This is a genomic window from Erwinia sp. PsM31 (assembly GCF_030433775.1).
In the GTDB taxonomy this organism is placed as follows: domain Bacteria; phylum Pseudomonadota; class Gammaproteobacteria; order Enterobacterales; family Enterobacteriaceae; genus Erwinia; species Erwinia aeris.
In genome coordinates this window covers 57672-115342 of record NZ_JARUWZ010000006.1, presented here as the reverse complement: position 1 = coordinate 115342, position 57671 = coordinate 57672, and the positions used below count along the sequence as shown (strand labels likewise).

At 56.8% G+C, this 57671-nt stretch carries 47 protein-coding genes and 1 pseudogene (2 of these 48 cut by a window edge); 18 read left to right on the top strand and 30 right to left on the bottom strand.

What is annotated here, in order from left to right; translation table 11 throughout:
• The 4 genes from QCD69_RS07315 to QCD69_RS07300 all read left to right on the top strand — a co-directional run.
• Positions 1-734 carry the end of a sugar ABC transporter ATP-binding protein gene (locus QCD69_RS07315; protein ID WP_301251547.1) on the top strand. The gene continues 772 nt to the left of window position 1, outside the view, so only the last 734 of its 1506 coding nucleotides appear in the window; the start codon falls outside the window, past its left edge; its stop codon occupies positions 732-734.
• Complete coding sequence (locus QCD69_RS07310; protein ID WP_253456679.1) at positions 731-1735, top strand: ABC transporter permease; 1005 nt, start codon at positions 731-733, stop codon at positions 1733-1735. Before QCD69_RS07315 ends, QCD69_RS07310 begins: the two co-directional genes overlap by 4 nt.
• 8 nt (positions 1736-1743) lie before the next feature.
• Entirely contained in the window at positions 1744-2805 is a 1062-nt protein-coding gene (locus QCD69_RS07305) for a sugar ABC transporter substrate-binding protein (protein ID WP_301251546.1), read from the top strand.
• 438 nt (positions 2806-3243) lie between these two features.
• Entirely contained in the window at positions 3244-5628 is a 2385-nt protein-coding gene (locus QCD69_RS07300; RefSeq protein ID WP_301251544.1) for an autotransporter outer membrane beta-barrel domain-containing protein, read from the top strand.
• A 32-nt stretch (positions 5629-5660) separates the two neighbouring features.
• Here QCD69_RS07300 and QCD69_RS07295 read toward each other — a convergent pair whose 3' ends face one another.
• The 5 genes from QCD69_RS07295 to QCD69_RS07275 all read right to left on the bottom strand — a co-directional run bounded on the left by QCD69_RS07295 (position 5661) and on the right by QCD69_RS07275 (position 11050).
• Complete coding sequence (locus QCD69_RS07295) at positions 5661-6023, bottom strand: YibL family ribosome-associated protein (RefSeq protein ID WP_253456670.1); 363 nt, start codon at positions 6021-6023, stop codon at positions 5661-5663.
• Positions 6024-6093: 70 nt separating this feature from the next.
• A complete protein-coding gene (locus tag QCD69_RS07290; RefSeq protein ID WP_253456667.1) occupies positions 6094-6633 on the bottom strand; it encodes an MltR family transcriptional regulator in 540 nt (179 codons plus the stop codon).
• 65 nt (positions 6634-6698) lie between these two features.
• The gene (gene mtlD, locus QCD69_RS07285) at positions 6699-7847 is read right to left on the bottom strand and encodes a mannitol-1-phosphate 5-dehydrogenase (protein ID WP_301251543.1); all 1149 of its coding nucleotides are present in this window, start codon (positions 7845-7847) and stop codon (positions 6699-6701) included.
• Positions 7848-7934: 87 nt separating this feature from the next.
• Positions 7935-9866 carry a PTS mannitol transporter subunit IICBA gene (locus tag QCD69_RS07280; RefSeq protein WP_253456662.1) on the bottom strand — a complete coding sequence of 644 codons (1932 nt, stop codon included), beginning with the start codon at positions 9864-9866 and terminating at the stop codon, positions 7935-7937.
• A gap of 473 nt (positions 9867-10339) precedes the next feature.
• Positions 10340-11050 carry a DUF3053 domain-containing protein gene (locus QCD69_RS07275; protein WP_253456659.1) on the bottom strand — a complete coding sequence of 237 codons (711 nt, stop codon included), beginning with the start codon at positions 11048-11050 and terminating at the stop codon, positions 10340-10342.
• 647 nt (positions 11051-11697) lie between these two features.
• Between QCD69_RS07275 and QCD69_RS07270 the strand changes: the two genes are divergently transcribed.
• A complete protein-coding gene (locus QCD69_RS07270; RefSeq protein ID WP_253456657.1) occupies positions 11698-12486 on the top strand; it encodes a DUF4225 domain-containing protein in 789 nt (262 codons plus the stop codon).
• Positions 12487-12489: 3 nt separating this feature from the next.
• Here the strand turns inward: QCD69_RS07270 and QCD69_RS07265 are convergent, their stop codons facing one another.
• The 9 genes from QCD69_RS07265 to QCD69_RS07225 all read right to left on the bottom strand — a co-directional run bounded on the left by QCD69_RS07265 (position 12490) and on the right by QCD69_RS07225 (position 21720).
• A complete protein-coding gene (locus tag QCD69_RS07265) occupies positions 12490-12783 on the bottom strand; it encodes a hypothetical protein (protein ID WP_253456654.1) in 294 nt (97 codons plus the stop codon).
• A gap of 370 nt (positions 12784-13153) precedes the next feature.
• On the bottom strand, positions 13154-14755 hold the full coding sequence (locus tag QCD69_RS07260) for a gamma-glutamyltransferase family protein (RefSeq protein WP_253456651.1): 1602 nt from the start codon (positions 14753-14755) through the stop codon (positions 13154-13156).
• 15 nt (positions 14756-14770) lie between these two features.
• The gene (locus QCD69_RS07255; RefSeq protein ID WP_253456648.1) at positions 14771-15646 is read right to left on the bottom strand and encodes an ABC transporter permease; all 876 of its coding nucleotides are present in this window, start codon (positions 15644-15646) and stop codon (positions 14771-14773) included.
• Between the two features lie 2 nt (positions 15647-15648).
• The gene (locus QCD69_RS07250) at positions 15649-16590 is read right to left on the bottom strand and encodes an ABC transporter permease (protein ID WP_253456645.1); all 942 of its coding nucleotides are present in this window, start codon (positions 16588-16590) and stop codon (positions 15649-15651) included.
• A gap of 15 nt (positions 16591-16605) precedes the next feature.
• The gene (locus QCD69_RS07245) at positions 16606-18120 is read right to left on the bottom strand and encodes an ABC transporter substrate-binding protein (RefSeq protein WP_301251542.1); all 1515 of its coding nucleotides are present in this window, start codon (positions 18118-18120) and stop codon (positions 16606-16608) included.
• Entirely contained in the window at positions 18117-19208 is a 1092-nt protein-coding gene (locus QCD69_RS07240; protein WP_253456639.1) for an ABC transporter ATP-binding protein, read from the bottom strand. The genes QCD69_RS07245 and QCD69_RS07240 overlap by 4 nt, the downstream gene beginning before the upstream one ends.
• Positions 19205-20203: an ABC transporter ATP-binding protein gene (locus tag QCD69_RS07235; protein WP_253456636.1), complete on the bottom strand. Its 999-nt coding sequence runs from the start codon at positions 20201-20203 to the stop codon at positions 19205-19207. Before QCD69_RS07235 ends, QCD69_RS07240 begins: the two co-directional genes overlap by 4 nt.
• Entirely contained in the window at positions 20200-20916 is a 717-nt protein-coding gene (locus tag QCD69_RS07230; RefSeq protein WP_253456634.1) for a FadR/GntR family transcriptional regulator, read from the bottom strand. The genes QCD69_RS07235 and QCD69_RS07230 overlap by 4 nt, the downstream gene beginning before the upstream one ends.
• Positions 20917-21483: 567 nt before the next feature.
• Positions 21484-21720, bottom strand: coding sequence for a hypothetical protein (locus QCD69_RS07225; protein ID WP_301251539.1), 237 nt, complete (start codon positions 21718-21720; stop codon positions 21484-21486).
• Positions 21721-21851: 131 nt separating this feature from the next.
• Between QCD69_RS07225 and QCD69_RS07220 the strand changes: the two genes are divergently transcribed.
• A complete protein-coding gene (locus QCD69_RS07220) occupies positions 21852-22145 on the top strand; it encodes an HTH-type transcriptional regulator (RefSeq protein WP_125289253.1) in 294 nt (97 codons plus the stop codon).
• A gap of 75 nt (positions 22146-22220) precedes the next feature.
• On the opposite strand, the gene QCD69_RS07215 is transcribed toward QCD69_RS07220, so the two are convergent.
• A complete protein-coding gene (locus tag QCD69_RS07215) occupies positions 22221-23696 on the bottom strand; it encodes a glucosyltransferase domain-containing protein (protein ID WP_253456628.1) in 1476 nt (491 codons plus the stop codon).
• A gap of 130 nt (positions 23697-23826) precedes the next feature.
• On the opposite strand from QCD69_RS07215, the gene QCD69_RS07210 reads away from it, so the two are divergent.
• The gene (locus tag QCD69_RS07210; protein WP_301251537.1) at positions 23827-24873 is read left to right on the top strand and encodes an NAD(P)-dependent alcohol dehydrogenase; all 1047 of its coding nucleotides are present in this window, start codon (positions 23827-23829) and stop codon (positions 24871-24873) included.
• 70 nt (positions 24874-24943) lie between these two features.
• Here QCD69_RS07210 and glyS read toward each other — a convergent pair whose 3' ends face one another.
• The 4 genes from glyS to QCD69_RS07190 form a co-directional block, all read right to left on the bottom strand.
• On the bottom strand, positions 24944-27013 hold the full coding sequence (gene glyS / locus QCD69_RS07205; protein WP_253456621.1) for a glycine--tRNA ligase subunit beta: 2070 nt from the start codon (positions 27011-27013) through the stop codon (positions 24944-24946).
• Positions 27014-27022: 9 nt separating this feature from the next.
• The gene (gene glyQ / locus QCD69_RS07200; RefSeq protein ID WP_253456618.1) at positions 27023-27931 is read right to left on the bottom strand and encodes a glycine--tRNA ligase subunit alpha; all 909 of its coding nucleotides are present in this window, start codon (positions 27929-27931) and stop codon (positions 27023-27025) included.
• Between the two features lie 154 nt (positions 27932-28085).
• Entirely contained in the window at positions 28086-28385 is a 300-nt protein-coding gene (locus QCD69_RS07195; protein ID WP_253456616.1) for a helix-turn-helix domain-containing protein, read from the bottom strand.
• Positions 28385-28732 (bottom strand): type II toxin-antitoxin system RelE/ParE family toxin, encoded by a 348-nt coding sequence (locus tag QCD69_RS07190; RefSeq protein ID WP_253456614.1) that lies wholly within the window; start codon positions 28730-28732, stop codon positions 28385-28387. Before QCD69_RS07190 ends, QCD69_RS07195 begins: the two co-directional genes overlap by 1 nt.
• Before the next feature lie 246 nt (positions 28733-28978).
• On the opposite strand from QCD69_RS07190, the gene QCD69_RS07185 reads away from it, so the two are divergent.
• A complete protein-coding gene (locus QCD69_RS07185; protein ID WP_301251535.1) occupies positions 28979-29974 on the top strand; it encodes an acyltransferase in 996 nt (331 codons plus the stop codon).
• Here the strand turns inward: QCD69_RS07185 and malT are convergent.
• Entirely contained in the window at positions 29971-32724 is a 2754-nt protein-coding gene (gene malT, locus QCD69_RS07180) for an HTH-type transcriptional regulator MalT (RefSeq protein ID WP_253456610.1), read from the bottom strand. The two genes, QCD69_RS07185 and malT, sit on opposite strands and share 4 nt — an antisense overlap.
• A 298-nt stretch (positions 32725-33022) precedes the next feature.
• Between malT and malP the strand changes: the two genes are divergently transcribed.
• Together malP and malQ are read left to right on the top strand one after the other, a co-directional pair.
• Entirely contained in the window at positions 33023-35413 is a 2391-nt protein-coding gene (malP, locus tag QCD69_RS07175; RefSeq protein WP_301251534.1) for a maltodextrin phosphorylase, read from the top strand.
• A 9-nt stretch (positions 35414-35422) separates the two neighbouring features.
• Complete coding sequence (malQ, locus tag QCD69_RS07170) at positions 35423-37498, top strand: 4-alpha-glucanotransferase (protein ID WP_301251533.1); 2076 nt, start codon at positions 35423-35425, stop codon at positions 37496-37498.
• Between the two features lie 64 nt (positions 37499-37562).
• Here malQ and QCD69_RS07165 read toward each other — a convergent pair whose 3' ends face one another.
• The 5 genes from QCD69_RS07165 to malE form a co-directional block, all read right to left on the bottom strand.
• Complete coding sequence (locus QCD69_RS07165; protein ID WP_253456603.1) at positions 37563-37976, bottom strand: helix-turn-helix domain-containing protein; 414 nt, start codon at positions 37974-37976, stop codon at positions 37563-37565.
• Positions 37973-38284 (bottom strand): type II toxin-antitoxin system HigB family toxin, encoded by a 312-nt coding sequence (locus tag QCD69_RS07160; RefSeq protein WP_301251611.1) that lies wholly within the window; start codon positions 38282-38284, stop codon positions 37973-37975. Before QCD69_RS07160 ends, QCD69_RS07165 begins: the two co-directional genes overlap by 4 nt.
• Before the next feature lie 261 nt (positions 38285-38545).
• A complete protein-coding gene (malG, locus tag QCD69_RS07155) occupies positions 38546-39436 on the bottom strand; it encodes a maltose ABC transporter permease MalG (RefSeq protein ID WP_253456600.1) in 891 nt (296 codons plus the stop codon).
• 9 nt (positions 39437-39445) lie between these two features.
• The gene (gene malF, locus QCD69_RS07150; protein WP_301251532.1) at positions 39446-40990 is read right to left on the bottom strand and encodes a maltose ABC transporter permease MalF; all 1545 of its coding nucleotides are present in this window, start codon (positions 40988-40990) and stop codon (positions 39446-39448) included.
• Positions 40991-41045: 55 nt separating this feature from the next.
• The gene (gene malE / locus QCD69_RS07145) at positions 41046-42242 is read right to left on the bottom strand and encodes a maltose/maltodextrin ABC transporter substrate-binding protein MalE (protein WP_253456596.1); all 1197 of its coding nucleotides are present in this window, start codon (positions 42240-42242) and stop codon (positions 41046-41048) included.
• A 365-nt stretch (positions 42243-42607) separates the two neighbouring features.
• Here malE and malK point away from each other — a divergent pair, with 365 nt between their 5' ends.
• The 3 genes from malK to malM are packed head-to-tail and all read left to right on the top strand — an operon-like array spanning position 42608 to position 45937.
• Entirely contained in the window at positions 42608-43717 is a 1110-nt protein-coding gene (malK, locus tag QCD69_RS07140) for a maltose/maltodextrin ABC transporter ATP-binding protein MalK (RefSeq protein WP_253456594.1), read from the top strand.
• A gap of 23 nt (positions 43718-43740) precedes the next feature.
• A complete protein-coding gene (locus QCD69_RS07135; protein WP_199746425.1) occupies positions 43741-45036 on the top strand; it encodes a maltoporin in 1296 nt (431 codons plus the stop codon).
• A 19-nt stretch (positions 45037-45055) separates the two neighbouring features.
• Positions 45056-45937 (top strand): maltose operon protein MalM, encoded by an 882-nt coding sequence (gene malM, locus QCD69_RS07130; protein WP_253456592.1) that lies wholly within the window; start codon positions 45056-45058, stop codon positions 45935-45937.
• Between the two features lie 40 nt (positions 45938-45977).
• Here malM and QCD69_RS07125 read toward each other — a convergent pair whose 3' ends face one another.
• The gene (locus QCD69_RS07125) at positions 45978-46898 is read right to left on the bottom strand and encodes a GlxA family transcriptional regulator (RefSeq protein WP_301251531.1); all 921 of its coding nucleotides are present in this window, start codon (positions 46896-46898) and stop codon (positions 45978-45980) included.
• A gap of 26 nt (positions 46899-46924) precedes the next feature.
• Positions 46925-47467, bottom strand: a complete 543-nt coding sequence (locus tag QCD69_RS07120) for an isochorismatase family protein (RefSeq protein ID WP_253456588.1) — start codon at positions 47465-47467, stop codon at positions 46925-46927.
• Positions 47468-47708: 241 nt separating this feature from the next.
• Between QCD69_RS07120 and QCD69_RS07115 the strand changes: the two genes are divergently transcribed.
• Both QCD69_RS07115 and QCD69_RS07110 read left to right on the top strand, forming a co-directional pair.
• The gene (locus QCD69_RS07115) at positions 47709-47951 is read left to right on the top strand and encodes a type II toxin-antitoxin system Phd/YefM family antitoxin (RefSeq protein ID WP_253456587.1); all 243 of its coding nucleotides are present in this window, start codon (positions 47709-47711) and stop codon (positions 47949-47951) included.
• Between the two features lie 5 nt (positions 47952-47956).
• Positions 47957-48244: a type II toxin-antitoxin system RelE family toxin gene (locus QCD69_RS07110; protein WP_301251530.1), complete on the top strand. Its 288-nt coding sequence runs from the start codon at positions 47957-47959 to the stop codon at positions 48242-48244.
• Between the two features lie 101 nt (positions 48245-48345).
• On the opposite strand, the gene QCD69_RS07105 is transcribed toward QCD69_RS07110, so the two are convergent.
• The 3 genes from QCD69_RS07105 to QCD69_RS07095 form a co-directional block, all read right to left on the bottom strand.
• The gene (locus QCD69_RS07105; RefSeq protein WP_301251529.1) at positions 48346-49335 is read right to left on the bottom strand and encodes an aldo/keto reductase; all 990 of its coding nucleotides are present in this window, start codon (positions 49333-49335) and stop codon (positions 48346-48348) included.
• Positions 49336-49382: 47 nt separating this feature from the next.
• Entirely contained in the window at positions 49383-50234 is an 852-nt protein-coding gene (locus tag QCD69_RS07100; protein WP_301251528.1) for an aldo/keto reductase, read from the bottom strand.
• Positions 50235-50393: 159 nt separating this feature from the next.
• Positions 50394-51596 carry a multidrug effflux MFS transporter gene (locus QCD69_RS07095; RefSeq protein WP_301251526.1) on the bottom strand — a complete coding sequence of 401 codons (1203 nt, stop codon included), beginning with the start codon at positions 51594-51596 and terminating at the stop codon, positions 50394-50396.
• 165 nt (positions 51597-51761) lie between these two features.
• Between QCD69_RS07095 and QCD69_RS07090 the strand changes: the two are divergent.
• The 3 genes and pseudogenes from QCD69_RS07090 to QCD69_RS07080 all read left to right on the top strand — a co-directional run.
• Positions 51762-51923: pseudogene (locus QCD69_RS07090) on the top strand (LysR family transcriptional regulator); the annotation flags it as partial.
• 680 nt (positions 51924-52603) lie between these two features.
• The gene (locus QCD69_RS07085; RefSeq protein WP_301251524.1) at positions 52604-52885 is read left to right on the top strand and encodes a hypothetical protein; all 282 of its coding nucleotides are present in this window, start codon (positions 52604-52606) and stop codon (positions 52883-52885) included.
• Between the two features lie 205 nt (positions 52886-53090).
• Positions 53091-57671: the 5' portion of a BapA/Bap/LapF family large adhesin gene (locus QCD69_RS07080; protein ID WP_301251523.1), read on the top strand. It continues 3129 nt past the right edge of the window; only the first 4581 of its 7710 coding nucleotides appear in the window; the start codon lies at positions 53091-53093; the stop codon falls past the right edge of the window.

Below are 57671 nucleotides of genomic sequence, written 5' to 3'. Positions count from 1 at the left end.
GCGCAACGCTGCTGCATGTCGAGGCGCTGCACGACGACGCGCTGCTGCACAATATCTCTTTAACGCTGCGCAAGGGAGAGATCCTGGGTATCGCCGGCCTGGCGGGCGCGGGAAAAACGGAGCTGTGCAAAGCGCTGTTCGGCGCCAGCAAAAGCCGCATCGGCCGGGGCGAGCTGCATGGCAAACCGTGGCGGCCCACTTCGCCTTCCGCTGCGGTAGCGAACGGCATGGCGCTGATCCCGGAGGAGCGCCGCAAAGAGGGCATTTTTATCGACGAGTCGGTGGCAATGAACCTTAGCATCAGCGCGGACACCAGCTTTTCCCGCTGGGGGCTTTTCGGTCACCGGCAGGCCTGGCGCTGGGCCGAAGAGATTATTCACCAGCTGGGCGTGCGCACTCTCGGCCCGGAACAATCCCTGCGCCGTCTTTCCGGCGGTAATCAGCAGAAAGTGGCCATCGGCAAATGGCTGCGCAACGACGCTGACGTCCTGATTTTTGATGAGCCAACCAAGGGCGTTGATATCAAGGCCAAAACCGATCTCTTCACGCTAATCGACGCGCTGGCCCGCCAGGGAAAAGGGGTTATTTACGCCTCGGGCGAGTTTGCCGAACTGGTAGGGCTATGCGACCGCATCTGCGTGCTGTGGGACGGTAAAATCGTGGCGGAGATGGATGCGCGTCAGGCTGATGAAGAAACGCTTTTACTTTATTCCACCGGAGGAACCCCTGCGTGAGCAGCAAAGAACTTTCCCTGAAGGCGACGCCTGGGCTGCGTCACCAGCTGTTTGAATTCCTTTATAAATGGGGAATGTTGTTAACGGTGGTGGCGCTGATCGCCGCCTTCGGCCTGGCCTCGGACAGCTTTCTGGAGCCAGCCAATATCATCAATATTCTGCGCGCCATCGCCATTGTGACGGTGATTGCCGTAGGCGTCTCGATCTCGTTGACCATCGGCGGCTTCGATCTCTCCGTGGGATCTACTGCATCGTTGGCAAACTCGCTGGTGATCTCGCTGTTTGTCTGGTACGGCTTTGGCCCGACAGCCGCGATAACGCTGACGCTGCTGCTCTGCACGCTGGTCGGGCTGTTTAACGCCTTTCTGATCGTAGTGCTGAAAATTCCCGATATGCTGGCCACGCTGGCAAGCCTGTTTATCGTGCAGGGCGTGGCGATGACCTGGAGCTTCGGCGGCTCTGTCACGGAGAATATGGTGATGCCGAGCGGCGAGATGGCCGAAGGGATCGTGCCGCCGGACTTTTCGCTACTGGGCCAGGTGCCAACCATCGTTATCATTATGCTGGTGGTTACCGTGGTGGCGCAGCTTGGCCTGTCGCTGACAAAGCATGGCCGCCGCATGTATGCCATCGGCGGCAACCCGGAAGCGGCGCGGCTTTCCGGCATTCGCACGAATCGCTATCGCGTACTGGCTTACGTGCTCGCCTCGCTGCTGGCGGGACTGGGCGGCATTCTGCTGGCTTCGCGCATTGGTTCGTCGCAGGTGAATGCCGGCGGCGGCTATCTGATGGATGCCGTTGCGGCGGCGTGGATCGGCCTGTCGCTGGCCGGCTCCGGCAAGCCGAATGCGCTGGGCACGCTGCTGGGCGCGGTGATCCTCGGCGTGCTGCAAAACGGTCTGGTCATGCTTTCCGTGCCTTATTACGCCATGGATATTATCAAAGGTCTGGTGCTGGCCGCTGCGCTGGCAATCACTTACATTCAGCGCCGCCAGGCGTAGGGATAACGATGAAAAAATTAACGCTTTCACTGCTGGCCGTCAGCCTGCTGACCAGCACTACCGCCTTTGCCGATACGGTTGCGGTGCCTGCCGCTATCGCCAGCCATGACGGCCCCGTTCGCGTGGCGGTGATCCGCAATCTGGGATCTGACGACAACACCACCCAGTTTGTCGCGGGCGCTATCCAGCAGGGCCGCCAGCTGGGCTTTAAGGTCAGCGCCTTTCTGAGCAACGGCGACGACGCCCGCTTTCAGGATTTTGTGGAGCAGGCCATCAGCCAGAAGTATGACGGCATCATTCTGTCGCACGGCAAAGATCCCTACGCAACGGCGCTGGTAAAGCGTATTGCCGATGCGGGCATTAAAGTGTCGGTGTTCGACACGCCGGTTAATCAGCCGATAGCGGGCGTAACCGTGACCGCGCAGGATGACGCGTCGCTGGCGCAGCTTTCGCTCGATCGCCTGGTGAAAGACAGCGGCGGTAAAGCCAATATCGTCAAGCTGTGGGTCGCGGGCTTTCCGGCCATGGAGCGCCGTCAGGTGGTCTATGAAAAAGTGCTGCAGGCCAATCCGGGCATCCATCAGCTGGAATCTATCGGCGCGGTCTCTTCTGACGTGCAGGGCGATACCGCGAACAAGGTGGGCGCGATCCTGGCTAAATACCCTAAAGGCAAAATTGACGCGATTTGGGGGGCCTGGGACGCTTTTGCCCAGGGCGCTTATAAAGCGCTCCAGGAAAACGGCCGGACCGAGATCAAACTCTACAGCATCGATGCCTCTAACCAGGATCTCCAGCTGATGCGAGAGAAAAACAGCCCCTGGAAGCAGACGGTCGCGGTGGACAGCAAACTGATTGGCGCGGTCAATATGCGGCTGATAGCGAACAAGCTGGCAGGCGAAGCAACGCCCGCGACTTATCAGTTCAAGGCATCGGCTATCACGCAGGAGCAGCTGGCCGGACAGGCGGTGAATGTCGCCACGCTGAATAAGCTTATTCCTGGCTGGGGCGAATCAACCGATTTCGTCGCACCGTGGTTTACCACGCTGGCGGCACAGCAGACGAAAAAATAAAGACGATAAAAGCCCGTCCATGCGGGTTTTTTTATGATAAAAATTGCCAGGAGTTTTCCTGGTAATGACGTTAATCTCCTTTCTTTTTCTTATCTTATCTTTTTTCTCCGAAAATAAACGCCGTAAAAGCGCGCTTTTCTTTCCGCCCTGTTTTGGTATAAAGATACTCTGTTAAAATAAAGTTTCCTCTGTGATAGGCGGATGTCTTTAATTTGTTTTGTTTCAGGGTGATTATATCGCGCATATCAGGAAATTATCTTTCTTTTATATAAGGATAAGAGTGGGGGTTTATGAATAGTATTTACGCTTAATTTGTAGCGTTAAAACAATCGAATGAAACATTCTGGCCGGTAGCAAGCGGGCGGGAAGCGGTATGTGCGTCAACACATACCGCGCGTCGTTTCATTCATTTTATTTTCTGATGGAAAATGAGCAATCATGAAAACGACAAAATCGATATTATCAGGTGTCGCGGCTTCGTTCATCCTTTTGCTGCTTCCTGAGGTATCCGTGGCGTTTACGGAAAACGTCGCCGCTGGCGTGCTGGTGGAGGGCGAAATCATCGGCAGTGCCGATGGGGAAAGCACGCAGCAGGTATACGGGACCACTATGCATACCACTATCGATGCCGGAGGCGTGCAGATAATCAACGCTGGCGGCGTCGCTGACAGTACCGTGGTGAACAACGGTGGGAAGTTACAAAACAACGGCGGCAAGGATAGCGCGACGACGGTAAAATCGGGCAGCGCCTTTTTGCTGGCAGGCCAGGCGAACAGCTACGCCCTGTCGAATAACGCGCTGATTGAAAGCGCTGCGCTTGTTGTTATTAATAATTATGTGCAGACAGAGGGCTGGACGATTAATGCCGGTAAGCTGGACCATATTTATATGGAAGGTTCCAGTTCGGTAATGAAAAACACCACTGTTAATGCCGGACGTTTCTGGATGGAGACCGGGAAAACGCTAAATACAACGCTAAACAGCGGCTATTTCGTCAATGTTGAAGGCAGCGATATCGATACCGTTATCAATGGCGGGACGTACTTTCTGGGCGGCACCCGGCAGGCCTACTCGGAAAATTTAACCATAAACAGCAATGGATATGGAAATCTGAACTCCGGGACTATTAATAATGCCACCATAAATGGCTCGCTGATTGTTACGCCTAATAATATCAATCCTGAAGTTTTGTCCTCATTACAGGGGAATATTACGGTAAATGACGCAGGGCGCCTTATTATCGTTACCGGCGCCGATACGGATAAGGCGAGCTATCACGTGTCCGGCTCGGTCTATCTTTCCAGCAACGCTTCCTTTAGCGGCGAGTATTATTTTGCCCTGGGCGATGTCGCCCTGGCAGGCGGCACGGTTATTTACGATCCCAAAGGCTATTCCACGCTAACCCTGAAAACGCTATCCGGCAGCGGCACGTTTCTGATGGATACGAAAATTTCCGCCTTGCAGGGCGATTTTTTGACGGTGACGGGCCGCGCGACCGGTGATTTCGCGCTTTATGTGATCGACAACGGCGTCAGCCCAACCCATAGCGACAGCCTTCAGGTTATCCAGATTGGCGATGGCGACGCGACGTTTGCGCTGGCGAACAGCGGTGAGGTCGTGGATCTGGGCACTTATCAATATTATCTGGTTGCTGACGGCCAGGGCGGCTGGTCACTGACGCCGCATAAAGCGGAGGACGAAGACGATCCAGATCCAGATTCGGATGAGGAGGCGGAAAAACCTTCCCCGGCTGACGACGCGCAAACGGACGCGCCGACAGAGGATGAAGACGCGCCGGATAATCAGGCAGACGTTTTACCTGATAACCAGCCGGATGTGACGCCAGACGAGCAGGACGGGACGTCCGGAGAGGAGGCGGCCGTAGAGCCGTCGCCGCCCGCTGACTATGTCATTACGCCTGCCGCAGCGGCGGTGCTGTCGGTAGCGACCGTCGATCCGCTGATATTCCGTCAGGAGCTGGAAACGCTCAGCGAGCGCCTTGCCAATAGCGACTCGCCTGAACATGACCATAATGTCTGGGGCACGGTGCGCAACGGTCGACTGAACGTCAGCAACGAGGCGGGCGCGGATTATCGGCTCAGCCTCAACTCGTTGACTATCGGCATCGATCGGGCGCAGCAGGGAGCGGAAAGCGCGGCGTGGCAGGGCGTATTCTTCAGCTATGGTCACAGCGATATGCGTTTTCGCGGCAAAGGGATTGGCAAGGCGGATATCGACAGCTGGTCCGGCGGGTTTTACGGCAGCTGGCAGCATGATACCGGTTACTGGCTGGATGGCGTTCTCAAGCTCAACCGCTTTACGCACGAGGTGCGCGCGCGCATGACCAGCGGCGGCGCGGCCAACGGCAGCTTTAATACCACGGGCATCGGCACCGGCATCAGGGCGGGCAAACACTTTCTGGTCGGGGCGGCGAAAGTCACGCCGTGGATCGGCGTAACCGGTTTTACGAGCAACAGCAGCACGCTGTCGTTGAATAACGGCATGAAGGCGCGCATCGGGCCGCAGCGATCGCTGACGGGCGCTGTCGGCGTCAGAACGGAGTATGCGATACAGGTCAGGGAAACGCTGCTGCATCCCTGGGCCAGCATCGGCCTGGAAAGGGAAACGGTGACTAAAAATCGCGTCAGGATAAACGGCGAGTCTTTCAAAAACGAGTTGAGCGGCAGCCGGGGCGTTTATCAGGCAGGGGTCAGAGCGGCGCTGTCATCAACGCTTTCGCTGCACGTTAGCGCAGGTTATATGCAGGGACGTCATATTGAATCGCCGTGGAGCGCGACGGCTGGCGTTAACTGGCGGTTTTAAGAAAGCGGGCGCGGCTGGCGCCCGCCTGAGGATTAAAAAGCGGCTTTCGCGAAGCCGGTTACCTCGGTCAGTCCCATTTCGCGGCCCAGCGCGGTCATCGGGTGCACCACGATCAGGCCGCGTACGCTTTTCTTCAGCGCGCCCATATTGGCCTGCTCTTTTTTGGTGATGGCACGGTTAAAAGGCAGCTGTTTCAGCTTCTGCGCCTCTTTGCTCAGCTTCTCTTCGCGTGCGCCGCGCAGGCGTTCCAGCTCGATAACCAGCTTCTCTTTTTCTTTCAGCAGCTCGCCGAGTTTTTCCGCATCGCCGGATTCCAGCAGCAGCGGCTCCTTACGCGTCAGGGCATCCAACTTGTCGCTGAGCATTTTAATTTCTGCCTGGATTTGTTCTTTCATTATCATTAACCGTAGAGTGGATCATGGGGCAAGGATACACGAAAGCGCAGGGAAGAGCAGGAAGCGCGGGTTACTTTTTGAAAGCCTGACGGGTGCCGATAGGGGAAATCAGCGCCGTCAGCGACAGCACCAGCGTCGATCGTACCATCTGCTGGTAGCGCTGTTGCAGCATGGCGCGCAGTTCGGCATCGGCGCTGCTGAAATCGGGGCGGGGCGGCAGCGCGTCAACGCAGTGCAGCTCGCCAACCGGGCCAAGCAGCTCGTCGTCGGTAAAGCGGTAGTCGGTGCCGTCGTCGTTCAGCGCCTCACGCAGCGCCAGCAGCAGCTCGGCATCTTCGTACTCATGTCGGCCGATCACGCCCAGACCATACACCAGCTTCAGCCGAACCGACAGCTCGCCCAGCGGGCCGTTGCCCAACAGCAGCGGCTCTACCGCGTACTTTACGGCATAGTCATCCTTGCGGAACACCTGTACCACCAACAGATCGATCGCTTCGCCCAGCAGCTCGACGGCCGCCGCGAAAAAGCTTTTGACCGTGCGGCCGGCGTTCAGGCGTTCCAGCACCCGATTTTCAAAAGCCTGGGGTTTTTCCATCAGAGCCTGCATCATTTTATCCGTAAAACCGTACTCAACGTGGCGGGAAAAGCCGGGCCGCCTACTGGCCCGGCCTGCCGTTACGCCATCTCGTTCCAGGCCGCGACCGCCGCCTTCACCACTTCGCTTTCGGCCTCCAGGCCGGAAACCTGCGCCAGCGTGGCCTGCACGCCCTGACGGTTAATCAGCTCGGCCAGCTCCTGCGCCTGCGGATCCTGATCGCTGCGGTAGTGCAGGGCGGCAGCGATCCCTTTCACCAGATTGTCGTGCGGCAGCTGATACTCCAGCGTGCCCAGCGTCGGCTTGATCAGGCGATCGCCCGCGCTCAGCTTGCGCAGCGGCTGACGTCCCACTCGCTCCACATCATCCTGCAAATAAGGGTTCTCGAAACGGCCTAAAATTTTCTGGATATAGGCGGCATGCTTCGCCGCTTCAAAGCCGTAGCGCTTAATCAGTACCGCGCCGCTCTCTTCCATCGCGCCCTGAACGATGGCGCGCACCTTCTTGTCCAGAATGGCATCGCGAATGGTTGCGTGGCCTGCCAGCTGGCCCAGATAGGCGGTAATCGCATGGCCGGTATTCAGCGTGAAAAGCTTACGCTCGACAAATGCCATCAGGTTATCGGTCAGCTCCATGCCTGCAATGGCAGGCGGTTCGCCTTTAAACTGGGTTTTATCGACGATCCATTCGCTGAAGGTTTCTACCGTGACTTCCAGCGGATCGGTGGTGCCGGCGGCGGACGGTGGGACGATACGATCCACGGCCGAGTCGACAAAGCCGACGTTCGCTTCCACCCAGGCGTGATGCTGTTCCGGCAGCGCTTTCAGCACGTGGTCTTTCAGCTGGCTGGTGCCGCGCACCATATTTTCACAGGCGATAATATTCAGCGGGCGCGCGTTGCCGCTTTCATGACGCTGCACCAGCCCTTTGGCGATGCCGCCCGCGATACGTTCCAGAATTTGCGGGCCGACCGCCGTGGTCAGCAGATCCACTTCCGCAATCAGCGGAATAATCTCGTCGCTGGCGCTGTTGACCGCGTTGACGCCCTTAACGATTTCTACCTGCGCCTGCTCGCCTACCACGTGCACCGGGTATTCGTGACGGGCGTTCAGCGCATCCAGCACCACCTGGTTAACGTCGGCAAAAGTGAGCTGTACGCCCGCGTCTGCCAGCAGCTTGCCGATAAAACCACGACCGATATTACCGGCGCCAAAATGAAGAGCTTTCATAATTTTTCCCATATTAATGAAAGGCCGGACAGGCCCGACCCGAAAAAGAGCCGGGCATGCCCGGCCCTGGGGTAATATCCGGTGCGCTTACGCTGACGGCTTGCCTGACAGCAGATCCAGCACTTCCTGCACGTCATTGGTCGTCGCCAGGCGGGCGATGACGCTGTCGTCATCCAGCGCGTTGGTCAGGCTGGTAATCACCTGAATATGCTCATTATTACGGGCCGCGATGCCGATAACCAGCTTAGCGATATCCTCTTCATCCTCGCCGAAGCGCACGCCCTGCGGATACTGGCAGAACACGATGCCCGTTTTCAGCACGCGATCTTTCGCTTCGATGGTGCCGTGCGGCACGGCGATGGATTCGCCCAGATAGGTTGGCGTAAGCTTCTCGCGATCCAGCATCGCATCGACATATTCCGGCTCCACGTAGCCGCCCTTCACCAGCTGCTCGCCCGCAAAGCGGATCGCCTGCTCTTTATCGGTAGCGTGATTGCCGAGGAAGATGTTGCCTGCGCCCAATTTGAAAAGATGCTGCTCGCCGTCGTCGTAGCTGTCGCTCAGCGCGGCGGTCACTTTTTCACGGTGGCCCTCGCTGCGGTTTGCCTGCACCAGACGCGAAGTCAGGTCGGTATACAGGCCGCTGTCCAGGAAGTTGGTCAGCGAGATATGCTGCGCGTGCGGTGCCTGACGTATCGCGCGCTCGGTCAGATCGCGGTGGGTAATCACCAGATCCACATCGCCCGGCAGGTTGTTGATAGCGGTATTGGTCACGGAAATATTGCTCAGTCCGGCATCGTTAACCTTTTTACGCAGCACGCCTGCGCCCATGGCGCTGGAGCCCATACCGGCATCGCAGGCAACAATGATTTTACGCACGTGGCTCAGGTCGCCGTTCATGGCATCGGTGGCCGTGGCGGTGGACACGGTCTGGCCTTTGGACTGCGCCTTCATTTCAGTGACGCGACGCGCTGCCGCTTCAATATCATCCTCTTCCTTCACCTTGCTGGTTTTCAGCAGGATAGCGGAAACCACGAAAGAGACGGCAAAAGCCGCTACGATCGCAGCAATGTTCGCAAAGTACGCGCCTTTTGGCGTCATCGCCAGCACCGCCAGGATAGAACCCGGAGAGGCCGGAGAAACCAGGCCGCCGTTCAGCAGCGTCAGCGTAAAGACGCCGGTCATGCCGCCCAGGATTACGGCGATAATCAGGCGCGGGTTCATCAGCACATAAGGGAAGTAGATTTCGTGGATACCGCCCAGGAAGTGGATGATAGCCGCGCCGCCAGCGGACTGTTTAGCATTGCCGCGACCGAAGAACATATAGGCCATCAGCACGCCCATGCCGGGGCCTGGGTTAGCTTCAATCAGGAAGAAGATAGATTTGCCGGCTTCGCTGGCCTGCTGAATGCCCAGCGGCGAGAAGATGCCGTGGTTGATAGCATTGTTCAGGAACAGGATTTTCGCTGGTTCAACAAAGATGGAAGTCAGCGGCAGCAGGTTATTCTGCACCATCAGATTCACGCCAGCGGCGAGAATATGCGACAGGCCTTGCACCAGCGGGCCGATAGCCAGGAAGGCCAGGATCGCCAGCAGCATCCCGATAATACCGGCAGAGAAGTTGTTGACCAGCATCTCGAAGCCGCTTTTGATTTTGCCGTCAACGATGCGGTCGAACTTCTTGATCGCCCAGCCGCCCAGCGGCCCGGCAATCATGGAGCCGAGGAACATCGGCATATCCGCGCCGACGATCACGCCCATGGTGGTGATGGCACCTACTACGCCGCCGCGATCGCCGCCGACCAGGCGTCCGCCCGTGTAGCCAATCAGCAGCGGCAGCAGATAAGTGATCATTGGGCCAACCAGCTTGGCCATAGTTTCGTTTGGCAGCCAGCCGGTTGGAATAAACAGCGCCGTGATAATACCCCAGGCGATAAAGGCGCCGATGTTTGGCATTACCATATTGCTCAGAAAGCGACCAAAGTTCTGCACTTTAATCTTGATATCTGATGAGGACATACAAGCACACCCCTTATTGGTACGCGCCGACAAGAGAGCGCGCTGATTTTTGTTTAAAACGTTGCCCTGTGCAGGCGGACTCTAGCACGCGTCCGCAGCGCTGCGTAGCCACCGGGTAAAGTGTGATCTCTATCACCACATAGCGCGGTGAACAGGGGGTTTTTACGTGAAGCCGATCACATAAAGGACAAAAAACAGGCTGATGCTGTTTATTAAATGGGCTTGCCTGGGAGTGTTATGTGATTGATATCACACTTTGTTTTCGGGACTTTATGCCTGATACGTGATGTGGTTCACAATTTATTTACAGCGGCTGGGCAACCGCTAATATTGTCTGTGGCTGAGAAGGTTTGATGAGCCGAAATGGTCTGTGGCTGAGAAGGGCTGTTGAGCGGAAATTGTCTGTGACTGATAAGGGCTGTTGAGCGGAAGAAGAGGCGGGCCGTTTAAAGCGAGCGGCCCGCAGCAAAATGTTACTGGCCCTGCAGCGCGATTTGCGCCTGACCAAGCGCATGCGCATTGGCAGAAATATTGCTCATCAGCGTGTTGTACTGGGTCGCCTGTTGCTGGGTCGGGAACTGTATGGTCTGACCGTTAAAGGTCACCTGCGAACCCTGCTGCTGCAGGAAATCGCCCGTCTGCACCGCGTCCTGGCTTAGCTTCTGTAATGCAGGCAGCAGCGGCAGCAGCGTATCGGCTGGCTGCGTGACGACCTTGTTATAAAGGTTGTCATACACCGTTTTCAGCTCCGCTGGCTGTTTCAGCCCGGCTTTGCTGCTGTCGGCCTGCGTTTTCGCCGTCTGGATCTGTTGTGCCAGCACCTCCAGCGAACCGCTGGCCTGACGCAGAGAATCGCGACGGGTCAGGTAGTCCTGCGGCGCACGGATAGCAGACAATTCATCCACTACCGGCTTCAGACCGTTATCCACCGCGCGGTTAACCTGCTGGGAGAAGCCATAAACAATAGCGTAGTCGCTGGCGTAATTACCGACACGCTGTTTCTGATCTTCACTAAGGGCGGGCAGATGTTCGCCGCTGCGCATCGCCGTATTTTGCAGAAAATCGATAAAGGCTTTGCGCTGATCCGCTTCTTTATCGCCACAACCCGTTAGCTGAAACACCAGCATCAGCGCCATAAAAGGCGCCAGCAGACGCGTCCAGCCGCGAATGGTTCCTGTCGTCATCGGAAGTAACTCCTGTAATAGAAATGCTACAAGCAAAAGGCGACCTGTGTCGCCTCTGAAGAATAGTTCAACTCGACTGACGAGGATACGGAAATCGGTTGCTTATACGTGAAGAAAATTTAATTTTCGGTTGGAAAGCACTCAGATTTCTGCCTGTGCGGTCGCTTTTCCACAGGTTGTGTAGCCTTGTCGCTTATGTCTTCTTACATGCGGGAAGGCCAGCCTGATTTTGCCTGACTTCATGAAGAGGACGGGCTGCCTTTTTCACAAATTTTGTGGGGTTCGCGCCAGCAATGTTGGGCCTGGATTACGGCATCCGAATAAATCCATAGCCTGTGTATCTCTCTTTTCTCTGCTCGAGCTGCCGGGCGTTTCTGGGCCCCGAAAAAATAATCCTGTGATCCTGTATAGCCTTTCATATGCCAAATATAACGCTCCCAGCAGCGTTATTCCTCCTATACCGGTTTGTTGATCTTTCCTGTAATCGCTAATTTGTAAACGGCATAGGCACAGAAATCCTACCTGCCAGCGGGAATAGACCCGTTTTATGCAGAAGCAAATTTTCAGCTTCTGGTTAAGCGCCGTAGCTTTGTGCCTGACATTACCGCTGTGGTATACATTTCTGGCACTGATAACAAGGAATCGTTATGGATAACTATCTGGATAAGAATCGCTTTAAAAAAGTTTACCGCATACAGGCAATGGGTAAGGCGGATGCGCTCAGAGACATGGCCAGACAGGCTGGAATACGGCATATCAAAAGCCTGATATTACGCGAAAATTTTAATCGTGAAATGGGCAGTTTTATAGAAGAACAGCTGAAATCGATTAACAGAGCCAGTAGTGAACGAGAATGCAAGTTCTTCCTGGATAATCTGCATCAGGAAAAAGCGTTTATTAGTGAGCAGAGCCTTTCTCTTAATATTAAAAAGGCCAGGGTTGTGGTGTCAGCAGAGCTGACCAATACTCTCGGAACATGGGGGTATTTTATTAACGGTGTGGGTGTGATTATAGGGACCGGACAAATAGTGGCCGGAGCAGGTATAGTGGTGACTTCTATACTCACCGGTAATGTAATAGGTGTTATTGCAGGAGCAACTATAGTTTTGCATGGAGCAAATAATGTATACGAAAGTTTTCAAAATATAAAAATTAATCAGAATGATACACAAGGATTCTTGCGTAGTGGTTATGTGAAAACTGCCAAATTCCTCGGTTTCAGCGCGACTACAGGCCGTGTAGCATATAGTGTGGCTGACATATCTCTTTCAGGATATGGTTTAGCAAGAATGATTCTTAAACCAGATTCCTGGCGACTTTACCGTTATCTGCCATCAGATTTTATCAGAAATGTAAAAGTTGTTGGAGCGCCTTCATTAGCTTTGGAGGCGCTGGGAGATAGCATTACTCTTAAAAGCATTTACGACCAACGCTAAGAATTATATTAACTTATAATAAATTATCTTGGCTCCCAATTTTACGGGGGCCATAAAATAAAAAACCACAAGGACAATAAAGTAAACAAAAAGGTAAGAGTAAAAGCTACCATTATCAGACCTGATAAACTCAACAACACCAATAGCTGTAATAATAAAGACCATGAGTAAGACAACTTTAAAAACTCTGAGCAGGCGCCTTAAGGTTTCATGTATTGTCCAGCCCTCACCTTCTGACATACGTTCAACGTAAATCCTTTCCTTTTCGCTAAGTTTGCTTAAATCCACATTATCCATCGCACCTTTCCTTTATTTGCAAATCCATTATGAGCAATTTTAACCCGAATCTATTATGCAATATAGTATTTTGTGGGCTGGAAAACCTTCGGGAGGCATATTATAGCCACCCGAAAGGTTTTAAGAGAAAAGCAGAATTATGAACGGGCCGCTTTCTGAAAAAGGTGATCTACATGGCCTTTGCTTTTTCGCATTTAGCTACCAGCTTTTCGAAAAAGGGCGGCCAGTTCCGGCACCAGGATGACTGGATCATTTCTGGCACTGATATAGCCCGCCTGTACGCCGATCCGCCGCTTGCCCATCTGCCGGCCATGCCCGTTGCAGTACGGGCAATCCGAAACTGTGGCTGCTCAAAGGCAGAGCATAAGCCTCAAAATACCAGTGCCTGGCCGTCCTTGCGGCTTTCGGTGGCGGCTATCCAGAATCCCTGCGGATCGCGAACTATCGCCTGCGCGCCGCCGAAGCTGTAGGTCTGCAGCGGATCTTCCACCACGATGTGATGGCCCATCGCTCGTAAGGCGGCAATGACGTTGCGATCTAACGCCGGTTCGACAATCACTTCCCGGCCCGCCACCACGCGCCAGCGCGGCGCGTCAATGGCCGCCTGAGGATTCTGCTTATGCAGCATAATGCGCAGCGCCATTTGTAAATGCCCCTGCGCCTGCATCGGGCCGCCCATTACGCCAAACGACATCAGCGGCTGGCCGTCGCCGTCGAGTGCGAAAGCGGGGATAATGGTATGGAAAGCGCGCTTGCCGGCCGCCACCACGTTGGGATGCGTTTCCTCCAGCACAAAGCCTGCGCCGCGATTTTGCAGGCTGATGCCGGTATCGGGCACCACGACGCCAGAGCCGAAGCCCATATAATTTGACTGAATAAACGACACCATCATGCCGTTAGCATCGGCGGTAGAAAGGTAAACCGTTCCGCTCTGCTTCGGCGCGCCAAAGGTAAAATCGCCGGCCTGATGAGGATCGATCAGCGCGGCGCGTTCCCGCAGATAGTCGTCGCTCAGCAGCAGTTCAGCAGGAAACTCCATGTGCTCTTCGTCGGCGATATAACGTTCCAGATCCACCAGCGCCAGCTTCATCGCTTCAATAGAGAGATGCAGCCACTGCGCCGAATCCGGCTCGTAACGCTCAATATCCCACTGTTCCAGAATGCCCAACGCCATCAGCGTGGCGATGCCCTGACCGTTCGGCGGCAGCTCCTGCACCGAACCGCCGGCAAAAGGGCGGGAAAGCATCGTCACCCAGTCGGCGCGGTGGTTGTGCAAATCTTCCAGCGTCAGCGCCGCGCCGTGCTCTTTGGCGAAAGCGGCGATTTTTTCCGCCAGCTCGCCGCGGTAGAAAGCTTCGCCGTTGGTGGCGGCGATTTTCTCCAGGGTTTCCGCCTGGCGAGGATTGCGGAACAGCTCGCCGACGCGCGGCGGACGGCCTTCGGGCGCAAAGCAGGCGCTAAAGCCTGGCTGATCGCGCAGCTTCTGGTAGCCGCGTTCCCACAGGTGCCCTATCAGCGGCGACACCGGAAAGCCGTTACGCGCATAGTCGATGGCCGGCTGGGCCAGCGTGGTTAACGGCAGCGTACCGAAACGCTCCGCCAGCTCAACCCAGGCGGACACCGCGCCCGGCACGGTTACCGAATCCCAGCCAATCTCCGGCATCGCCTGCAAATGGGCGAAGGTTTCGCGTGACCAGGCGGCGGGTGCGCGGCCTGAAGCATTCAGCGCATGAAGTTCGTTGCCGTCCCAGACGATAGCGAAGGCATCGCTGCCAATGCCGTTGCCGGTCGGCTCCACCACGGTCAGGGCGATAGCTGTCGCAATCGCCGCGTCCACCGCATTACCGCCAAGCTGGAGCATTTTGATCCCGGCCTGTGCCGCCAGCGGCTGCGAGGCGGCGACGGCGTTGCGGCCCATCATCGGCACGCGATAAGACGGATAGCCCACGTTAAAATCACTGATTCCACTCATAGCGGTTCCTTAAAGTTAATCGTTGCGCGGATCGAGCGCGTCGCGCAGTCCGTCGCCCAGCAGATTAAAGCCCTGCACAATCAAAAAAATGGCAAGGCCGGGAAAAATGGACATCCACGGTGCCTGTTCAAGAAAGCCTTTGGCGGTGTTGAGCATCGCGCCCCAGGAAGGATTGGGCGGCTGCTGGCCCAGGCCCAGAAACGACAGGCTCGCCTCGGTAATAATGGCGGAAGCGACGGCCAGCGTGGCCTGCACCAGGATCGGCGACAGCACGTTGGGCAGCACATAGCGCAGCACGATCCAGCGATCGGGCAGGCCGATAGCGCGCGCGCCGTCGATATACTCTTCGTTACGGATAGCAATCACCTGGCCACGCGTCAGGCGGGCGAAGATGGGCATGGCCGACAGGCCGATAGCGATCATCGCATTACCCAGGCTGGGGCCAAGAAAAGCGCCCAGCGCAATCGCCAGGATCAGGAAAGGACAGGCCAGCAGCGCTTCGATAAAGCGTGAAATCACGCCGTCCCACAGGCCCTGTCGGTAACCGGCAATCAGCCCCAGCGGGACGCCAATCAGAATGGCGATCGCCACGGAAATACAGCCTGCCAGCAGCGAAGTGCGCGCTCCCCAAATCATCCGCGACAGAATATCGCGCCCCAGTTCATCGGTGCCGAGCCAGTGCATAGCGGAAGGCGCTTTGCGCACGGCCAGGAAATCGGCTTTGATCGGATCGAAAGGGGCCAGCCAGGGCGCGAGAAGCGCCATCGCCACAAACAGCGCCACAATCACCGCGCCGATCATCGCGCTTTTATTGCCGAGAAATTTTTTCAGCACCCGATTAGTGGGCTTGCGCAGGGCCACCGCGCCGCCAGCCGTCAGAACTTCACTCATGGTCAGCCTCGCATTTTCGGGTTAATCAGCACGTAAAGTACATCGGCCAGCAGGTTCAGCAGCAGAAAGCCAATAGCCACCACCAGCACCACGCCCTGCACCACGGCGTAATCGCGGTTAAACACCGCATCGACGATCATCTTGCCAAAGCCGGGCAGGGTAAAAACCTGTTCGGTCAGCACCGCGCCGCCCAGCAGTTCGCCAAACAATAGCGTTGTCAGCGTGATCACCGGCACCAGCGCGTTGCGGAAAGCGTGCTTCAGGATCACCTTTTTCGGCAGCAGCCCTTTGGCTCTGGCGGTGCGGATATAATCCGCCTTCAGCACGGCAATCATCGAAGCGCGCGTATGGCGCATCAGCGACGCGGCCAGGCCCGTTCCCAGCACCAGCGCGGGCAGCAGCAGCGTTTTCACATTTTGCGACACGCTCTCGCTCAGGCTGACGTAGCCGGAAGCGGGCAGCCACTGAAGATGCACGGAAAAGAGCAGGATCAGCAGAATGCCCAGCCAGAAATGCGGCACGGAGATACCGGAAAGCGCCACGAAATTGGTGGCGTGATCGACCCAGCTGTTTTTCCGCACCGCCGCGACGATGCCCATGCTGATGCCAACCAGCAGCGCCACTAGCATCGCCAGCAGCGACAGTTCCAGCGTCACCGGCAGCTTGCTGCTAATCAGCGCGGTCACCGGTTCCTGAGTACGAATAGAAGTGCCGAGATCGCCCTTCAGCGCGTTGCCCAGCCAGTAAAAGTACTGCGAAGGCAGTGGATCGTTCAGGTGATAATGCTCTCTTAGCTGCGCAATTACCGCCGGGTCACGCTCTTCGCCCGCCATCGCGAGGATCGGATCGCCCGGCAGCAGCTTTTGCAGCGAAAAGACCATTATGCTCACCAGAAACAGCGTCGGGATCGCCAGCAGCACGCGTTTACAGATCAGTTCCAGCATGGTCGCTCCTGCGCCTTACGGCGTCATCGTTACGCCAGCCAGGCGCACCAGCCCGTCCGGCCAGGCCTTAAAGCCCTGGAGTTTTTTGGTCATGCCAAAAATACGCGGTTCAAAATAGAGGTAAGCGATCGGCATATCGCTTTGTAGCTGCTGCACCACCTTGTTATACAACGCCTGACGGGCGGCTATATCGTTGGTCTGGCGGGCTTCGGTCAGCCAGCTATCCACCTGTGGATTGCCGTAGCGGCCATCGTTCAGGGTGCCTTTGCTGTTGATAAACGCGAAGATGCTGCCGTCAGGATCGGGACGGCCTGACCAGCCGGAAAGGCTGAGCTGAAAGTCGCCGCGCTGCTGGCGATCCAGCAAGGTAGCAAACTCGCTCATTTGCAGGTTCACGTTAAAGCCCGCCTCGCTGACCATCGCCTGGATCACCTGGCCTACCTGCTGCGAGGTGGGATTGTTGGTGACCAGCAGCGTTACGTTGAGCGGCGTTTTCACGCCGGCGGCGGCAAGCAGCGCTTTGGCTTTTTCCACGTCGCGCGCGGGAACGGGCAGCTTAACGTGGTAAGGGCTGACGGGGGAGAAAGCCTGATTAGCCGGCGTGTACTGGCCTTCAAACGCCACCTGATTCAGCGCGTCGCGATCGATAGCCAGCGAAAAAGCCTCACGCACGCGGGCATCTTTTGCAAACGGGCTGTCCGGCGCGGTTTTGCCGTTAGCGATATTAAAGGTGATGCCCTGATAGCCCAGTCCGGTGACTTTGACCAGGCTCAGGCGGCTGTCGGCGGTAACGGTTTTGACATCGCTGGCGGCAATGCCTTCGGTCAGATCGAGATCGCCGGAACGCAGATTAGCCAGGCGCACCGAGGCATCGGGAATGGGCAAAAAAACCACCTTATCAAAATGATAGGCCGACTTATTCCAGTAGTGGTCAAAGCGTTTCAGGACGATGCGATCCTGCTGCACCCGGCTGGCAAACTGATAAGGGCCGGAACAGACCGGATGCATGGCAAAATCAGGCTTTACGGCGGCTTTCGGCGCCAGCATTGTGCCAGCGCGATCGGTCAGCTGGCTGAGCAGCGCCGCGTCGGCATTTTTCAGATGCAGAATAACCTGAGAAGGCGAAGCCACCTCCACCGACTCAACGGAAGAAAGCTCGCTTTTACGCAGCGAGCCGGGCAGCGTCATGGCACGATCGAGATTGAATTTTACCGCAGCAGCATCAAACTTTTCGCCGTCCTGAAAAGTCACGCCCTGGCGCAGGTTCATGGTTAACGTTTTGCCGTCCTCGCTCCATTTCCAGTCGGTCGCGAGGCCCGGTACCACCTGTAGCTTTTCATCAATATCCACCAGACGATCGCAGAGCGCGGCAAAGACAAAGCGGCCATAGTAGGTGCGGGCAAGGTGCGGGTCGAGCATATCCGGATCGGCGCCCAGGCCGATCCGCAGCGTGCTTTCCGCCTGCGCCGGTAAGCTGCCCAGCAGCAGCAGGCCACTAAGGGCGGCGAGTGAAGTATGGCGTAGATTCATGGCGTTATCTCTCCCAAAGAGGTTAAAGCGCGGTGTTTTACCGCCCGATCGAATAGCGCGCGACGGCGCAGAAAAGCGTCTGAAGGCGGCGTAACGGTGATCACGCTGCGGTCACGGTTGATCTCCTGCCAGCGGTGGCAGGCCACCTGGCGGCCACCGGCAATCACCTGTTGAATAGGTTCCAGCACGCGGCATTCGTCGCTGACGTAAGGGCAGCGGGTATGAAAACGACAGCCCTTTGGCGGCGCGGCGGGATTGGGCAAGTCGCCCTGCAAAACGGGAATTTGGCGAGCGGCGCCCGGCTGCAACCGGGGAGCCGAAGCGATCAGCGCCTGGGTATAGGGATGCAGCGGCGCATCGAAAATTTCCTCTACCGTCGCCAGCTCTACAATCTGTCCCAGATACATCACCGCGACGCGATCGCTCATATGGCGGATCACGCCCAGCCCGTGCGCCACCACGATCATGGTCAGGCCAAACTGTTGCTTCAGGCTTTCCAGCAGATTCACTACCTGTGCCTGTACCGACACGTCCAGCGCGGAAACCGGCTCATCGCCCAGCAGCAGCTTCGGGCCGGAAGCCAGCGCGCGGGCAATACCGATACGCTGGCGCTGGCCGCCGGAAAACTCATGCGGATAGCGCCGTGCCCAGACGGCGGGAAGGCCAACCGTTTGCAGCAGTTCGGCGACTTTTTCCTGCCGTTGGCTGCCGGATAGCGACTCGTGCAGCCATAAGGGTTCGCCGACGATATGCTCCACGGTCATGCGCGGGTTAAGCGAGGCGAAGGGATCCTGAAAAATAATCTGTAGTTCACGACGCAGCTGATTCAGACGTGCGCCGCTGGCTTTGGTGATCTCTTCGCCCTGATAAAAAACCTGCCCCTGAGAAGGGGCGAGCAGCCGCAGCAGCAGCCGACCCAGCGTCGATTTGCCACTGCCGGATTCCCCGACAATAGCCAGCGTTTCGCCCGGCATCACCTGCAACGAAATGCGATCGACAGCCGTGACGTGAGGGTTGCGCTTAAATAGCCGCGTCGGGCCAGGAAAGGTTTTTGTTAAATCGCTACATTCAAGGATGGGTAAGGTCATGCGCATTCTCCAGACGTCACGTGCTCTTCCAGCGGGGCGCGAAAACAGGCGACCTGATGGCGGACGCCGATAGCTTGCAGGGCGGGTTTATGCTGGTGGCAGCGTTTTTCGGCAAACGGACAGCGGGTGGCGAAGCGGCAGCCCTGGGGCATCTGTTCCGGCAGCGGCACGGCGCCAGGAATGGTGGCCAGCGTAGTGGTGCGGGTAGCGGCGCCGGGAATGGAACCCATCAGGCCAATCGTGTAGGGATGCTGCGGATCGCGGAAAATTTCCGCGACGTCGCCGGTTTCGACCACCTGTCCGGCATACATCACCGCCACGCGCTGCGCCACTTCGGCAACCACGCCCAGGTCATGCGTAATCATCAGCACCGCCGTGCCGGTTTCCTTCTGCAAGCTGTTAAGCAGCGCCAGGATCTGCGCCTGGATGGTAACGTCCAGCGCGGTGGTAGGCTCGTCGGCAATCAACAGCTTTGGCCGGTTGATGAGCGCCATCGCGATCATCACGCGCTGGCGCATCCCGCCGGAAAGCTGGTGTGGATAGGCTTTCAGCCGCATTTCCGCCGCCGGGATCTGCACCTTTTCTAATATTGCCAGCGCTACGGCCATCGCTTCACGGCGGTTTACCGCATGATGACGCATCACGGCTTCGCTCAGCTGATCGCCCAGCGTGAAAGCGGGATTGAGCGAGGTCATCGGCTCCTGAAAAATCATCGCCAGCTCGTTGCCGCGCAGATCGGCATAGTCGCGTGCGTTCAGGGTTTGTAGCGGCCGATTGAGAAAAGTGATTTCGCCCTGAACGATCTCCGCGCTGTCGGGCAGCAGGCCCATCAGCGCCAGCGAGGTGATGCTTTTACCGCAGCCGGATTCGCCGACCAGCGCCAGCGTTTCGCCAGCTTCGACCTGAAGCGAAATATCGTCCAGCACGCTGACGGGACTGCCTTTAAAACGAACGTTGAGCTGGCGCAGAGCCAGCACCGGCGTTGTGGCCTTCATGGCAGCTCCTCTTTATCACCGCTGAGCGCTTCGATGAGCGCCTGTTGCAGCGCCAGTAAATGTTCACGCATGGCCGCGGCGGCCTCCTGCGGCTGCCGCTCCGCGATATGTTGCACCAGCCGCTGGTGATGGTCGTCGTAGCTGTGCAGCCGATCCGTCGTTCGCGCCAGCACGCGCAGGTGCTGCCAGCCCGGATCCCGGCGAACCGCGTCGACCGCGTCGAACAACCCCAGCATCAGACGGTTGCCTGCAGCTTCGGCGATAGCCCGGTGAAACGCGCTGTCCCACAGTTCGTGCCGATCGCTGTCGTCCGGGGCGATGCTCTGCATCCTCTCCATCAGCCGCTGCATCAGCGCAACCTGCTCGCCGCTGGCCCGCAGGGCGGCCAGACGAGCCAGCCCCGGCTCCAGCTGAATACGGGCCTCCATCACTTCCAGCAGATTTGAGCGCTGCGGCAAATCGTGCAGCGCCAGCGGCTGAACCGGCGCGGCCGGGCCGACAAACGTGCCTTTACCCTGCTTGCGCCAGATGCGGCCTTCTTCTTCCAGCACGTCCAGCGCCCGGCGGATCTCACGACGGCCCACGCAAAACCGTTCGGCCAGCTCCCGTTCAGTAGGCAGCGGGTTAGCCGGTTGGGCTTCCTGCTGCTGGATCAGCTGGCGCAGCTTTTCCAGCGCGGAATGGGAACTGGTGGAATTTGTTGTATCAGTCATGATTGGTTCGCTTCTTCAGCCCCTGAAATAGTGCGACGGCAGCGGTAATCGAACGGCCAGCCACGGAGATAACAGAGGCAAAAAGCGAACCAATATTGAATTGGTACGGCAGAGCGGCGCGGTTATTTACGTAAGCGTTTGAATTTAAATATTATAAATTTTACCTGTTCAGCCGGGTGGGAAACGGCAGGCAGTAAGATGCCGCTTTTTGGTGCAGATGTGGGCAGACATAAAGCGCCACCGGCGTGCAGATTAATGGCGGGGCATAGCAAATTGACCAGATAGCTTTTTCCGTAGCAGTAAAGGAGAGGCGCCAAATAATCAATCTGCCGGATTGTTAGTAATGGCATTTTTAATAATTAATCGGCCAGATTGTTATTAACAGGATTTTTAGCGCCGCCGAATAATCCATCTGTCGGATTGTTATTAATAGAATTTTTAGCGGCGCGGAATACTCACCCTGCCAGATTGTGAATAATCAAACGCTTAACCGGGCCGAATGTGGCGCAGGAACGCTCTGTTCTACGCCAGCGGCAAAGAGCAAAACCGCCACGCTGACGGCTACGCTTAATCTGCCCTAATGCGCCGCTTTATTTTTTCTGTCAGCAGCAAAGTTATCCATGTGTTAGGAATTTTCTGATAACTACCGTTCTGCTTACTCTCTGTCCAGTTTCCTGTAATCGTTACCACCTCAGGCCCCGTATGGCGTAGCCTGAAGCCGTCTGTCGGGATGTAAAGATTTTTGGCGTTCAGGTTTAAAAAATAGTCAAAAATTTGAGCGCAAAAGTTTGAGTTTGCGCCCATACTAAAAATCCTGGCGTTAACCTGCGCTGTCTCGATGAGCTCCTCAGGCTGTTGTTCGCCAGCATTCGGGATCTGGGCCTCAGATCCTCCCTCTGGTTGTTCACATTCGTGATTTTTATGAGGAGTGCTCTATGGAAGTTAAAGACCCAATGGGTGAGTTGTTGTCCAGCCTTGAGCACATTGTGCTTACGCGTGAAGTTATCCAGGCCGCTCCCGCATTAAAGGGTGAAGTGTTAATGCCCGAACCAAAACGCATACGGGAAATTACCGGCATGGAAGTTGATGAGTTTGCCCTGGCAATGGGCGTTAGTGTTTCCTCGGTTAAGAGCTGGGAAGCGAAGCGCAGTAAACCTTCGCGCAGTGCTCAAAAATTAATGCTGTTGATCCAATCAAATCCTTGTCTCAGCCGTGAGCTGCTGGGATAGTAAAAAACGGTCTTTTGCTGTGCCAGTAATTGAAAAACCCGCCCGCTGGCGGGTTTTGTGTTTTAAGATTTTGTCTTAGCTGCCGCAGCTGGCATGAGTGAAATCAATCAATATCACCTTATCTTTTCTGTACATCATATAATCCTGATTCTGCGCAACAGGTTTTCCGTGACAAAGGTATTGGGCGGTATCCGTCGTGACGCCACTGTCTGGCGCAGGCCACAGCGCTGAAAACCCATTATTTTTCATATAAGGGAAAGGCCAGTACCAGTTAGCGAAATAATCAGGAACCATTACTGAAAGCATCGGATAGTTTTTCAATGAGTTAGTATAAACAGGCGATCGCGGCGCCTGTCCGTTAAAGAACAAATAAAAACTTTCAGACGGTAGCTCCCGCATATCCCATTTTATTTCCTGAACCAGGCTCTGATTAAATTTATCCTGCTGGCGCAGCGCGTTGCCGTAAGCGTAATAAGCCGTCATGCCGTATACAACAGGGATCAGCAGCAGCCAGTTAGCCTGTTGTAGGCGGGGCGTCAGGGCATAATTAATGACTAAAGCGGCAAGAAGCATGAAGCCACTGACAGCGATCAACGAGCGAGCGGAGAGCAATGGATTTTGCAACAGCAGCAGGCTGCCAGGGATCATTAACAGGGCAATAAAAGGCGTAATCAATGCGATAACGGCAACGGCAGCGGCCATGACGTCGCGCTGACGGCGTAAAAAAAGCAGGCTTAACGCCAGAGCCGATAGCCACATAGCGATCGTTATGCCAAGCAGGTAGTGCATTCCGCCATGATTTTTAACCAGCGTATCGGCAATAAACTGGCTGTAGGCTTCACTATTCTCTGTCCATGTTTTCCACAGGTTGCCAACCGCCAGCGCCGGGTGATTGGCCTCGTTTTTTCCGGAGAAAGTGACCGTCAGAATAAGCTTCAGATAGATTACCGTGGCAAGCAGCACTTCAACGACGCGATGCAAGAGCGTGGTGAGGATTGCCTTCGCCGTATCCTGTCTGGCCATTTGCTGATAAAGCCCTGCCATTACCAGCAGAACCGCAATATTGATCGCCGTCTGGTACAGACAATAAATAGCAATCAACATCATCGTGCCTGTCACAAACCTTAGCCAGCGATTGTGTGAAGGAAGGCAAAAGTAAAGCAGGCTGAGACTGATGGCTGCCGTAAGCGTAAGAACATCAAATCGGTAGGAAAAGACTTCTGCCAGATAGGGGTTGGCAAAAAAAGTCAGCGGGATTAATACAAGGCCCGGTAACTGCCAGCCTGTAAGCGCTTTTTTCGTGACTTGATGCAGACTGAATGCCAGCATAAAAATGCTCAGCAGCAAAGGCAGGGGAAATATATCGGTCATATGCGAGCTGAGAAAAAGCAGCTTCATCACTATATCAGCAAGAGGACGTCCATCTGCCCCCCAGTTGGTATAGCCCAGGGTCGAGCGGCCAATATCGTCAATATAATAGTTGTTAGCGATAAGCAGCGGAAAAGCGAAGAGTGCAGTGCAACACAAAAGGTAACGAAAAGCGGGTTTCATACCATTGTACCTAAAGCGTTGATTGTATATTAATTAACTAAAGCCTTTCCACTCTCATTTACAATTCCGGCTTGCCCCGGCCCGCGCATTTCTCTACTCTACGCGGCTTTGCCCAACAGGGGACAGCCACATGCAGGTTAAAGGCCTGGCAGCAAAATCTGCCACTACTTCTCTTGAACCATTCGAATTTCAACGCCGCGAACTGCAAGCCGGCGATGTGCATATTGATATCCACTACTGCGGCGTTTGCCACTCCGATCTGCATATGGCGCGCAACGAATGGGGCGTCAGCACGTTTCCGCTGGTGCCCGGCCATGAAATTGTAGGCCGCGTGATTGCTACCGGCAGCGACGTTAGCACCTTCAAAGCGGGCGACCTGGTCGGTGTCGGCGTGATGGTCGACTCCTGCGGCCACTGCTCGCAGTGCAGTCAGGGCGAAGAGCAATATTGCGAAGCGGGCTTTACCGCTACCTATAACGGCGAAGAGAAAACGATCGGTGGTAAAACCTTCGGCGGCTATTCCGACAGCATCGTCGTAGACAGCAAGTTCGTGGTTAACGTGCCGGAAAACCTGACGCTGAGCGCGGTCGCGCCGCTGCTGTGCGCGGGCGTAACCACCTGGTCGCCGCTTAAACACTGGAATATTCAGCCCGGCCAGCGCGTGGGCGTTATTGGCCTGGGCGGTTTAGGGCATATGGCCGTCAAGCTGGCCAGCGCGCTGGGCGCGGAAGTGGTGCTGTTTACCACTTCGCCGGCCAAAGGCGAAGATGCGCTGCGCCTGGGTGCCAGCAGCGTGGTGGTGTCTAAAGATGCAGAGCAGATGGCGGCGCAGGCCAACAGCCTCGACTTTATTCTGGACTGCGTGGCCGCACCGCACGATCTCGATCCTTATCTCAACGCGCTGAAAACCAACGGTCATCTGGTGCTGGTCGGCATCCCGGATGCGCCGCACAAGTCGCCAAACGTGACGCCGGTCGTCTTTAAGCGTCTGAGCATTTCCGGCACCTCTATCGGCAGCATTGCGGAAACGCAGCAGATGCTGGATTTCTGCGGCGAGCACAACATTGTGTCAGACGTGGAAGTTATCCGTCTGGAAGACGTAGAAATGGCGTTTGAGCGGATGCTGAAAGGCGACGTGAAGTACCGCTTTGTGATTGATATGAAAGCGAAAGGCTAAAAAAAACCCGCCGTTATGGCGGGTTTGTTACCGTCAGCTTTAAACCCCTTCCCTCAGGTGGGAGGAGGATTTACTGCAGCAGAGAAATATCCGCAACTTCCAGGAACAGCTGGCGGAGTTTGGTCAGCAGGGTTAAACGGTTGATGCGCACTTCACGATCTTCCGCGTTCACCATGACTTTCTCAAAGAAGTTATCCACGGCGGCGCGCAGCTGCGCCAGCTCGATCAGCGCATCCTGATAGCGGCCTTCCGCGAAGTAAGGCGCCAGCTTGCTGCTTAAGGCAGACACGTAGGTCGCCAGCTGGATCTCTTCGTTCTCTTTCAACAGCGAGGCCTGCACGCTGTCGTTCAGCGTTTCGCTGGATTTCGCCAGAATGTTGGAGACACGCTTGTTAGCCGCCGCCAGCGCAGCCGCCTCTTCCAGGGTGCGGAAGTGGGACACGGCTTTCATACGCGCGTTGAAATCCGCCGGACGAGTAGGGCGACGAGCCAGCACGGCCTGGATGGTGTCGATGCTGTGGCCTTCTTCCTGATACCAGGTGCGGAAGCGACCCAGCATAAAGTCGATCACGTCATCGACCACTTTCGCGTTGCTCAGCTTGCTGCCATACAGGCGCACCGCTTCTTCGGTCAGCGTTTGCAGATCCAGCGGCAGATTCTTCTCGACGATAATACGCAGCACGCCCAGCGCGGCACGACGCAGCGCGAACGGATCTTTATCGCCTTTTGGATGCTGGCCGATGCCGAAAATACCCGCCAGCGTGTCCATCTTGTCGGCAATCGCCAGCGCGCAGGCGACCGGGTTGGACGGCAGTTCATCACCGGCAAAGCGCGGCTGATACTGCTCGTTCAGCGCCACGGCAACGTCTTCCGCTTCGCCATCATGACGGGCGTAGTGCATGCCCATCACGCCCTGCGTGTCGGTGAACTCGAACACCATATTGGTCATCAGGTCGCATTTGGACAGCAGACCGGCGCGGGTCGCATGATTGACGTCAGCGCCAGTCTGTGCGGCAATCCAGCCAGCCAGCGCCTGAATGCGGTCGGTTTTATCGCGCAGCGTGCCCAGCTCTTTCTGGAACAGAACGGTTTCCAGACGCGGCAGATTGTCTTCCAGACGCTGTTTGCGATCGGTATTAAAGAAGAATTCCGCATCGGCCAGACGAGGACGCACCACTTTTTCATTACCGGCGATAATCTGCGACGGATCTTTCGACTCGATGTTGGTCACAAAGATAAAGTGCGGCAGCAGCTTGCCCGCATCGTCGTAAACCGGGAAATACTTCTGGTCGCCTTTCATGGTGTAAACCAGCGCTTCGGCCGGCACCGCGAGGAACTTCTCTTCGAATTTTGCCGTCAGCACTACCGGCCACTCTACCAGCGAGGCGACCTCTTCCAGCAGGCTGTCGCTCAGATCGGCATGGCCGCCAATCTCTTTCGCTGCGGCTTCGGCATCGGCTTTGATCTGCGCTTTACGCGCCTCGAAGTCGGCCTGCACCTTGCCGCGCTCCAGCAGGATCTGCGGGTATTGATCGGCATTATCGAGAGTGAATTCCGGCTCGCCCATAAAGCGGTGGCCGCGAATAGTGCGGGCGGAGTCGATACCCAGAATGGTGGCCGGAATGCTCTCTTCGCCCAGCAGCAGCGTCACGGTGTGTACCGGACGCACAAACTGCACGTCGGAATCGCCCCAGCGCATCAGTTTAGGAATAGGCAGCTTCGCCAGCGAGGTGGCAACCATCGCAGGCAGCAGCGACTGCGCGCTTTCGCCTTTCATATGGGCGCGATACAGCAGCCATTCGCCTTTGTCGGTGCTCAGACGCTCGGCCTGATCGACGGTGATACCGCAGCCGCGCGCCCAGCCTTCCGCCGCTTTGGTGGCGACGCCGTTGGCATCAAAAGCCGCGGCGATGGCCGGGCCGCGCTTTTCCACTTCGCGATCGGGCTGCGCAGCGCTTAAGTCTGCGACCTTCAGCGCCAGACGACGAGGCGCGGCATACCAGTTTACTTCGCCGTGCGTCAGGCCGGCGGCATCCAGTTCGGCGGTAAAATTCGCGGCAAAGGCTTCGGCAAGATTGCGCAGCGCCTTCGGTGGCAGCTCTTCGGTGCCGATCTCCACCAGAAATGTTTTTTCAGTCATGGCTGCCTCTTATTTTTTATTGCACATCGGGAAGCCCAGCGCCTCGCGAGACGCATAGTAAGCTTCAGCCACGGCTTTGGTCAGGGTGCGGATGCGCAGAATATAGCGCTGGCGCTCGGTCACGGAGATAGCTTTACGCGCGTCCAGCAGGTTAAAGGTATGACCTGCCTTCAGGATGCGTTCGTAGGCCGGCAGCGGCAGCGGTTTTTCCAGCTCCAGCAGGCTTTTTGCTTCTTTTTCGTACTGCTCGAAGCAGGTAAAGAGGAAGTCGACGTCGGCATACTCAAAGTTATAGGTAGACTGCTCCACCTCGTTCTGATGGAACACGTCGCCGTAGGTGGTTTTCCCCAGCGGGCCGTCGCTCCAGACCAGATCGTAAACGCTGTCCACGCCCTGGATATACATCGCCAGACGCTCCAGGCCATAGGTGATTTCGCCGGTCACCGGCTTGCACTCCAGGCCGCCGACCTGCTGGAAGTAGGTGAACTGCGTCACTTCCATGCCGTTCAGCCAGACTTCCCAGCCCAGGCCCCACGCGCCCAGCGTTGGGTTTTCCCAGTTATCTTCCACGAAGCGGATATCGTGGACAGTCGGATCCATACCCAGCTCTTTCAGCGAGCCGAGGTAGAGTTCCTGAATATTGTCCGGTGACGGCTTGATGATCACCTGGAACTGATAATAGTGCTGTAAGCGGTTCGGGTTTTCGCCGTAGCGGCCGTCGGTAGGACGGCGGGAAGGCTGCACGTAGGCCGCGGCAATCGGCTCCGGCCCCAGCGCGCGCAGACAGGTCATCGGGTGAGAGGTGCCCGCGCCGACTTCCATATCCAGCGGCTGCACGATGGTGCAGCCCTGGCGTGCCCAGTAATCCTGTAAGGTCAGGATCAGACCCTGAAATGTCTTGGTATCAAACTTTTGCATGTTGTTTTCGCACGCGAGACGGTTTTAAAAGTGGGCGTCAGTATACCCTTTGACCGTCGGTTAGTCAGCCCGATGTTGGCCGAAGAGGCGCGGATGCCGCCGCAAAGCCTCTTTGGCTGTTCTCTGTTCCGTCTGCGTGCCTGCCTGAAAACACTTATAGCGGGTAAGCAACTCGCTTACCCGACGGGAGTTTGACATCAATAGAAAGTTCTCCGCCCAGCGCGGCCACGTAGCGTTTAAGCGTGGACAGGCGCGGATCGTTATCAACACGCTCCATACGGGCGACGGCGGGTTGTTTAACGCCAAGCGTTGCGGCGAGTTCAGTTTGTGAAATTTGCAGCTCTTCACGCATCTGCGCCAGCGTGATTTCGCGCACCATTTCTTCGGCCCGCTCCTCGATTTTAGCGCGGCGTGCGGGGCTTACTTCGTTCATCAGTTCGTCTAACGTTGCCATTACCGGGCCTCCAGTTTCGCCAGATGAGCTTTGTACTCAGCCTCAGCGAGAGTGATATATTTTTTATAGAACCTACGGTCGCCTGTTTTGTCGCCAGCACAAAGGAAAATAGCCTGACGAACAGGATCAAAAGCAAATAACGCCCTTATCGGCCTGGCTTTGAATGACAGACGTAGCTCCTTCATATTCGGATAGATTGAGTCATTCAGGGTATCGACCAATGGCCGTCCAGTATGGGGGCCTTCTTTTCTCAACACGAGAAACGCCGCTAAGATTTCGTCCTGCAAATCTTCGGGTTGCGCAAAAAACCAGGCATCAAACCGTTTTGTTGTTATGATTTTCCACATGATCGTCCCTGATCTGTAATTATAACGTTTAAGTTATAATCAAATTTATAATGAATTCATTATAATTTCAAGAGAGGTAAAGGTTGCAGGACGACGGGCTGGTGTTAAAAAAGCTAACCAATTAAAAAAACATCATGGCGTGGAAAGATGCAGGCCTGCTCCTGTCTGATATTCCCCTGGCGCAGGTTGTTGAAAACTTGCCGCCTGGCTACCCTCTGATACGCATTGGTGCCAGCAGAGGAAAACATGAAGGACAAGATAGCCTGGATAGATAACCTGCGGGCGGTGGCCTGCCTGATGGTGATTATGATCCACACCACCACCTGGTACGTGACCAACGCGCCAAAAGTAGGCGAACATACGTGGGATCTCTCCAATCTGCTGAACTCCGCTTCCAGAGTCTGCGTGCCGCTCTTTTTTATGATTTCCGGCTTTCTGTTCTTTGGCGAGCGCAGCGCGCAGAGCCGTCATTTTCTGCGCATCGTGCTCTGCCTGGCGTTTTACAGCGCGGTGGCGCTGGCCTATATCACGTGGCTGACGCCTATCAGCCAGGGGATTTCCATCCGGCTGCTTTTGCAGAAGCCGGTGTTCTATCACCTGTGGTTTTTCTTCGCGATTATCGCTATCTACCTGCTTTCGCCCCTTATTCAGGTCAAAAACGTGCGGGCGGGCTATCTGGCGGCGGTGACGCTGGTGCTGGCGGTGCTGGCGAATCCCAACACGGTGGATCAGTCGGTCGGGCATTTTCACTGGCTGCCGCTTAATCTTTATATCAACGGCGACAGCTTCTACTACGTGCTCTACGCGCTGTTTGGCCGCGCTATCGGCACGATGAATACCGGCGGACGCGCCGTCAGCTGGCTGGCCGGCACGGTTTTTATCGCCTGCGTGGCGGCTATCGCGCTGGGCACTAAAAAGCAGATGGCGATTAACGGCGCCTTTGCCGATACCTGGTATCTCTACTGCGGCCCGGCGGTCTTTATCGCGGCGGTCAGCCTGCTGGTGCTGTTTAAAAACGTGCTGAACGCGCGAATTTTACCGATCTTAGGCGTTATTTCCCGTAATTCCCTGCCAATTTATGGTTTCCACGCGCTGTTTATCCACTTTATGCGGACGCATCATCTTGATCATACCGATCGGCCGCTGCTGGATATCCCGCTGGTGTTTACGCTGACGCTGCTGGGCAGTTTGCTGTTGGCGCTGGCGCTGAGAAAACTGGATAAGCGGCATTTTGTCAGTTAAGGCTGACAGGTCACCGCCGTATCCGGGGTGCCGTAGCCCATCACTTCCAGCAGCTGTCGGGCGTGCTGTACCGCATCCTGACGGTGCGCAATGCCCATCTTCTGATAAAGATTACGGATATGGGTTTTGATAGTCGTCGCCGCGACGTCCAGCTCTCCCGCGATCTGCTCGTTGCTGTAGCCCGAATAGATCAGCCCCAGCACCTGCCATTCCCGCTGGGTTAACGGGCTGGTGCGGATCAGCTCCGGCACCTGCGGATGGCTCAGCAGTTTACTGACAAAGCTTTCGTCAAAATGGGCAAACTTATGCCGATGGTGCTGATTAAGTTCACGCAGGATCTGCTGCGCCCTGCGTTGTTCCAGCTCCGGCAGCAGGTTCAGCTGCAGCAGCTGCCGGAGCTGCTGCGCCATCATTTCGCCTTCAATCACGAAATGGCTGATAAAACCGGTGCGGTTTGCCAGGCTCAGCGCTTCGATCAGCACGCGCTGCGCGTCGCTTTTCCTGCCCGTTCGCCAGTATAAGAGGTTGCTTAACAGTAGGTTACGGTTTAAATCGCTGGTGAGGCGCAGCTGGCGCGCGTTGCTGTTCAGCTCGTCCAGCACCACCTCCGCCTCGCTGAACTGCTCCAGCAGGATCTGTACGCGCGCAATCGAGCGCCACTGGCCCTGCTGAAAATGATTATCCGCGCCGCCCGGTTTACCGGCCTGCTGGAGCCAGCGCTGCGCGGCGGTTTTATTGCCGGTCAGCTGCCAGTAAATCACCCGGCTTTTATCGGTATTGGTCACCCAGTCGCTATGATACTGGCCGGTTTTGATCAGGTTCTCGCAGCGCTGCAAATAGTGCTGCGCGTTATCAAGCTGACCACGAGCCAGCGCGCATTTCGCCAGCATCGCCAGACACTGAAGCTGCTGCTGCGGCTGGAAATTGCTTAATACTTCCAGCCCCTGGCGAGCAGCCTGTTCGGCGTCGTCCAGCCTTGACCATGACCACAGCACCTGAGAGCGCAGGCGCAGCAGGAATTCGTGCATCGGCAGCTGTTCAAGGTGCTGTTCATGCACCAGCTCAAAGGCGCGATCCTGCATCTCGAAGGCGGCCTGTAAAAATCCCTGCGCAATTAAAATTTCACTTTGCTGGAGCAAGGCCCAAAGCGCGTAGTGGTACACCTGAAAGCGTCTGGCTATCTGTTCGGTCTGCTGCATCAGCGGCAGCGCGCGCGCCAGATCGCCTTTGCAGTGCTGGATTTCGCCGGTGACCGAGGTCGCCACTATGCGGCTGTAATAGCTGTTATGCGGCAAAAAGCGCAGCGCTTCCGTCGCCAGCCGGGCGGCTTCTTCCTCACGACCATCGTTGATCGCCACCTGAGCGCGCAGGGCGTTAAATTCAGCGGCAAGCTCCTGCGTCATGGAGATATTCCTGCGCTGCATCTCGCTTTCCGCGCGGGAAAGCAGCGCGTCGACTTCAACATAGCGGTGCTGGCTTTGGATCAGCCAGGCCTGGAGCAGCACCAGCTTAGGATTGACGATCAGCTGGTCATAGCGCAGGGCGTTCAGGCACTCTTCCAGCAGGGCCAGCTCGCTTTGGTTAAACAGCGCCCACGCGTGCTGTAGCAGGATATCGCGCAGCAGCCCGGTATCTTCCGCGCTCAGCGCGTGATGGATAGCTTCGGCCGGAAAACCCTGCGCCAGCCAGCCTTGTGCAGCGGCGCGATGGATTTCCGGCAGCTCTGCGGCCAGCTCCCACTGGCAGCGCTGCCGCAAAAAAGAGGCGAACAGCGGATGGAAGTTAAACCACTCGCCGGTGCCGTCCATGCGGTGAAGAAACAGACCCTGGCTTTCCAGATTTTCCAGCCGCTGCTGCCCGTTATCGCTGCCGGTCAGACGGACGATCAGCGCGTCGTTCATCGAGCGCAACAAAGAGCAGCGCAGCAGAAAATCGCGGGTGGGCGTATCGACCCGATCCAGCACTTCCTCGACCAGATATTGCGATAAATGGCTGGCGTTCAGGCCGGTCAGCTTGCGCGCGGAATGCTGGGTAGACTGTAAAGCCGGCGTAGAGGACTGGCTGGCCGACAGCGCAATCAGCTGTAGCGCCGTGGCCCAACCGGCAACGTTGTCGCAAAAGCGATTGCTGTCCGCCTGTTCAATGGGCTCTTTCAGGCGGCAGTCAAAAAACTGCTGGGTTTCGCTGTGGGTAAAGGCCAGTTCGGAGACGATAAGCTCCAGCAGCTGGCCGCGCACGCGTAAATTGGCGATGCCCAGCGGCGGCAAGGTGCGCGACAGGATCACCAGTGAGAAATTATCGGGCTGATGGCGCAGAAAAAAGCGCATCCCTTCATGAATATCCGCATTGGTAATCAGATGATAGTCATCGATTACCAGCATCACCGGCTGCTGCCAGTCGGCAAGCTCGACGAACAGCTGGGCGAACAGCGCGTTCAGGCTGGCGTACTGGTGCTTTTGACTTAAGGCTTCGCTCTTCACGCAGTGGCCGCCGGTGGCCTGCTGCACCGCCGCAATCAAATAACTGGCAAAACGTTCCGGCTTATTGTCGCTTTCATCCAGCGAATACCAGCCCAGCGCGTTTTTTCCTGCCGCCCAGTGCGCCATCAGCGTTGTTTTGCCGTAGCCGGCCGGGCTGGTAACCAGCGTCAGACGATAGTCCGGGACGACCGCCAGCCGGGCCAGTAAACGTTCGCGTACCACCGTATCTTGCAGCCGCATCGGGCGGCTCAGTTTTGAAGGGATAAGCATAATTTTGGATTCTTATAGGAAGCGTCAGCGGGGCGGCTAATTATTTCAAAGCCCGTAATTAATCATTTTTTCTAAAGTCCGCCTCCAATCCGTTGATTGCAAGCAGGATAAGCTTTTATGTTGCATTTAGTCGTACTTCGTCACATTTTTTTAATCACGCTTTTCGCTGTGCTATTCGCCTTAGTCGCGCCTTCCCCTACGCCCTGCTGCTCCTCCCTTTCTAATCGCCGTTGGGAGGATGATCCGCACGCTGCAAATCGGCAGCATGAGGGAAATTCAGGGATTATGAGGACAGGTCATGCAGGCAATATTCAGTAAAACCACGTTTATGGCGGCGCTGACGCGCCAGTGCGCGCCGTATCAGCCGCAGGCGATGACGCAGCACCAGTGGTGGCAGGCGGTCAGCGCCGCACTGGCCGAACAGCTGCTCGCCAGCCCGCCAACGCCGCCGTCAGGGCAGCAGCGGCACGTTAACTATATTTCGATGGAATTTTTGATCGGCCGCCTGACCGCCAATAATCTGATCAATCTTGGCTGGCTGGATGATGTCAGCGAAGTGCTGAAAAAACAGGGCGTTAACCTGACCGACGTGCTGGAGCAGGAAGTCGATCCGGCGCTGGGCAACGGCGGACTGGGGCGCCTGGCGGCCTGCTTTCTGGACTCGATGGCAACCGTGGGCCAGCCTGCGGTGGGTTATGGTCTTAATTATCAGTACGGGCTGTTTCGGCAGTCCTTTTACGACGGCGCACAGCAGGAAGCGCCGGACAGCTGGCATCGCGAAACCTACCCCTGGTTTCGGCGCAACGGCTCGCTTGCCGTGAGCGTCGGCTTCGGCGGCAAGCTCAGCAAAGACGCACAGGGCCGGGAGCAGTGGCAGCCCGCTTTTTCGTTGATGGGCGAGGCGAGCGATCTGCCGGTGGTCGGCTATCAAAACGGCATCACCCAGCCGCTGCGCCTGTGGCAGGCCGTCGCGATGCAGCCTTTCGATCTGGGCCTGTTTAACGACGGCAAATATCTGGAGGCGGAGCGGCAGGGCGTAGAGGCGGAAAAGCTGACGAAAGTCCTCTACCCGAACGATAATCACCAGGCGGGCAAGCGGCTGCGCCTGATGCAGCAATATTTTCAGTGCGCCTGTTCGGTAGCGGATATCCTGCGTCGTCATCACGCGGCGGGTCGAAAAATCGCAGATCTGCCGCAGTACGAGGTGATCCAGCTGAACGATACCCATCCGACCATCGCCATCCCGGAGCTGCTGCGCATTTTGCTGGATGAGCACCAGCTCGACTGGGATGCGGCCTGGTCCATCGTCAGCCGTACCTTTGCCTATACCAACCACACGCTGATGCCGGAAGCGCTGGAATGCTGGGATGAAAGGCTGGTGCGCAGCCTGCTGCCGCGTCATTTTTCGCTGATTAAGCAGATCAATGCGCGCTTTAAAGTGCTGGTGCAGCAGCGCTGGCCGGACGATGCCGACGTTTGGGAGCGGGTGGCTATCCACCATAACCGCCAGGTGCGGATGGCGAATCTTTGCGTGGTCAGCGGCTTTGCGGTCAACGGCGTCGCCGCGCTGCATTCCGAGCTGGTGGTCAAAGATCTGTTTCCGCATTATCACCAGCTGTGGCCGGAGAAATTTCATAACGTCACCAACGGCATCACGCCGCGTCGCTGGCTCAGGCAGTGTAATCCTGCGCTCTCCGCGCTGATCGACAGCAAGCTGAACGCCGAATGGGTGACGGATCTGGATGCGTTAAAAGGGCTGGAGGCTTTTGCCGACGACCAAAACTTCCACCAGCGCTATCGGCAAATCAAGCAGGAAAACAAACACAGGCTGGCGGCCTGGGTGCAGCATACGATGGGGATTACGCTCAACCCGGCGGCGATCTTCGATGTGCAGATCAAGCGCCTGCACGAGTACAAGCGCCAGCACCTGAATTTGCTGCATATCCTCTCGCTTTACCGCCAGCTGCGTGATAATCCGCAGCTGGACATGGTGCCGCGCGTGTTCCTGTTCGGTGCCAAGGCCGCGCCGGGCTACTATCTGGCCAAAAATATTATCTACGCCATCAACAAGGTAGCGGAAAAAATCAACAACGATCCGCTGGTCGGCGATCGCCTGAAAGTCGTGTTTATTCCTGACTATAAAGTGTCGGTGGCGGAGCTGATGATCCCGGCGGCCGATGTGTCAGAGCAAATCTCCACCGCCGGCAAAGAGGCCTCCGGCACCGGCAATATGAAGCTGGCGCTGAACGGCGCTATCACCGTCGGCACGCTTGATGGTGCCAATGTGGAAATTGCTGAACAGGTCGGCAGCGAGCATATCTTTATTTTCGGTCATACCGTCGATGAGGTAAAAGCGCTGCTGCGCAAAGGCTATAACCCGCTGAGCGTGCGTAAAAAGGATAAGCATCTTAATAAGCTGCTGACCGAACTGGAAAACGGCTTCTTCAGCGACGGTGACAAAGAGGCGTTCAGGCCAATGCTGGATAGCCTGCTTGCAGGCGGCGATCCTTATTTAGTGCTGGCGGATTTCGCGGAATACTGCGCCGCACAGCGGCAGGTTGAAGCGCTGTACCGCGATACGCAGCAGTGGACGCGCAGCACCATCCTGAACACCGCCAGAGTCGGCATGTTCAGTTCGGATCGCGCCATCCGTGACTATCAGCAGCGCATTTGGCAGGCGAAACGCTAAGGAGCGCAGATGGAAAAGAAGATGCTGGAGCAGGCGGCGACGGAGGCGGGTATCGCTTCCGGTTTTATTAACGCCCACGGGAAAACCCAGACCATCTCGGCAGCAACCCGGCGCGAGCTGCTGCAGGCGATGGGCTGGCGCGCGGGACGGCAGCTGCCGCTAAGACCGGTGCCAACGGTAAAGGTTTTTACCAGCGGCGAACGCTTTGCGCTTTCCGTAGAGGGCGAAGGCGAATACCACTGGCACTTTTGCCCGGAAGAGGGCGCGAGCCTGACGGGCAGAGTCCACGGCAGCATGACGCTGGCCCTGCCGGAAAACCTTGCCACGGGCTATCACCTGCTGACGCTGAGCCGTCCCGGCCAGCGCTGGGAATGCCGGATCATCGTGGCGCCCAGGCGCTGCCACGAGCCGGAGGCGCTGCTGGCCGGTAAAAAGCTGTGGGGCGCCTGCGTGCAGCTTTACACCTTGCGTTCTGAGCGCAACTGGGGCATCGGCGATTTTGGCGATCTGACCGTAATGATCGACAACATTGCTGCGCGGGGCGGCGCCTTTGTGGGTCTGAACCCTATCCACGCGCTTTTTCCCGGCAACCCGGAAGCGGCCAGCCCTTACAGCCCTTCGTCCCGCCGCTGGCTGAACGTTATCTATATCGACGTCAGCGCGGTGGCTGACTTTCGCCTGAGCGAAGCCGCACAGCGCTGGTGGCATTCTGCGGCTACGCAGCAGGCGTTACAGGCGGCGCGGGCTGCGGAGTGGGTGGATTACGCGCAGGTTATGGCGCTGAAGCTGGCGGGACTGCGGCTGGCCTGGCAGCATTTTCTCGGCCGTGACCCGCAGGAAGCTGAACGGCAGGCCTTTACCCGCTTTACCGAACAGGGCGGAGAAAGCCTCTGGTTTCAGGCCGCCTTTGATGCGTTATATCAACACTTTCAGGCGGAAAGCGGCGAGGCGCGGGGCTGGGATCGCTGGCCGGAAGCGTACCGCAACGCGCGGGGGCCAGAGGTCAGAGCCTTTTGCCAACAGCATGCGCAGGAGGTGGCGTTTTACCTCTGGCTGCAATGGCTGGCCGAAACGCAGCTGGCGCAGTGCTATCAAACCAGCCGGAAAATGCCGACGGGGTTATATCGCGATCTGGCAGTCGGCGTGGTGGCCGACGGCGCGGAAACCTGGAGCGATGGCGATCTCTACTGCCTGAAGGCTTCCGTAGGCGCGCCGCCGGATATTCTGGGGCCAAAAGGACAGAACTGGGATTTACGACCGATGGATCCCCGCACGATGATCGACCGTGCCTACCAGCCTTTTATCGACCTGCTGCGATCGAACATGATCCACTGCGGCGCTTTGCGGATCGATCATGTCATGGCGCTGCTGCGCCTGTGGTGGATCCCGGCAGGCGAAACGGCGGATAAAGGCGCCTATGTCCACTATCCGGTTGACGATTTGCTGGCGGTGCTGGCGCTGGAAAGCCAGCGGCATCGCTGCATGGTGATCGGCGAGGATTTGGGAACGGTGCCGGTAGAAATCGTCACTAAGCTGCGGGAAAGAGGCGTTTATTCCTACAAGGTGCTGTGGTTTGAGCGGGATGCGCAGAACGGCTTTCGCGCGCCGCAGTCCTGGCCGCTCCAGGCGATGGCTACCCTGACGACGCACGATTTACCGACGCTGCGCGGCTACTGGCAAAGCGACGATCTGACGCTGGGCGAAAAGCTGGGCCTCTACCCGGATAAAATGGTGCTACAGGGGCTTTGTGCCGATCGGCAAAGGGCGCGCCAGAGCCTGCTCGCCAGCCTGGAGCATTATGGCTGTCTTCCGCAGGGAAGCGTCAGCGCGGGCGCCACGCTGACGCCTGCCATCCGCCGGGGCCTGCAACGCTATGTGGCCGACAGCGCCAGCGCGCTGCTGGGTCTGCAGCCGGAAGACTGGCTGGATATGGCGACGCCGGTCAATATTCCCGGCACCAGCAGCGAATATCCCAACTGGCGGCGCAAGCTCAGCCATACGCTGGAGGCGATGTTTGCCGACCCGGAGGTGAATGCGTTAATCAGGGATGTCGATCGGCGGCGGCGTAAGGTATCGGTGGATTAAAAAAGCGGCCTGAGGGCCGCTTTGCCGTGTCATCATGGCCGCAGAAACTGTTTTACTGTCGGATTTATTCATTAAAAGCTTCAAACGGTAATTTAAACCGCGCCGCCAGACGCGCCTTGTGCTTATCGGTGAGCGCGCGCTCACCGCGCAGAATACGACTCACGTAAGAGCGTTGGCCAATTTCTTCCACAAAGGAGGATTGCGTCAGCTTGTGCTGATCCATCAACACCCGCAGTAAGGCAACGCCGCGAGGCAGCCTTGCAATGCGTGCATTGAACTCAGCGAATTCAGGCGCGTTATCTTCATAGCGGGCGACTTTATCAGCCAGCATATCCACTAATGGGCTATCAGGATCGTGTTCGATAAGATACTCCACCAGTTCAAGCGCCTGCTCGTAATCTTTTTTGCTGGTGCTGCCGCCTAAAAAAGGGACAATTTTAACCAGGTCATTGGTTGCCTGAATGGCTTCGGTAATCATTCTTTACTCTCCCGATACTTCTTAACCAGCTTGTCGTAGTCAGCATGGGTAACGATATGCTTGATAAAAATCTTGCCCCGCTCAAAGTCTGCAAAAAACAGCATCCTCAGGTTATTGCCGCCGACATCAATCACCCACCATTTGTTCCTGTATTTCATTCGGTCGAGGCTGGGAAACTGTGCCTTTAACGCATCCGGATTGGCAAAAACACCGCTTTTTAAAACCAGCCAGGTCGCATCCAATGCGGCTGCATCGTTTGGGAATTTTTCTGCCGCTTCCCTGAACGGCTCCCTTGAAATAACGTGCATGCTTCCCTCAGCCACGTTCCAACGTGGAAACATGATAGCGCAACCTTGTGATGTTTCCAATATGGAAACATCACAAGGTTGTGGTGGATAAAGCAGGTCCTTACACAACGGCAGAAGGCGCAGCGGTAATAAACATCGGCAAAAATGAGGAAAGGTATATTGAGCAATAACGGTACAGGTACCGCTATTTTCAGTGCTAATCCTGTAGCAGCGTGCAATAACGCATAACTTCCGGGCAGCCTGGCGCTACCCGGAACTGCCTTATCCTTTCACCCCGCCAGCGGTCAGGCCGCCCACCAGCCAGCGCTGAGCAATCAGGAACACGGCGGTGATAGGGATAGCGGAAAGAATGGCCGCCGCCGCAAAATCGCCCCACAGATAGTTTTGCGGGTTCAGATATTGCTGCATTCCCACCGCCAGCGTATAGCTGTTGACGTCACGCAGCAGCAGGGAAGCCACCGGCACCTCGGTAATAGCGGCAATAAACGACAGGATAAACACCACCGCCAGGATCGGCACCGAAAGCGGCAGCAGCACCAGCCGGAACGCCTGCCACGGCGTGGCGCCATCCAGCGCCGCCGCCTCTTCCAGAGAGTTATCGATAGACTCGAAATAGCCTTTGATCGTCCAGACATGCAGCGCGATGCCGCCCATATAGGCGAAGATCACCCCGCCGTGCGTATTCAGCCCCAGAAAAGGAATATAGAGGCCCAGACGATCGAACAGGGCGTAGAGCGCCACCAGCGACAGCACGGCCGGAAACATCTGGAAAATCAGCATCCCTTTCAGCAGCGGGCTTTTGCCGCGAAACTTCATGCGGGCAAAGGCGTAGGCGCAGGTTGTGGAGAGCGCCACGATGCCGACGGCGGTAATCAGGGCGATTTTCACAGAGTTCCACAGCCACAGCATCACCGGAAACGGCGGCGGCGTCACCGTGCCGTTCTCGTTGGTGACCGCTATCCCCAGCGCCAGCTTCCAGTGGTCCCACGAAATGGTGTCGGGGATCAGGCTGCCGGTCGCAAAATTGCCGGGCCGCAGCGAAATGGCGAACACCATCAGCAGCGGGAACAGGATCAGGGCGATAAAGCCCAGCAGGAAAAGGTGCGTCGCCAGCAGCCTGAGGCGCTGCGACTTCGGTTTTACCATCGCCATAATGCTTCCTTAATCAAATTTCATGCGGGAGGCTTTCAGGTTGATCACCGCCAGCACGCCCACCAGCAGGAAAATCAGCGTGGCGATGGCGGCGGCCAGGCCAAAATCCTGTCCGCCGCCGCCCTCAAAGGCGATACGCCAGGTGTAGCTGACCAGCAAATCGGTGTGCCCGGCCGGCGTGGTGGTGCCAATCCGGTCGGGGCCGCCGTTGGTCAGCAGCTGAACCAGCACAAAGTTATTAAAATTAAAGGCAAAGCTGGCGATCATCAGTGGCGTCAGCGGCTTGATCAGCAGGGGCAGCGTAATCAGAAAAAAGTTCTGGATCGGCGAAGCGCCATCCATTGCCGAGGCCTCGTAAAGATCGTCAGGAATGGCCTTCAGCAGCCCCATGCACAAAATCATCATGTAGGGATAGCCGAGCCAGGTATTAACGATAATCAGCATGGTTTTGGCGGTCAGCGGATCGCTGAACCACGCGGGCTTGATGCCGAACAGATTGCCCAGCAGCAGGTTGATTTCGCCAAAGCTCTGGTTGAATAACCCTTTGAAAATCAAAATAGAAATAAAAGCGGGTACCGCGTAAGGCAGGATCAGCAGCATGCGATAAACCGCCTTGCCTTTCAGCTGATCCCACTGCACCACGCACGCCAGCACCATGCCGACCGCCGTGGTCAGCAGCACCGTCAGCAGCGAGAACAGCACCGTCCAGAGAAAGATCGACAAAAAGGGCTTCTGGATACCGGCCTCCTGAAACACGCGCAGGAAGTTTTTCCAGCCGATGCCGACGGTAAAGCCCGGACTGAGGACGTCCGCATCCGCCGACTGGTAAAAGCCCGTGCTCATATCAGGAGAGTAAACTTTCCCGTTCTGGATATTGGTCAGCTGTTTGCCGTCCTCTCCCAGCTGATAAAGCGGCCGGGTGCCGGAAAACTGCCGTAGCGAACTCATCCGCAGCAGCGTGCCGTCGGGCAGTCTGGCGGCCAGCTGGCCCAGCGCCTGACGATTTTGCGTAATGACCCGCAGCCCGGCTTTGTTGCCGGTCGGTGCGGCCTGCGGGGTCATCGTCAGCGTTTGCGGCGCGGAAGGCGTAAAGGCAAAGGGCGCAGAAACCAGCACGTCGCCGTTATCGGGCGAGGTCAGCGTCAGCCGCCATTTGTCGTCCACCGGCCAGAGAGCGAAATCCCAGGCTTTATCGGCGCGGAACTGCTGTTGCAGCAGCACGCCCTGCGCGCGCTCAAAGGTAAGCTGATGCAGGCTGCTGTAGTTGGTAAAAGCGATGGTAATGGTGCATGCCAGTGGGAACAGCACGAACAGCGCCATTCCGGCCAGGCCGGGATAAATATAACGCCAGCTGTAAGCGCGGCGGTTGCCGTAGATAAACAGCCCCAGGCCGGAAAGCACCAGCGTCAGCATGGCAAAAAGGTATTCTCCCCGTGCGTACATCAGCACGATCAAATAGCCTGCCAGCAGGGCAAAGAAGATAAGGGTAAACCAGCCGGGCACGCGGCTTAGCGGCGATCTTCTGTCAGAGCGGCGAATGTGAGCCAGAGACATGGAGCTATCCTTTTCGACGCGGGGCCGCCAGCGGCCGCCCCTTGTTCAGCAGTGGCTATCGGGTGATGCGGGTTTCAACGTCTTTCAGCGCCTGCGGCACGGTCTGACGGCCGTTGACGGCGTTAATAATCGCGCTGCGTTCGGCGTACCAGAAGCCGCTCATTTGCGGGATGTTCGGCATGATTTCGCCGTTTTTCGCGTTAGCCATGGTGGCGGCGATACGCGGATCCTGCTCCAGCTTCGCCTGGTAGGATTTCAGCGCGACGGCGCCCAGCGGCTTATCTTTGTTGACCATCGCCAGGCCGTCATCGGTGATCAGGTAGTTTTCCAGAAACTCTTTCGCCAGCTCTTTGTTCGGGCTGGCGGCGTTGATGCCGGCGGTCAGCACGCCGACAAACGGTCGGGAAGGCTTGCCGTGGAAGGTCGGTAGCGGGGCGACGCCGTAGTTGATTTTGCTTTTATCCAGGTTGGCCCAGGCCCAGGGGCCGTCGATGGTCAGCGCCGTCTGGCCCTTGTTAAAGGCCGCTTCGGCAATCGAATAGTCGGTATCCGGGCTGATATGCTTGTTTTTGACTAAATCGACGATGAACTGCAGGCCGGCCTGCGAGCCGGTATTGTTCACGCCGGTGTTTTTGATGTCGTATTTGCCGTCGACATATTTATAGGCGTAGCCGCCGTCGGCCGCGATAACCGGCCAGGTGAAATAGGGTTCCTGAAGGTTCCACATAATGGCGCTTTTGCCTTTGGCGCGCAGGGTCTTATCCAGCGCCGGGATCTCTTCCCAGGTTTTGGGCGCTTCCTTCACCAAATCTTTGTTATAAATCAGCGATAGCGACTCTACCGCGATAGGGTAGCCGATCTGCTTGCCGTTAAAGGTCACGGCATCCCAGGTAAACGGAAACAGCTTATCCTTAAAAGCCTGGTCCGGGCTGACTTCCGCCACCAGACCGGACTGCGCGTAGCCGCCGAAACGGTCGTGCGCCCAAAAAATAATGTCGGGGCCGTCGCCCGTCGCGGCCACCTGCGGATACTTCTCTTCCAGCTTGTCAGGATGCTCAACCGTCACCTTGATGCCCGTATCCTGTTCAAACTTTTTCCCCACTTCCGCCAGGCCGTTGTAGCCCTTGTCGCCGTTGATCCAGATCACCAGCTTTCCCTCTTCGATTTTGGCGAAGGCGGCGGAAGAGAGCGCCAGCGTAGCCAGCGCTGACAGGGCGGCGGTGTGCTTAACAATGTTCTTGATACTGAGCATGATCGAGTCCTTATAGCGGTAAGCCCCAGGTTTCTTCACGTTGCAGACAGCGAAGAGCGTACCGGTCAGTGTGCAATCAAGCGGTAGCGGCTTCATCCTCCCCCGCTCTACGCCCCCACCGCCCAAACTGTGACTCCGCCTGCACGGCTGTCGTTAATGAGGCCTTATGCAGCCCATCAGAGGTTGTTTTTTGCAATGCAGATCACGTATTTCCCCTTTCGCCACCGGCGCTGAGCGTGGGTCTTCGCTTTTTATCCTCCTGGCCTCTCCGCCAGCAAAAACCGCGCGACGGCTGATTACTCCTGGCAGGCGGCGCGTCATGCTGCGGCGTAATCGGTTTACTGACGGATGAAGAGGAAGAGAGGATGGCGAACGTTTCCCTTAGCGGCGTATATAAAGTCTTTGGCGAAACCGCAATTTCCAGCGATATCAATCTGGAGATTGAACAGGGCGAGTTTGTGGTGTTCGTCGGGCCATCCGGCTGCGGGAAATCGACTCTGCTGCGCATGATTGCCGGACTGGAGGAAATTACGTCCGGCGAGCTAAAAATCGGCGGGAAGCGGATGAACGAGGTGCCGCCCGCCGAGCGCGGCATCGGCATGGTGTTTCAGTCCTACGCCCTCTATCCGCATCTGACGGTGGCCGAAAATATGTCGTTTGGCCTGAAGCTGGCGCGGACGAAAAAAGAGGAAACCGAGCGGCGGGTTAATCAGGTGTCGGAAATCCTCCAGCTCGCGCCGTTGCTGGATCGTCGTCCCAAAGCGCTCTCCGGCGGGCAGCGGCAGCGCGTCGCGATTGGCCGCACGCTGGTGGCGGAACCCACGGTGTTCCTGCTGGATGAACCGCTTTCCAATCTGGACGCCGCGCTGCGCGTGCAGATGCGCATTGAAATCTCCCGCCTGCACAAGCGGCTGAAGCGCACGATGATTTACGTCACTCACGATCAGGTTGAAGCGATGACGCTGGCCGACAAAATCGTGGTGCTGAACGCCGGACGCATTGTGCAGGTCGGCCGTCCGCTGGCGCTCTATCACTATCCCGCCAACCGTTTCGTCGCCGGTTTTATCGGCTCGCCCAGGATGAACTTTCTGCCGGTGAAAATCCTTGCCGCCGAGCCGGAACGCGTGCAGGTCGAACTGCCCAACGGGCAGGCGGTCTGGCTGGAAGTCGAAGGCAACGGCGTCGTGCCGGGCAGCAACCTGTCGCTTGGCATCCGGCCCGAGCATCTTCTGCCGGGTGAGAACGCAGAGGTAAAGCTCACGGGCGAAGTGCAGGTCGTCGAGCAGCTGGGCAATGAAACGCAGATCCATATTCAGATCCCGGCCATCCGTCAGAACCTGGTCTCCCGCCAGAATGACGTAGTGCTGGTAGAAGAAGGTACCACTTTCGCCATTGGTTTGCCGCCGCACCGCTGTCATCTGTTCCGTGAAGACGGGACGGCCTGCCGTCGGTTACATCCCGAGCCTGGCGTTTAAGCAACAGTCCCCTACAGGAGAAGATGATGATAACAATACGTAATTCCTCTCTGGCGCTGGCCGTGGCCGGCGCGCTTTCCACCCAGGCGATGGCGGTAGATTTTACCGGCTATGCCCGTTCCGGCATTGGCTGGTCCGGCAGCGGCGGCGAGCAGCAGTGTTTTAAGGCCACCGGCGCGGAAAGCAAATATCGCCTCGGCAACGAATGCGAAACTTATGCGGAGCTGAAACTGGGTCAGGAAGTGTGGAAAGAAGGGGATAAAAGTTTCTATTTTGATACTAACGTCGCCTATTCCGTATCGCAGCAGAACGACTGGGAATCGACCGATCCGGCCTTCCGCGAAGCCAACGTTAAGGGCAAAAACCTGATTGAATGGCTGCCTGGCGCCACGATGTGGGCCGGTAAGCGCTTCTACCAGCGCCACGACGTGCATATGATCGACTTCTACTACTGGGATATCTCCGGGCCGGGTGCCGGTCTGGAAGATATCGACGTCGGCTTCGGCAAGCTCTCTTTTGCCGCCACGCGCAACACCGAAAGCGGCGGCTCCTTTGGCTATATCGCCGATCAACGCGACGAGCTGCCTACCTCGAATGACGTCTTCGACGTGCGCCTGGCCGGGCTGCAAACCAACCCCGGCGGCGTGTTAGAGCTGGGCGTGGATTACGGCCGCGCCAACGCGCGCGACGGCTATTCGCTGGCCGATGACGCCACCAAAGACGGCTGGCTGCTGACAGCGGAACATACGCAGAGCATCTATAACGGCTACAACAAGCTGGTGCTGCAATACGCCGCCGACGCCATGACGGCGGAAAGTACCGGCACGGCTAACGGCCATTCAACCGGCGCCGCCATCAACAATAACGGCAGCATGGTGCGCGTACTCGACCACGGCGCGCTGGATTTCAACGACAAATGGGGTCTGATGTACGTAGCGATGTATCAGGATACCGATCGCGATAACAATAACGGCACGACCTGGTATACCGTGGGCGTGCGGCCAATGTATAAATGGACGCCGATCATGAGCACGCTGCTGGAAGCGGGCTATGACAACGTGAAATCCCAGCGTACCGGCGACCGCAACGGCCAGTACAAAGTAACGCTGGCGCAGCAGTGGCAGGCTGGCGACAGCATCTGGTCACGTCCGGCCATCCGCGTCTTTGCCACCTACGCCAACTGGGATGAAAAATGGGGCTACGACACCGACAGCGGCGTCGATAACGGCCTGGCGATGAACGACACCACCGCGCGCACCTTCAGCCGTGGCAACGACGACGAAGTGACTTTCGGTGCGCAGATGGAAGTCTGGTGGTAATGCAAACAAGGAAACTCTGATGAAAAAGACGCTGCTCTCTCTTTGTCTGTCGCTCAGCCTGATCGCTGGCGCGCAGGCGGCTCAGCAGGATGCCTCCGCCGCCCCGAAAATTTCTGCCCAAACCTTGCGTAGCCTCGCCTGGACGCCGCTGGTGCCGCCCGTCACGCAGGATGTGACGCTCGGCAGCACCGCAACGAAGATTAATCAGGGCGAAATTCAGGGCGCCGCTGCGGCCTTCTCACTGCCTGCCGATCGCGGCTCGCTGGAGATCGTTTTGACCAGCCTGGTGACGGGCAAAACGGTATATGCGCCAAACGTGCTGGTGCTTGACGAACAGATGCGGCCAGCAGCGTTTTATCCTGCCAGCTATTTTCCTTATCAAAAGCCGGGCCTGGTCTCCAGCGACAGGCTGGAGGGCACGCTGAAGCTGACCCCGGCGCTGGGCCAGAAGCAGATTTACCTGCTGGTTTACACCACGCAACAAAACCTTCAGTCGACCACGCAAATGGTCAATCCTGCCAAAGCCTATGCGGCGGGCGTGGGCAATGCGGTGCCGGATATCCCCGATCCCATCGCCACGCACACGCCAACGGGCAAGATCAGCCTGAAGGTCACCGCCGAGCAGAAAGCCGGTAACGTTATGATCGGCCAGCTGTTCCCATCTTCCGAGCCTGCGCCTGCCGCGCCGGCGGTTATCGGTCATTCTGCACGGGCGGAGCCTGCTCCGGCAGCGAAACCGGCGGAACCGATGCTGGCCGAGTCGGATCGCTACTTTAACGAGGCGATTAAAAAGGCCGTGAAGGCCGGAGACGTGGATAAAGCGTTGAAACTGTTGAACGAGGCCGAACGGCTGGGTTCCACAACGGCCCGCCAGACCTTTATCGACAGCGTAAAGCATTAAAAACAGCGCGTCGGCACAGGATTATCGCCGACGCTCTTTTTTATTCCTGCCAGCGCTGAAGCGCCCGCCTGAGCTGCCGTGAAGAAGAAAATCCTGCCGCCAGCGCCGCTTTTTCCGTGCCTTCGCCCTGCTGTAATCGCTGTCGGGCCAGCGCCAGCCTCAGCTGTTCATGATAATCCCGTACGCTAATCCCCAAATGCTGCCTGAACAGGCGCGTCAGATGACGGGCGCTGACGTGCACGCGCCCGGCGATCTCCTCCAGCGACCAGTCCCGCTCCGGCCGGGCAATCAGCAAATCCTGCGTACGATGAATGGCCGGATTGAGATGGTTGCGATAGCGCAGCCAGGGTGAAAGCTGCGGATCGTCACCCGAACGGCGGAACCAAATCACCATTTCCCGCGCCACCGCCAGCGCCGTCTGCGGGCCGCACAGGCGATGGATAAGATGCAGCGCCAGATCGATACCTGCGGTGATGCCTGCGCTGGTGCAAATGCCGCGATCTTCCACAAAAATGCGGTTTTCTTTGATGATAGCGGTAGGTTCAGCGCTTTTCAGCCGATGGATGACTTCGTGATGGGTCGTGCAATGTATGCCGCGCAACAGGCCGCTGCGCGCCGCCAGAATGGCGCCGGAACAGATACAAACCAGCGTAATTTGCCTGGCATAAATGGCTGGTTGCAGGCGCATCAGCCAGTGCTGCGCGGCAATAGCCTGCGGCGTATCGAAAGCGACGCTGGAATCCGCCACGCCCGGCACCACCAGCAGGCTGCCGTCAGGCAGGTTTTCCGGCAGCGGTGCCAGCTGGCCTATGGTCATGCCGGTCGAGGTCGGCACGCTCTCCTGCGGGCCGATATAGCGCAGGCTAAAGGCATCGCCGGCCAGCTGCAGCGTCTCCGCCGGGCCGGTGATATCCAGCGTCATCACGCCGGGCAGCGTTAAAAACCAGACCGGGACCGCCATACTTTTTCTCCAGTGCAGCTGACGCGTTACGCCAGCGCCAGCAAACATTCTTCCACGGTAGCGACAGCGGCAAAACGGTTGATCAGCACGCTTTCGGTGCGGTGCCGCAGATCCGCGATGCTGAGCGTAATGCCCTGATGCGTAATCGGGAAAGTCAGGGTCGCCTCGGTAACGAAGGTAACTTTATAGCCCAAATCGGATGCGACGCGGGCAGTGGTTTCGCAGCACTGCTCGGTACGCAGGCCGCTGATAATTAAATGTTTAACCTGATGTTGACGCAGCCAGTCTGCCAGCCCGGAATCGGTCAGCGCGTTATGCACTGTTTTCTGCACGGTAGCGACGGCGTGATGCTGCAAAAAAGGCAGGCGCTTCACCAGGCCGGACGCCAGCGAAAACGGGCCGTCCGCCTCGACGTGGAACACATCCACCACCGGGATTTCCCTGGCCTGGCAGCCGGCAATCAGCTCGCTGAGCTTTTGCTCAAAAGCGGGCGTTTCTGACGTTTCGCGGTAGCCACGATGATAGAAAGATTCCTGCGCGTCAATCACTAACAGTACGGTAGCGGTCATTTTGGGACTCCGTTGAGTAGGGCTGAGACGTCAATAATGACGAGGAATGACGCCGCGCAGAAGACCATAAACGGACAGGATCGCGTGTGGGAAGGACAACAGTATGTCGGCTCAACGCAAAACGAAAAAAGTTTGCCTGAGACTGCCTCCTGCCAGCGCAACATGATGATAAAAAGACTTGTTAACAGGTCTTGAGCCGCTCTACAATAAGACTGCTTAACAGGTCTTTCAGGAAGGTAATATGGCTAGCATTATTCTCAGTGATACAAGCGCAAGCGTCAGCGAACTGAAAAAGAACCCTATGGCTACGGTAGAAGCCGGTGCCGGCCTTCCGGTAGCCATTCTTAACCGTAATCAGCCGGCGTTCTATTGTATTCCGGCGCAGCTTTACGAACAGATGCTTGAAATTATTGACGATCGGGAACTGGCCGCCCTGGTTAAGGCAAGGGAAAGCCAGCCTTTACTCGATCTGGATTTGGACTGACCGCCATGAGCTATACGGTAAAAATCAGGGAAGAGGCGCTGAAGGAATGGAATGGGCTGGACAGCAGCGTGCGTGAGCAATTTAAAAACAAGCTCAAAATGCTGCGCGAAAACCCACACATACCTTCAGCAAAATTATCCGGAATGCCAGACTGCTATAAAATTCAACTCAGGGCCTCCGGTTTTCGCCTTGTTTACCAGGTGCTGGCTAATGTACTCATTATTGCCGTGGTAGCAGTAGGTAAACGAGAACGCAGCCAGGCCTATAAACTGGCGAGCGAAAGATTGCGTTAATCAACGGAGAATGGCTTAGCCTGCTCCTTAACGGCGGGAAGCCCGCAGGGCAGGAAAATCGCCGAAAAAAAAGGCTTACGGTGCCCCGCAAGCCTTGACCGTTAGCGCCCGACGCGCGCCTGTAGCGCAGCCGGATAACGTTCGCCGACGATTTTTATCGTCTCCAGCGCCTGATTGATTTTATGCAGATCGCTTTGATCGAGCTGGATCGCGACCGAGGCCAGGTTTTCCTCCAGACGATGTAGCTTAGTGGTGCCGGGAATCGGTGCTATCCACGGTTTTTGCGCCAGGAGCCAGGCCAGCGCGATTTGCGCGGAAGTGGCATTTTTCTCTGCGGCCAGCTGCGCCAGTAAAGTAACCAGCTTTTCATTGGCTTCCAGCGCCTCGGCGGCAAAACGCGGCACCTTGCTGCGGAAGTCATCTTCGCCGAAAGCGGTGCCCGTTTTGATCGCGCCCGTAAGGAACCCTTTGCCTAACGGGCTGAAGGGCACAAAGCCGATGCCCAGCTCTTCCAGCACCGGTAGAATTTCCTGCTCCGGCTCGCGCCACCACATCGAATATTCACTTTGCAGCGCGGCTACCGGCTGGATCGCATGTGCACGACGAACGGTTTTTGCGCCCGCTTCAGACAGGCCAAAGTGTTTTACTTTGCCTTCGGCAATCAGGTCTTTCACCGTTCCCGCCACATCTTCAATCGGCACCTCAGGATCGACGCGGTGCTGATAAAGCAGATCGATCACGTCGGTTTTCAGGCGGCGCAGCGATCCTTCAACCGCCTCGCGAATATGCTCCGGGCGGCTGTTTAAGATCTGCTGCTTATTGTCTTCACCAAAGGTAAAACCGAACTTAGTGGCAATGACCACGCGATCGCGGAAAGGCTTCAGCGCTTCTCCCACCACTTCTTCATTTAAATAAGGCCCGTAGACTTCGGCCGTATCAAAAAAAGTCACGCCGCGCTCGACGGCGGCGCGGATTAATTCCACGGCCTGTTTCGTCCCGGTTGCCGGGCCATAACCGAAGCTTAACCCCATACAGCCCAGCCCCAGCGCCGACACTTCCAGCCCGGATTGACCAAGAATACGTTTTTGCATTGTTGAACCTCTTGCGATTGAACAGAGAGCCTGATTAGCGAACGGCATCAGACGTCGAGTTTGCGTTTAGTGAGCCACTCCACCATGGCCGGATCGCGATGCGAGAAGAAGGCGCTGGTGGCCGTATCCAGCGCGGCGATCTGCGTCATTTCCGCGTCGGTCAGCGTAAAGTCGAGAATATTGATGTTTTCTGCCATCCGCTCTTTACGGACGGATTTCGCCAGCGACACGATGCCGCGTTGGAAAAGCCAGCGTAAAACCACCTGGCCCACGCTTTTGCCCTGTTTTTCACCGATAGCGCTCAGAACCGGATGCTGGAACAGGCCGTTCCTGCCTTCGGCAAAAGGCGCCCAGGCTTCCGGCTGGATGCCACGGCTCTGCATCCACGGTGCCGCATGCAGCTGTTGGTTAAACGGATTCACCTCCACCTGATTCACGGCAGGCGGCACAGTGTTGAAAGCCACCAGATCGGCCAGCCGATCCGGCTGGAAATTACTGACGCCAATCGCGCGGATTTTGCCTGCCTGATGCAGCTCTTGCATCGCGCGCCACGCGCCGTGTACGTCGCCATAGGGCTGGTGGATCAGGTAGAGATCGACATAGTCCAGCTGTAGGCGGTTCAGCGAGCGCTCGAACTGCGATTTTGCCCCCTCGTAGCTGACGTCCTGTAACCATAATTTAGTGGTGATAAACAGCTCGTCGCGCGCAATGCCGCTCTGCTTCAGCGCGTTACCGACCTGGGTTTCATTCTGATAAGACGCGGCGGTGTCTATTAAGCGGTAGCCGGTTGCCAGAGCATCGATAACCGCGCGTTCGCATTCTGCCGCATCCGTCATCTGAAAAACGCCAAAGCCCAGCAGGGGCATGGCAATTCCGTTGTTTAGCGTGACTGTTTGCATGACGTTGCCTTTTGTTTACGAGTCCAAAAAGCATACGGCAGAAAGATTTATTCGATTAGAGGGGATAATGCGCAAGAGCTTATTAGCCATGCTCATAACTGAAGCCAGCGGCGGCAGGCTTGTAGCGAGTGCTGACCTATCCTGTCGGCAGCTGACCGGCTAATTCCCCGGCCGCGTGGTCAGCGCTATCATCGCGCTGGCGACCGTAAAGAGCGCGATAATCCAGGCCATGGTCCAGGGCGTGCCGTCACTGAACCCTGCCAGCAACAGGGAAGAGACGATGCCGCTGCCGTACTGTAGCGAACCAACCAATGCCGAGGCGGAACCGGCCATATGCGGCACGCTATCCAGCGCGGCGGCCGTCGACGTGGCGGCGACAATGCCGTTCATGGCGAAAAAAATAAAAATCGGCAGCGCAATCAGTACGGCACCGCCGATAGCCAGTTTTGCAGCCAGCGCCAGCACCAGGGTGGCGACGGCCGCAACGACCACGGCGAATTTCAGCAGGGTTTCAAGCGGATAGCGATGCACCAGGCGCCGGTTAACCAGGCTGACGCTCATCACGCCAACAATATTCAGCGCAAACAGCCAGCCGTAATACTGCGGGTCGATGCCGAAATAAGTAATGTAGACAAAAGGCGAGCCGGTAATAAACGCGTAGGCGGCCACGTAATAGAAGGTTACGCAGAGCGTATAGCGCATAAACTGGCTGTTTTTCAGCAGCAGAGCATAGTTATGAAAGGCGCTGGCTAAAGACGCCCTGACGCGTTTCTCTGCGGGCAGCGTTTCCGGCAGCCAGGCTAACAGTATCAGCATTAGCACGCCAATCACGGCCAGCAGCCAGAAAATAGCATGCCAGGAGGCGACCTTAATCATTTGTCCGCCCAGCAGCGGGCCGATAATCGGCGCAATCGCCATAATAACCATCAGCGTAGAGAGCATCTGTGCTGCGCGGGTACGGCTGTACAGATCGCGGATCATCGCGCGCGCCAGCATCGGGCCGGTACAGGCACCCAAAGCCTGAAATACGCGCCAGAAAACAATCTGCGTCAGGGTCGTGGAAAGCGCGCAGCCCGCCGAGCCGATAATAAACAGCGCCATGCCGATAAACAGCGGTAGCCGACGGCCAAAATGGTCGCTCAACGGCCCCCAAATCAGCTGGGCCAGGCAAAAGCCAATCAAAAAACCGGTAATGGTTAATTCCACATTGCCCTGTAATTCTTTTGCCATTATGGGCATGGCGGGCAGATAGATATCGGTGGATAACGAGGTAAAGGCCATTAATGCGCTAAGAATAGCGACAAAAAGAAAGCCGGAGGTTTTGCGAGTCGCCATCAGCGCGCCAGCCTGAGAAGGAGTCATAAATGATTATCTGAAGGAAAGGTCTTCCTATCTTACTGAAATAACCGCGACTGATAATGGCTTATCGAAAAACGACAATATGAGCGGTGCTCATTAATGTTTATCTGCTAAGAAACAAAGCGCTACCGGTTTGTCTGATAAAGGAGGAGAAAGCCGCCATGAGAGCCGCATATCCAGGCCGGCAGATTGACGGAAGTCCTGACCGATTACGCCACCGTCACTAAACCCGTATCCATTCTGTACCCCGATCGGCGTTACCTTTCACCTAAAGTCCGGGTATTTATAGACTGGTTCGCCGAAGTCTTTGCAAAGCAATACCCGCTTTAAAAAGAATATAAGTTATTAATAATTAATACGATTTTAAATGGATGTAGGGGGAGGGAACCTGTCATACCGGTTCCGCGCCCGACACACTGGCTGGACAACAGGCTGACGCCCGGACAATCGTGACGGTCAGCAAGGATTTACAGCAGTATTTATCCTCCTTATTGTTGTTTATTGACCTACAGACAGCAAAATCTTTACGCACCAGGATAAACCCAATTTTATAGGTAACCCTTTGATTTAAATTATATAAAAATAACTCAGGTTCGTTCCTGATTGTTTTTATCAGAATTAAATTCTGAATTTGTCAGGAAGTTAAAATAATCCGTTAAGTAAAAAACGGCGTCACGACAGGGAGAATTCTGGGATGTTGTTATACAGATGTTATTATTAACGGCTTGTGAACAAACTGATTAGGCTTTTATGCTGCTTTTATTTTATTGTATAGATGTATCTGTTTATCTTTATCATTCTTAACAAAGCGCTTAAATTATTAATTTAAACATGTAATATTAATGCAATAAGATTTCCGTAAGCGTCTTATATCGGAGGCACCGTTGGGGAAAATTATTGCAGGCTACTACATTGGACAATACGTCCAGTTTGATCTGAGCCATCGTAGAATTTCCAATTTCGATAAGAGAAACCACAGCGCTATCAAAGAATATCGGCTGCGGGAGACCATGCTGCGTCTGCTTCTTTTCCTGTTACAGAACGCCAACGACAATGCCGTACTGTTCAAAGATATTCTCTATCACGTTTGGGATCGTCATGGACTGCAATCTTCCAATCAACGGCTGTGGCAGGTGATGCAGCTGTTGCAGTTACGTCTGCTTTCGCTGCATGTACCTCATGATTTTATTACCTTTTGCCAGATGACGGGCGGTAAAGGCGTTTACCTTAAAGGCGATATGATCAGGCCGTATTATTTCCAGAAAAAAACAAGCGCAGCCGACGCTGTTTAATGCACGGTCGTGATAATAAAAAATGATTAAATACGGCAGAATATTATTGATTCTGACTTAATTTTTTTAAGATTACTTTTGACGCTTATCTTTTTAATAAAAAGACGCCTGTCCCTGAACAGGCCGTAATGATTTGTTTTTTCCAACCGGGGTAGTGATTTTCGGAAAGCTATTCATATATTTTAAATATATTATCGGTGAAAAAATGAACCTACAATTAATCATCAAAGATGTCAGCGGTAAAGTTATTGCCAGACACGACTTAATTCCACAACAGCCTCTTTCTCTGAAGCCGCCTGCAAACGCCTCTACCTTTGAAGTGCACAGTAATGATGGTAACCTTCCCGCGCAAATCAAAGCCACCAAAAGCAATAGCGGCCTCAGGCTGACATGGGCAGACGAAGCCACCGGCGAAAATTATGAGGTATTGCTGGATAATTACGCACCTGACGTGCCGCCAGCCGTGACCGCCTCCGATCCGGACGGCGTCGTGTATGCCTTTGACTATGATCCGGCTTCTGCCGTGTATGAGCTCACCGATACTTCCGCTGAACTTCTGACCGTGGGGGATAATAGCGTCATGCTGGCTGCGGGAGGGGGGATTGGCGCAGCCGCGCTGCTGATCGGCATCGGCGTCTCGAATCATTCCAGCGGCGGCGGCTCTTCATCCGACGATAACGCCGCGTCCACGGTCAGCCCATCCATCGTTTTAACCGACGCCAGCGGCAATATCCTCAACAGCGGCGATACCATCAGCGACAGCACGCTTACGTTAAGCGGAGAAGGCATGGCGCCGGGATCCACCGTAGTAATCAGCGATGGAGGAGCCGTCATTGGCGAAACCACCGTGGATGAAAACGGGCGCTGGAGCTTTACGCCGAACGAGGCGCTGGCGGATGGCGGTCACACTATCGTTGTGGATGGCACAGATATAAACGGCAACGGCGTCAGCGACAGCGTGGACGTAGTGGTGGACGCTCAGAGCAATACCGAAACCGAAAACGGTGGCGAAGATGGCGTAATCGATCCAGAAAATATTCTGGACGAGGATATCCCCGCGCCTGAAGGCATAGTGCCTGTCGTAGTGATTGCTGATGACAGCGGCAACATTATCAACAGCGGCGAGGCGACCCGCGACAGCACGCCGACGTTCAGCGGCAGCAATTATCAGCCGGGCGGCACGGTGACGATCGCTAACGGTGATGCGCTGCTGGGCGAAGCGGTAGTCGAGGCAAACGGCAGCTGGACGTTTACGCCGGAAGCGTTACCGGAAGGCGCCCACACTATCACGGTTATTGGCCCCGATATAAACGGCGTCAGCAGTAGCAACAGTGTTGATTTGGTGATTGATGTCACTGCGCCGGAAGGGGTGGATACTGCCGGCGTAGTGATTACGGATGAAGCGGGCAACGCCATCGATCCGGGCAGCGCGTCCTCTGATCCTACGCCGACCTTCAGCGGCGACGGCGCGGAGCCGGGCAGCACAGTGGTGGTCAGCGACGGTGGCGAGGTCGTTGGCGAAACCACGGTAAACGAAGACGGCAGCTGGTCGTACACGCCGGACGAGCCGCTGGCGGAGGGCGACCACGATATCTCCTTCGAAATAATCGACGAGGCGGGCAACGGCAGCGGCCCTTCAGACTCCATTGATTACACCGTTGATACCACCGCGCCGGATGTGCCGGACGCCTCAGCCGTTGTTATCACCGATCCCGACGGCAACGCCATCGATCCGTCCGGCGCCACATCCGCCACCACGCCGACCTTCAGCGGCGACGGCGCGGAGCCGGGCGCGACCATCGTCGTCAGCGACGGTGAAACGGCCATCGGCGAAGCGACCGTGGCGGAGGACGGCAGCTGGTCGTTTACGCCAGAGGAGCCGCTGGCGGAGGGCGACCACGATATCTCCTTCGAAATAATCGACGAGGCGGGCAACGGCAGCGGCCCTTCTGACTCTGTCGGCTACACCGTTGATACCACCGCGCCGGACGTGCCGGACGCCTCGGCCGTTGTTATCACCGATCCCGACGGCGCCGCCATCGATCCGTCTGGCGCCACATCCGCCACCACGCCGACCTTCAGCGGCAGCGCCGAACCGGGCGCGACCGTGGTGGTCAGCGACGGTGATGTGGCGCTCGGCGAAACCACGGTAAACGAAGACGGCAGCTGGAGCTTCACGCCGGACGAGCCGCTGGCGGAGGGCGATCACGATATTTCCTTCGAAATAATCGACGAGGCGGGCAACGGCAGCGGCCCTTCAGACTCCATTGATTACACCGTTGATACCACCGCGCCGGACGTGCCGGACGCCTCAGCCGTTGTTATCACCGATCCCGACGGCACCGCCATCGATCCGTCCGGCGCCACATCCGCCACCACGCCGACCTTCAGCGGCAACGGCGCGGAGCCGGGCGCGACCGTGGTGGTCAGCGACGGTGATGTGGCGCTCGGCGAAACCACGGTAAACGAAGACGGCAGCTGGTCGTACACGCCGGACGAGCCGCTGGCGGAGGGCGAACACAGCTTCTCGTTTGAAGCGGTGGACGAGGCGGGCAATACCAGCGGCGCGTCAGCGCCGATTGACTACATCGTCGATATTACTGCGCCGGAAAGCATTGATACCTCGCTCGTTATCATTACCAATCCCGCCGGCATCGCCATCGATCCGTCCGGCGCTACCAGCGTCACCACGCCGACCTTCAACGGCGACATTGCGGAGCCGGGCTGCACGGTGGTGGTCAGCGACGGTGGCGAGGTCGTTGGCAAAACCACGGTAAACGAAGATGGCAGCTGGTCACTCACGCCGGACCAGCCGCTGGCGGAGGGCGATCACAGCTTCTCATTTGAAGTGGTGGACGGGGCGGGCAATACCAGCGGCGCGTCAGCGCCGATTGACTACACCGTCGATACCACCGCGCCGGAAGGTATTGAAACACCGGCCGTCATCATCACCAATCCCGACGGTACAGCCATCGATTCGGCCAGCGCCACATCCGCCACCACGCCAACCTTCAGCGGCAGCGCCGAACCGGGCGCGACCGTGATAATCAGCGACGGCGATACGGCGCTCGGTGAAACCACGGTAAGCGAAGACGGCAGCTGGTCGTTCACGCCGGACCAACCGCTGGCGGAAGGCGATCACGATATTTCCTTTGAGGTAATCGACGAGGCGGGCAATACCAGCGGCGCATCAGCGGCGATTGACTACACCGTCGACACCATCGCGCCGGAAGGCATCGATCCCGCCTCCATCGTGATTACGGATGAAGCCGGTATCGTCGTAGACCGCACAGAGACGCTGACCGACAGCAAAGCCACCTTCAGCGGCAGCGCGGAGCCGGGCGCAACCGTCACGCTTTACGACAAAGGTGAAAAAGTGGGAGAGGCCACCGTAGCCGAAGACGGCAGCTGGCAGTTTACCGATGAAGACGGATTATACGATGGCAGCCACGAGCTGACGTTTACGGTGACGGATGGGGCGGGCAACAGCAGCGCGCCGTCCGCCACGCTCAACCTGGATGTGCAGGCCGTTATCCTGACGGCAATGGACAATATCAGCGCGGAGGCCGCGGTCGGCTTTACCTATCCGGTCAGCGTAGAGGACGATCTGGGCACCTTAATCAGCGACAGCGGCCTGATTGCGATTAATAACACCATTGTCAGCGATGCGATCGTGGTGGCGGACGGCACCTTTATCGATCTTAACGTAACGGCTACCTCGTCCGCCTTCCTGAACGTTGCCAGCAACTCCACGCTGATCCTGCAAAAGTACCACTCTGCCACCGGCGAATGGGTAGATGTTTCGCAGGGAGGCAGCAGCAATCTGTTCGGCCTGTTTGGCTCAGGAGCCAATACTGCCACGCTGACGCTGTCCGGTCTGACCGCCGGAACCTATCAGCTGGTTTATACCACGGCGGGCATTAACATCGGCGCCAGCTTCGATCTCGAAGCGCGGGAGACGGTTTATACCCTGGCCGAAGAGGCCACCACCACCGATTACACCACGGCGGCAGGCAACGTAATGAGCGATGCGGACGGGATCTACGGCCCGGACACAATCCCGCACGGCGCCTCGACCCTGGTTTCTTCCGTCAGCGTTACCAATAGCGATGGCCACGTGACTAAAGTGACGCTGGGCGCCATCACCAAAACTACGCTGGTCGGCCAGTACGGCATGCTGATGATCGGCGGCGACGGCAGCTATGAATATATCCCTGCCGTCTCGATGAACAGTATCGGCAAGGTCGAAGTCTTTACCTATACCCTGACCGACTCCGCCACCGGCAAGACCTCTTCAGCGCAGCTCTATATCCAGATCGGCAGCACCAACGATGCGCTGACGCTCAGCTGGGATGCTACCGATCCCAGCGCCGACGCCGTCACGGATATTGCTTCCGCCAATGCTGCCGACGCCAGCGTAGCCGTAAGCTGGCGCACCACCGAAGCCAGCGATACGGATGTGGTGCTGACAACGGGCGGCACGGTGAACTATACCAGCGCCTTTACGCTGGTCTCCGCCGACGATCGGGTGTCCGGCAGGCTGACGCTGAAAACCGGGCAGGGGCTGTTCGGCAACGATTTTGCCACCGAGAAAAACATCGCTTATGAACTTCAGCAGCTGGGCAGCGACGGCAGCTGGACAACGGTAACGACCGATAATCTTGTGGTGCCGGCGGGCGATCACAACGGCGAGGTGCTGCTGACGCTGGATATATCGACGCTGGTTGAGGAGGCCGGTACCTGGCGCCTCGCCATCGTCACCACGGGCGCGGACAACGACGTGATA

Excerpts from the sequence above, each read along its gene's own strand:
- QCD69_RS07305 (WP_301251546.1), top strand. The coding sequence starts at position 1,744 with ATGAAAAAATTAACGCTTTCACTGCTGGCCGTCAGCCTGCTGACCAGC.
- QCD69_RS07300 (WP_301251544.1), top strand. The coding sequence starts at position 3,244 with ATGAAAACGACAAAATCGATATTATCAGGTGTCGCGGCTTCGTTCATC.
- QCD69_RS07295 (WP_253456670.1), bottom strand. The coding sequence starts at position 6,023 with ATGAAAGAACAAATCCAGGCAGAAATTAAAATGCTCAGCGACAAGTTG.
- QCD69_RS07290 (WP_253456667.1), bottom strand. The coding sequence starts at position 6,633 with ATGATGCAGGCTCTGATGGAAAAACCCCAGGCTTTTGAAAATCGGGTG.
- mtlD (WP_301251543.1), bottom strand. The coding sequence starts at position 7,847 with ATGAAAGCTCTTCATTTTGGCGCCGGTAATATCGGTCGTGGTTTTATC.
- QCD69_RS07280 (WP_253456662.1), bottom strand. The coding sequence starts at position 9,866 with ATGTCCTCATCAGATATCAAGATTAAAGTGCAGAACTTTGGTCGCTTT.
- QCD69_RS07275 (WP_253456659.1), bottom strand. The coding sequence starts at position 11,050 with ATGACGACAGGAACCATTCGCGGCTGGACGCGTCTGCTGGCGCCTTTT.
- QCD69_RS07270 (WP_253456657.1), top strand. The coding sequence starts at position 11,698 with ATGGATAACTATCTGGATAAGAATCGCTTTAAAAAAGTTTACCGCATA.
- QCD69_RS07265 (WP_253456654.1), bottom strand. The coding sequence starts at position 12,783 with ATGGATAATGTGGATTTAAGCAAACTTAGCGAAAAGGAAAGGATTTAC.
- QCD69_RS07260 (WP_253456651.1), bottom strand. The coding sequence starts at position 14,755 with ATGAGTGGAATCAGTGATTTTAACGTGGGCTATCCGTCTTATCGCGTG.
- QCD69_RS07255 (WP_253456648.1), bottom strand. The coding sequence starts at position 15,646 with ATGAGTGAAGTTCTGACGGCTGGCGGCGCGGTGGCCCTGCGCAAGCCC.
- QCD69_RS07250 (WP_253456645.1), bottom strand. The coding sequence starts at position 16,590 with ATGCTGGAACTGATCTGTAAACGCGTGCTGCTGGCGATCCCGACGCTG.
- QCD69_RS07245 (WP_301251542.1), bottom strand. The coding sequence starts at position 18,120 with ATGAATCTACGCCATACTTCACTCGCCGCCCTTAGTGGCCTGCTGCTG.
- QCD69_RS07240 (WP_253456639.1), bottom strand. The coding sequence starts at position 19,208 with ATGACCTTACCCATCCTTGAATGTAGCGATTTAACAAAAACCTTTCCT.
- QCD69_RS07235 (WP_253456636.1), bottom strand. The coding sequence starts at position 20,203 with ATGAAGGCCACAACGCCGGTGCTGGCTCTGCGCCAGCTCAACGTTCGT.
- QCD69_RS07230 (WP_253456634.1), bottom strand. The coding sequence starts at position 20,916 with ATGACTGATACAACAAATTCCACCAGTTCCCATTCCGCGCTGGAAAAG.
- QCD69_RS07225 (WP_301251539.1), bottom strand. The coding sequence starts at position 21,720 with ATGGGCGCAAACTCAAACTTTTGCGCTCAAATTTTTGACTATTTTTTA.
- QCD69_RS07220 (WP_125289253.1), top strand. The coding sequence starts at position 21,852 with ATGGAAGTTAAAGACCCAATGGGTGAGTTGTTGTCCAGCCTTGAGCAC.
- QCD69_RS07215 (WP_253456628.1), bottom strand. The coding sequence starts at position 23,696 with ATGAAACCCGCTTTTCGTTACCTTTTGTGTTGCACTGCACTCTTCGCT.
- QCD69_RS07210 (WP_301251537.1), top strand. The coding sequence starts at position 23,827 with ATGCAGGTTAAAGGCCTGGCAGCAAAATCTGCCACTACTTCTCTTGAA.
- glyS (WP_253456621.1), bottom strand. The coding sequence starts at position 27,013 with ATGACTGAAAAAACATTTCTGGTGGAGATCGGCACCGAAGAGCTGCCA.
- glyQ (WP_253456618.1), bottom strand. The coding sequence starts at position 27,931 with ATGCAAAAGTTTGATACCAAGACATTTCAGGGTCTGATCCTGACCTTA.
- QCD69_RS07195 (WP_253456616.1), bottom strand. The coding sequence starts at position 28,385 with ATGGCAACGTTAGACGAACTGATGAACGAAGTAAGCCCCGCACGCCGC.
- QCD69_RS07190 (WP_253456614.1), bottom strand. The coding sequence starts at position 28,732 with ATGTGGAAAATCATAACAACAAAACGGTTTGATGCCTGGTTTTTTGCG.
- QCD69_RS07185 (WP_301251535.1), top strand. The coding sequence starts at position 28,979 with ATGAAGGACAAGATAGCCTGGATAGATAACCTGCGGGCGGTGGCCTGC.
- malT (WP_253456610.1), bottom strand. The coding sequence starts at position 32,724 with ATGCTTATCCCTTCAAAACTGAGCCGCCCGATGCGGCTGCAAGATACG.
- malP (WP_301251534.1), top strand. The coding sequence starts at position 33,023 with ATGCAGGCAATATTCAGTAAAACCACGTTTATGGCGGCGCTGACGCGC.
- malQ (WP_301251533.1), top strand. The coding sequence starts at position 35,423 with ATGGAAAAGAAGATGCTGGAGCAGGCGGCGACGGAGGCGGGTATCGCT.
- QCD69_RS07165 (WP_253456603.1), bottom strand. The coding sequence starts at position 37,976 with ATGATTACCGAAGCCATTCAGGCAACCAATGACCTGGTTAAAATTGTC.
- QCD69_RS07160 (WP_301251611.1), bottom strand. The coding sequence starts at position 38,284 with ATGCACGTTATTTCAAGGGAGCCGTTCAGGGAAGCGGCAGAAAAATTC.
- malG (WP_253456600.1), bottom strand. The coding sequence starts at position 39,436 with ATGGCGATGGTAAAACCGAAGTCGCAGCGCCTCAGGCTGCTGGCGACG.
- malF (WP_301251532.1), bottom strand. The coding sequence starts at position 40,990 with ATGTCTCTGGCTCACATTCGCCGCTCTGACAGAAGATCGCCGCTAAGC.
- malE (WP_253456596.1), bottom strand. The coding sequence starts at position 42,242 with ATGCTCAGTATCAAGAACATTGTTAAGCACACCGCCGCCCTGTCAGCG.
- malK (WP_253456594.1), top strand. The coding sequence starts at position 42,608 with ATGGCGAACGTTTCCCTTAGCGGCGTATATAAAGTCTTTGGCGAAACC.
- QCD69_RS07135 (WP_199746425.1), top strand. The coding sequence starts at position 43,741 with ATGATGATAACAATACGTAATTCCTCTCTGGCGCTGGCCGTGGCCGGC.
- malM (WP_253456592.1), top strand. The coding sequence starts at position 45,056 with ATGAAAAAGACGCTGCTCTCTCTTTGTCTGTCGCTCAGCCTGATCGCT.
- QCD69_RS07125 (WP_301251531.1), bottom strand. The coding sequence starts at position 46,898 with ATGGCGGTCCCGGTCTGGTTTTTAACGCTGCCCGGCGTGATGACGCTG.
- QCD69_RS07120 (WP_253456588.1), bottom strand. The coding sequence starts at position 47,467 with ATGACCGCTACCGTACTGTTAGTGATTGACGCGCAGGAATCTTTCTAT.
- QCD69_RS07115 (WP_253456587.1), top strand. The coding sequence starts at position 47,709 with ATGGCTAGCATTATTCTCAGTGATACAAGCGCAAGCGTCAGCGAACTG.
- QCD69_RS07110 (WP_301251530.1), top strand. The coding sequence starts at position 47,957 with ATGAGCTATACGGTAAAAATCAGGGAAGAGGCGCTGAAGGAATGGAAT.
- QCD69_RS07105 (WP_301251529.1), bottom strand. The coding sequence starts at position 49,335 with ATGCAAAAACGTATTCTTGGTCAATCCGGGCTGGAAGTGTCGGCGCTG.
- QCD69_RS07100 (WP_301251528.1), bottom strand. The coding sequence starts at position 50,234 with ATGCAAACAGTCACGCTAAACAACGGAATTGCCATGCCCCTGCTGGGC.
- QCD69_RS07095 (WP_301251526.1), bottom strand. The coding sequence starts at position 51,596 with ATGACTCCTTCTCAGGCTGGCGCGCTGATGGCGACTCGCAAAACCTCC.
- QCD69_RS07085 (WP_301251524.1), top strand. The coding sequence starts at position 52,604 with ATGCTGCGTCTGCTTCTTTTCCTGTTACAGAACGCCAACGACAATGCC.